Raw genomic sequence first — 55995 nt, 5'->3', positions numbered from 1 at the left:
GGGTCACGCTTGGAACCGGGTCGAACCCGCTTGCGGGATACTGCGCCAGCACGTCGTCATGGGCGGTCACGGACAAGTCTTCGGGGATGCGCAGCCCGCACGCCGCCGCGGCGTCCCACACCCCGCGCGCCAGCATCGTGTTGCCCGCGATGATCCCGGTCGGGCGGTCGGGACGCCGCAGACGATCCAGCGCAACCGCGCGCCCACGGTCCTGCGTCATCGGGCCATGCGCCACGTCCAGCGTGCTCGGGTCGATCCCGCGGACAGCAAAGGCGTGCCGCGCCCCCGCTGTCCGTGTGCTCGAATAAATCCGGTGGTCCTGCCCGTTCAGGAACAGGATGCGGCGGTGACCGGCATCGAGAAGCCAGCCCGCCAGCACCTCCCCCACCCTGAAGTTGTCGAGGTCGACAAAGGGATGCGGGCGACCGGGATACTGACCGTGCACGACAAAGGGCATGTTGCGGTCCTGAAGATACGCGACACGCGGATCGGGTTCCTGCAACTCCGTCAGAATGAAACCGTCGATCCCGCCGCCATGGAACAACAGGTCGAACGCCCCCGTCACCTGCGCGTCGGAATCGACGACATGGAGCAGGAATTTCAGCCCGTGGCGCGAAATCGCCTGGGAGATCCCGACCACCATGTCGAACATGATCTCCCGGCCCGATGCGTCGATATCGCTGGGAATGACCATGGCGACAAACCCGGTCTGGCCGGTCTTGAGCCCCTTGGCGATCGCGTTCGTGCGATAGCCGAGCCGCGCCGCGGCCTCACGCACCTTGGCGCGCGTCGCCTCCTTCACGTCGTCATGACCGCCCAGCGCCCGGCTCACCTGCGTGACCGATACGCCGGTCGCCTTGCTGATATCCTTCAGGGTAACCATGATGCGCAGGCAGTCCTTTCGGCAGTCGCTTGACCGCGAAAGATGGACACAAACCCGCCACATGCGCAAGCAGCGTGGGCCCGGCACAGCACCCCCGCATGCCACGAAACGGCAGCGCGCGCGCAACGTTCCGGCATGCCGGGCCACGCGCCTGCGGCGGCGACGGACATGGCCAGCGCCGAACCAAATGTCCGCGCCACCGGACCGCGCGCGGGGGCCGAACGGGCCAACAAGCGCGCGCCGCAATGCACAGGCAAGTGCCGATCAGCCGCAAGACGCCGTGGCGCAAGATCGTGGCATGCGGAAAGGCAGCACACCGCGGGAATTTCGATGGCTTGGCCAACGCCGCCGCAGCCATTTTCCCAAAAGGCAATCGCAACGGAAACTGTCAGCGTTCTGCCGTTCACGCTGGATCGCGGAACGATCCACACCGGGCCACCCGCCAGGGCGAACCCGCGATTTCAAATCCGGAAGAATTGTTCAGTTGGAGGAAATGGCGCGCTGGGGAGGATTCGAACCCCCGACCCCTTGATTCGTAGTCAAGTACTCTATCCAACTGAGCTACCAGCGCGTAGGGCGGCGTTCTAGTCCGGGGTGCGGACGACCGCAAGGGGTAATCTGCGCAAATCCGCCTGCCCCCCCGCGCGCGCCCATGCCCGAGTACCGCAAGGCAGGGCAACAGGGATCGCTCAGTCGACCGTGCCCTGCGGCGCCGCCCGGTCGCGGGGGAGCAGGATTTCGAAGACCGTGCCCTCCGGCCCCGTCCGTTCAAGCCGCAATTTGCCGCCGTGACCGCGCACCAGTTCGGCCGCGATCACAAGCCCAAGCCCGATGCCGCCTTTACGGAAGCTCCCCTGGAAGGGCTTGAAAAGATGCTCGCGCGCCTTGGGCGGCAGGCCGGGGCCGGTATCGCACACCCGCACGCGCCACTCGGCGTCGGTCGTCGTCGCCTCCACCCGCACGTACCCCGGCCGTCCGGTCGCGGCGAGGGCCTGTCGCGCGTTGCGCACGAGATTGCCCAGCACCCGCAGGACCTGGTCCGCATCGCAGCGCAGCATCAACCCCGGCGCCACGGCGTTTTCCAGTGTCACGGTATCGTCGCCGGCGGCCATCCGTTCGCTGTCGAGCGTATCCTCGACAAGGGAATGCAGGTCGTGATGGCCCAGCCGCGGCGGCGGCTCTTCGGCCTTGCCGAAGGCGAGTGTCCCTTCGCACAGGCTGACCGCGCGGCTGATCGCGCCCACCAGCTTGGGCGCGGACCGCGCGACGCGCGGATCGTCGCTGCGCCCCAGCGTGTCGGCGAACAATTGCGCCGTGGTGAGGATGTTGCGCAGGTCGTGGCTCACCTTGGCCACGGCACCGCCGAGCTGCGCCAGCCGTTCCTTCTGGCGCAGGGCGCTGCTCAGGTCGGTCTGGAGCGCCTGGAGGGCGGTCTCCGCATCGCGCAGTTCCCGCACCGTGGCGCTGGGGGCGATGATGCGGCGCGCATCCTCCGGCGCCTCCGCATAGGCTTTCATGTGGGACACCACGTTGCGGATGGGGATCACCATCATCTGGCGCACGGCGAAGAACAGCAGACCCGCCGTGACCGCCGAGATAACCGCCGACAGGACCAGGATCCGGAACCCGTAATCCAGCATCGCGGCGCGCAGGGGCGCGGTGTCCATGGTGATCTCGATCATCAGACCGGCATCGCGGGTCGGGTTGCCGATCACCCGGACGATCCGGTCCTCGCGCGACAGGATCTGCCGCATCGCATCGCCGATCAGCGCTGCCGCCATGGGCGCGCGCAGGTCATAAGTCGCCGCGATGGGCCGGGGGATCTGCGATGACAGCACGAGTTGCCGGGTCGCATCGCGGCGCAGCACGACGTTGTAGACCTCGGCGTTCTCCAGCAACTCGACCTCGAGCTGCGGGTCCACCATGCCTTCGGACAACAGCGCAAGCGACGCGATCTGCGCCCGTTCCAGCCGGTCCAGCAGGTAGTCCTGCCGGAAACGCGCGACCGAGGGTACGAAGATCAGCACTTCGGCCAGCATCACGAACAGGATCGTGAGCACGAGGAAACGCCCGGATAACGTGTTGAGCATGGGCGGTTGCGCGGCTCCTTGCGGCTTCGGGTCCGGTCGCGGCGGGGCAGCCTAGGGCAGGATGCGCTGCACCAGACCCACGATCCGCTTGACCGTTGCGCTTTCGAACAGGCGCGGGCTGAAATAGGCACCCGCCGCCCGTTTGCCAATCTCGCCCAAGGTCGGATAGGGGGCAACCATATTCGCGACCGCAGTCAGTTTGAGCCGGTTGGCGATCACCAGCGCCCAGAGCCCGATCAGTTCGCCTGCCTGCGGCCCGACGATGGAAACGCCCACTGGCCGCCCGCGCACCACCATCAGTTTCAACAATCCGTCGGTCTGACCCTGGGCTATGGCGCGGTCGTTGCCGGAAAACGGCACGCGGTAGACTTCCAGCTTGTCGCCGTGGTCCTTGCGCGCCTCGGCCTCCGTCAGCCCGACCTGTGCAAGTTCCGGGTCAGTATAGGTGGCGCGCGGGATATGGTCGGTGCGTGCCTTTGCGGGCAGGCCGAACAGGGCCGAACGGATCACGAGCCCAGCGTGATAGCCCGCCAGATGGGTGAACTGCGCGCCACCCGCCGCATCGCCGACGGCGTAGATCCGGCGGTTCGTGCTGCGCAGCCCGGCATCCACCGTCACGCCGCGCGGCGTGTGCTCCACCCCCGCCGCCGCAAGGTTCAGCCGGTCAAGGGCCACGCGCCGCCCCACGGCCACCAGCAGGTGCGAGCCGGTCACGTCACCCGCGCCGGTGGTGACGGTGATCGCCCCCGCCTGCCCCGCCACGGCGGTCACGGCGGTGTCTTCGCGGATCTCGATCCCTTCGGCGCGCAGATTTTCGAGCGCGATGGCGGCAAGCTCGGGATCCTCGCGCCCCAATGCCTTGGCCGCCTCGATCACGGTGACACGGCATCCCAGCCGCCGGTGCGCCTGCGCCATCTCCATCCCGATGGGTCCGCCCCCGATGACGATCAGGTGCTCGGGCCGGTCGCGCAGGTCGAACACGGTCTCGTTCGTCAGGTAGGGCACGCCGTCCAATCCCGGAATGGGCGGCACGAACGGCCCCGACCCGGTGGCGATGACGAAGCGGCGCGCGGTGATCTCGTGCCCGCCGGCCTCCAGCGTGCGCGGGCCGGTAAAGCGGCCCCAGTCCTGGATGACGCGCACGCCCAGCCCCTCGAACCGCTCCACGCTGTCATGGGGTTCGATGGTGGCGATGGCGCGCGTGACATGATCCTTGGCGGCGGCGAAATCGACATGGGGCACGTGGGGTGCCACGCCAAAGGCTGCCCCGCTTTCCTGCGCGTGGGCGGCCTTGGCGGCCGCCAGCAGCGCCTTCGAGGGCACGCAGCCATAGTTCAGGCAATCGCCTCCCATCTTGTGGCCTTCGACCAGCACGGTCCGCGCGCCCATCTGCGCCGCACCCGCCGCCACCGACAGCCCGCCCGAGCCGCCGCCGATGATGCAGATGTCACAGGTGATCTTGTCCATGATTCACAGACCTTTCTTGCCGCGCACGGCCTTGAGAACGATGGGAAGGGCGGCCAGAAGGCACAGCCCGAGGATCGGCAGCAGGATCGGCGGGGTGAAGATGATCCCGAGATCCGGGGTCTCGCCGCGTTCGAACACTTCGCCCAGCCCCGCGCCGACCGAGGTATAGACGAGCCCGCCGGGGATGATCCCGAGGAAGGTGGTGATTGCAAAGCGGCGCAGCGGCACGCCCACCAAGGCGGGCACGAGGTTGGCCACGAAGAACGGCACCGCGGGTACAAGGCGGATCAGGAACAGCATCTCCCACTGGTTGGCGTCGATCCCGTCCTTGATGCGCCGCACCGTGCCGGTGGAGGTATTCATCCGCGCCACCAGCCGTTCGCCGAACCCCCAGCGCGCCGCGAGGAAGATGCCGACCGCCCCCAGCGTCGCCGCCGTCACGTTGAACAGAACACCCGGAAAGGTGGAGAACAGGAAGCCGCCCGTGAGCGTGGCAATGGTGGCCCCTGGCAGGCTGAAAGCCACGATGGCCGCATAGGCGGCGACGAACGCCGCGACGGTCAACGCGTAATGCGTGTCGCGGAACGCGATCAGCGCCGCGCGGTTCTCGGCCAGCGCCTCGAAGCTCAGGTAATCGCGCAACGCGTAGCCGCCGACCAGGGCGACGACGACGATGGCGAGGATCGGAAGCCGCCGGGCGATCCCGCCCTGGCTTCGTCGCTTGGCGGCGGGTTGCGGGTCATGGGTCATCCGGGGCACCTCGGGCTGTTGGCTGACCAACACCTGCCCTGTCCGGCGCGATGGGCATACCCCTTCTCACGCCCCATTGATGCATCGGGGCCGGGCGTGACCGGGACGGGGGTTTTGTTTCAGTCCTGCCCCCCGCGCATCCCGGATTCCGGGCAAAATATTGCAGGTTTCGCCCCGGAGCGGAATTGACGGGCCGTGCTTTTGCCCCTAACAGCGGGGCTTCGATATTCCCCGGCCGCGCGAATCCGCCGCGCAGAGCCGCAAACAACGGAGACGGCGCGATGAAACGCACCTTTCAGCCGAGCAACCTGGTCCGCAAGCGGCGCCACGGTTTCCGCGCACGCATGGCCACCAAGGCCGGCCGCAAGATCCTGAACGCGCGTCGCGCGCAGGGTCGCAAGTCGCTGAGCGCGTAACACCGCGGGCGTAGGCCATGGCCGGACCCCAGGTTCCCGGCGACACGCAGACAGACCGCGCCGCACCGCAAGGTGACGGCGCTTTCCCTGTTGAAACGCATCTGCAGCTTCAGACACTCACGCGGCGTGCGGATTTCCTTGCTGCGGCCCGCGCGCGGCACCGGGCCACGTCCGGCTTCATCGTGCAGGCCCGCGCCCGCCGCGAAGATGAAACGGCCCCGGAGGCCCTGCGCGTCGGGTTCACCTGTTCCAAGAAGGTCGGCAATGCCGTGGCCCGCAACCGCGTGAAGCGGCGGCTGCGCGCGTTGGCCCGCTCCGTGCTGCCCGCGCATGGCCAGAGGGGCTGGGATTACGTGCTGATCGGGCGGTCGGGCGTGACCGCCACACGGGATTTCGCCGTGATGCAGGCCGATCTCGCCGATGCGCTCGACCGGCTCCACGGCACAGGCGCGCCGTGACCCCCCTTGCCCATGTGGTAGCCCTGCCCGTGCGCGCCTATCGGTTGCTGCTGTCGCCATGGGTCGGACACGGCTGCCGCTTTCATCCCACCTGTTCCGCCTATGCGCTGGAGGCGCTGGAGCGTCACGGGGCGCTCCACGGCGGCTGGCTCGCGGCGCGGCGTATCGCGCGCTGCCATCCCTGGGGCGGTTCGGGGATCGACAACGTTCCAGACTGACCGATCCGCGGACCACGCCCCGTGAGCGTGATCGGTTGCGCCCGGTCCGCTCGGACATGCGCACCCGGCGGCCGGCACGCACGGATCTTCCGACATGGCAGGTCGACGGCGCGCGAGACCGCTTCCGGGCCTGTCGCGGCACGGACTAGCCTTGCGCCACCGGCGCCGCCTTCATCGCCAGCGCTTCACCCGCCTGTTCCCGGGTGGTGATCCCGTGGCGGTCCGTGTCGCCCATGATCGTCTCATACGCATCGCGCAGGAACGTCCTGTCGGTGAAATACCAGCGATGCCCGGCAAAGGGATCGTCCCTGTAGGCATCTGCCACCGCCTTGAACCGCGCCGAGCAATCCACGTTAACCGCCTTGCGCGGGCTGTCCACGGGCAAACCCACGCGGCCCGCGCGCGGCGCCACGCCGATCCGCTTGATGTTCGACAGTGACAGCACGCTGTCGTAGTGGTTGAAGAAATTCGTCACCCGGTTGCAGTGCCGGTAAAGCGACGAGGATTTCGGCTGCCCATCCGCCAGCGACCCCGCCGCCACATCGGCGCCGAACAGCAGCACCTGGCTGATCGACCAGCTCACCGACGCGACCGACCGGCGGTCATCGGCATAGTCGAACGCCTCGCGCACTACGAAGCTGCCCATCGAATGGGCCATCACGTGGAGGTTGATCTCGCACTCCGGGCGCTGCATCCGGACGAAGCTCTCGATGCCTTCGCGCATCAACAGGTACGCGGTCTGCCGCGCATCCCAGCGGTCCTCCAGATAGTTGAGTGCACTGTCCGCAGAGGGCCAGTCGAAGCCGACCACCGCGCCGGTGAACCCCTCCGCCTCCAGCCCTTCGCGCAGGTTGCGAAGGCGCGCGAGCATGGTCGCCGGGTCGTGATTGTAGCCATGGACGTAGATCACGATATCGCCGATGGGCTGACCGGTAACGGGGTTCGTGCGTCCCGCCGCCACGTCCTGCACGGCGCGGATCCACGCCGTCTTGCGGACCTGGTGATCCGGCGCGGGGGCGCCTGCGCCCGCCGGCACCTCTAGGAAACGCACCGGCCCGGGTTCGCTCCCGAAGCTGCCCTTTTCGATCCGGCGCGCCGTGAAAACGTAATCGACCATCCCTGCCTCCGATCCTGGGGTGCCCGCAGGCTAAACGCTTGCCCGCGAAAGGCGAGAAAAATCCGCCACCCGCAGCCGGGCTTTGCGCGCGGCGCTTGCCAGGGCGGGGCGCGGACGCTAGGGCAGCGCCATGCTTGACGATGGCGACGACATCCACCCCCTGTTCCATGGCGCACCCGGAACCACCGAGTTCCGGAAGCTGCGCAAGCGCATCGTGCGCCAGGCGCGCGAGGCGATCGATGCCTACGGGATGGTGGACCGGTCCGACACGGCGCGGCGGCCACGCTGGCTCGTGTGCCTGTCGGGCGGCAAGGACAGCTACACGCTTCTGGCGGTGCTGCACGAATTGCAGTGGCGCGGGCTTTTGCCCGTGGACCTGCTGGCCTGCAATCTCGACCAGGGGCAACCGGGCTTTCCCGCGACCGTCCTGCCGGAATTTCTGGAACGCATGGGCGTGCCGCACCGGATCGAATACCAGGACACCTATTCCATCGTCATGGACAAGGTGCCCGCCGGGCGGACCTATTGCGCACTGTGTTCGCGGCTGCGGCGGGGCAATCTTTACCGTATCGCCCGCGAAGAAGGTTGCGAGGCGGTCGTGCTCGGCCACCACCGCGACGACATTCTCGAGACGTTCTTCATGAACCTGTTCCATGGCGGGCGGCTGGCGACGATGCCGCCGAAGCTGCTGAACGAAGACGGCGATCTCTTCGTGCTGCGGCCGCTGGCGCATGTGGCCGAAGCCGATTGCGACCGGTTCGCCCGCGCCATGGGCTATCCCATCATCCCCTGCGATCTCTGCGGCAGCCAGGACGGGCTGCAACGCCAGCAGGTCAAGGCGATTCTCGACGGCTGGGAGGCGCGCAGCCCCGGACGGCGCCAGGTGATCTTCCGTGCGTTGACCAATGCGCGCCCGTCGCATCTTCTCGACCCGAAGCTCTTCGATTTCGCGGGCCTGGCACTGGCCGCGCGCACCGAACCGGGCACACCCGAAGACATCGATTAAAATACAGCACAATTTCCGGCAGGCCGATTAACCCGGCCGTCATGGCCCGCGCGCGATCACGGGACCACGGCAAAGGGAAGAGGTGCGATGACCGGTCGGAATGCAACAGCTCTGACGGCGACGGGGCACTGGCTTGTCCGCAAGGCGGAAGGCCGTGGCGCGGCCTGGGGCGTCGCCACGCTTTGCGCCTGCGTGATGGTCGCGGGACTTGCGGGCGCTTGGTGGCTCGCCGTTGTGCTGGCCATTGCGGCGGCGGCGGTCCCTGCGCTTTGGTCCTGGCCCGTGTTCCGGCGCCATGCCGCGGCCCCCGCTGGCGCCGCGGCTGCCATCGCCCGCGCGCTGGCAGCCGAAGGCGACGCGGTCTGTCTCTGGCTGAGGCTGTCGGACCCGGCGACCGGGGCCCCCCCTGACCACCCTGTGATGGTGGCGCGCACGGCCCGCCTTGCGAAGATTCTGCGCGCCGGCGACCAGATCGAACGCCGCGGCAGCGCAGATATCGTGATCGTGCTTGCGCCGGGATCGGCGCCCGATCTTGAAGACGCGGTCCAGTTGGCGGCTCGTGTGCAGGGCGCGGTCACCGCGTCCCTTGCGGAAGCGGATTGCGGCGGCATGCAGCTCGCCGCCACGGTCGGTCTGTGCCGCGGCGCGGATATCGCGCCGGCAAATCCGGGCCGCGGGGCAGCCGCCTCCGACGCGGAACCGGGGCGGCGACCCGCGACACCCGCGGCCATCCTGGACGCCGCGGCGGCGGCGCTGGCCGATGCGCTCGCCGAAGGTGTCGGGACGATCCGAGTCTTCGCACCGGGCATCCGCGACCGACAATCCCGTCGGACAGCGCTCGCAAGGGATGCTGCCAGGGCGCTTGCGGCCGGCGATTTCACGGCCTGGTTCCAGCCGCAGATCTGCACCGATACGGGCCGCATCAGCGGCTTCGAGGCGCTGGCGCGGTGGACCCATCCGGATCACGGGCTGGTGCCGCCTGCCGATTTCCTGCCCGCGCTGGCAGCCGCGGGACTTCTGGAACGGCTTGGGAATGTCATGCTCGACCAGTCTCTCGACGCGCTGACAGCGTGGGATCGGGCCGGATTCGACATACCGTCAGTCGGTGTGAACATGTCGGAAGCCGATCTGCGCGACCCGCATCTGGCGCAGCGTATCGCGTGGATGCTCGACCGGCACGACCTGCATGCCGACCGGCTGGCGATCGAGGTGCTGGAAAGCGTCGTGGCCGCCGGCGGCAGCGGCGCCGGCGACAGCCCCGTGTTGCGCAATGTCAGGGCGCTGGCCAACATGGGCTGCCGGATCGATCTCGACGATTTCGGCACGGGCCACGCGTCGATCACGACCCTGCACCGGTTGCCCGTGCGGCGGATCAAGATCGACCGCAGTTTCGTGACCGGCGTGGATCAGGATCGCGCGCAGCAGAAGATGATGATGACCATCCTGTCCATGTGCGACCATCTCGGGCTCGAATCGCTGGCCGAGGGCGTGGAAAGCCAACCCGAACACGCGATGCTGGCGCAGCTCGGCTGCAACCACGTGCAGGGGTTCGGTATCGGCCGCCCCATGCCGTTCGACGCCTGCTGCGACTGGCTGCGCACGCGAGACGCCGAACTCGATGCGGCCATGCGCCCGATCCGCCGCCACCCCTGACACGGCCACCTTCCCGCATCGCTGTCGGGCAGTCGCCGTCGCCGACCCGCCGTGCCGCCCCTGCGGCGCACATCATCTCAACAGTCCTGCTGCAACGCAACCCGGCGTGGCCAGGCGCCTCGACCGGCATCATCCGGTGACCGCCGAAAGCTGTCGTCAGGACCCGTAATAGAACTCTTCGCGCACGATGCGCCCATCGGCGACCGTGTAAATGGCGACCTCGGCCATCCGGGTCCGCTCGCCGAACAGGGTTGCATCGATCCGGAAGATCACCGCGAAGCGGTCATCGCCATGGTTAAAGGGGCCCTCGACCTCCGCCGCGTGCACCGTCGCATTCTCGGCCCACCACGCATGCTTGGCCCGGATCGCGTCCAGCCCTTCGGCGACCCGTCCGTTGCCCGTGTCCTGCGCCTCCACGGAGACCGCCTCCGGCGCGTAGAGCCGTTCCAGGTTGGCCTCCTCCGTCCCCGCGCGGCAGCCATCCACCAATGCCTGCGCAATTTCGGAAAGTGTCATGGCGTTCTCTCCTCCATGGCCTTCAGCCGCAGCCTACACCCATTTGGCCAGCGGCGGGAGGCTCATCAGAACCGCGTTGGCATCGTGCCCGGTTTCAAGCCCGAACTTCGTCCCACGGTCATACACGAGGTTGTATTCCGCATAGAGACCGCGATGCACCAGTTGCGTGTCGCGGTCGGCATCGGTCCAGGCCATGTCCCGGCGGCGTTCGACACACGGAACGAATGCCGGCAGGAACGCCTGCCCCACAGCCTGCGTGAAGGCGAAATCCGCCTCCCAGTCGCCGGTGTTGAGATCGTCGTAGAATATGCCGCCCACGCCACGCGCCCGCCCCCGATGCGGCACGAAGAAGTATTCGTCGGCCCAGGCCTTGAAACGATCATAATAGTCCGGAGCGTGCGCATCGCAGGCCGCGCGCAACGTGTCGTGGAACGCCGCAGTATCCTGCGCATACTCGATGCAGGGGTTCAGGTCCGACCCGCCGCCGAACCACCACGCCCCCGGTGTCCAGAACATTCGCGTGTTCATGTGAACCGCCGGACAATGAGGGTTCTGCATATGCGCGACAAGGCTGATCCCCGAAGCCCAGAAGCGCGGGTCGCTGTCCATCCCCGGCACGCCGCGCGCGGCCATGGCGGCCTGTGCCTTCGCGCCCAGAACCCCGTGCACGGTGGACACGTTCACGCCCACCTTCTCGAACACGCGTCCGCCGCGCATGACGCTCATCAGCCCGCCACCCGCGTCGCTGCCATCTTCGGACGTGCGCCGCGTCTCTCGCAGCTCGAAACGGCCGGGGGCCAGATCCGCCGTCGGCCCGGTGACCTGCGCATCCTCCAGCGCCTCGAACCGCGCGACGATCTGGTCGCGCAGTTGCCGGAACCACGCGGCGGCGCGGGATTTCTGGTCGGTCAAGGGGTCTGTGGCAGTGTCGGTCATCGAAGTCTCCTCGTTTCGGCAAGGCTTAGCAAAGCCGGACGCCGGGCACCATCGCGGCGCATTGCCCCTTGCCCCAACGCGCAACGACGATACCGTTGCTGAAGGAGGCGGCGATGCACCCGACCGTTCTGCGCACCATCGTGATGATCGGCTTGCTTGCGTTCCTCGCAGGCTGCGCCGACCCGCGGCGGCAATGCGTGCGGGACGTGACCGCGGAGCTTCAAGCGCTCGACGCGCAGATCGCGGCCAGCCAGCGTGCTCTCGCCACCGGCACGCGGGAGGAATTTCGCCGCCCTGCTGTCGCGGTCGGCGTATCGGTTTGTGGCAGTCCTGCGTCCAATGTCGGCATCTGCGCCGACACGACCCGCCCGCCGCAACGTGTTCTGGTGGCGGTCGACCCGGCGGTCGAAGGACGGACCCTGTCCGCGCTTCAGGCGCGGCGGGCCGAGCTTCTGGTCAACCGCGATCGAGACATCGCACGCTGCGCCGCCGTGCGCTAGGATCGGTGTCGGTCAGTGCGCCGGCGCATTCACCGGATCGAGAAGCGTGCGCCCGCCATCGACCGTAAGGATCTGGCCGGTCATGAAGGCAGACCCGTTGGACGCGAGAAACCGCACGGTTTCAGCCAGTTCGGAGGGATTCGCGATCCGCGACATGGGCGTGTGATCGACGATGTCCGAGCGGTAGTCGCGGTTCTCCCGCAGTGTTTCCTTGAGGCTCGATGACATCACCGACCCGAAGGCAACCGCGTTCACCCGGATGCGCCAGGGCGCCAGCGCCACGGCCATCGACCGTGTCATCTGGTCCAGCGCCGCGGTGGACACCGAGAAGGCCAGAAGCTGCGGATGCGTCCGCCGCGCCGCGATCGACGACAGGTTGACGATGGAGCCGGCGGGCCGCTGCGGGGCATCCTCGTCCTCGTCGGCTTCCTTCGCCTGCGCGATCATGCGCTTGGCGGCCATCTGCGACATGCGCAGCGCCGTCATCAGGTTCTGGTCGAGTTGCTGGGTCACGATCTCGTCCTGGTCGAGCAACTCGTCCTCGGGCGTCGCCACCATCTGGCGCGACGCGTTCACGAGGATATCGAGCCTGTCGAATTTCTCGATCGTGGCGGACATCAGGTTGGCCAGCGTCAGCCGCTCCCGCAGGTCACCCGCGAAGAAGGCCGCGGTGTCGCTGTCCGCGTCGTCGGCCAATTCGTCCTTCAGGCGATCTTCGTCCATGTCGGCGAACATCACGTTGGCGCCGGATTCGAGCAGGTGGCGCGCGATGGCCAGCCCGATACCATTGGCGGCCCCCGTGACGATCGCCGTCTTGCCTTCGACCGAGAAACTCATGGGCGGGCTCCGTTGCGGGCTGTGCGGGGGCGCGTGGCGTGCAGAATCTTGAACCCCGGCGGTGTATCAACCATACGCCATTCCGCGAACAGCGACTCGAGCGTGGCTTCATAGGGCAGATGCCGGTTGGCGACCAGCCAGAGCGCGCCGCGCGGGCCAAGCACCCGCGCCGCTGCGCCGATGAAGCTGCGCCCCAGCGCGGGATCGGCTGCCCGGCCCGTGTGAAAGGGCGGGTTCATCACGACCGCATCGAGTGGCGCGGGCGCCTGCCATGCCGTGGCATCGGACCAATGCAACACGGCACGGGCATCGGTGACATTGGCGCGTGCCGCCTGCAGCGCCGCGTGGTCGGCTTCGACCATGTGCAGTGCCGTCACCCGGTCATGGGCGAGGATTTGCGCCGAAAGCCACCCCCAGCCAGCGCCGAGATCCGCCACCGCCCCCGCCAGGTCCGGGGGAAGCGCCGCGGCCAGTGCCACCGATCCGGGGTCGATCCCGTCGGCGGAAAAGACGCCCGGCGCCGTTCGGAACCCCGGCGCCGCCTGCATCTCGTCAGGGGCCATGTCGGCCAGCCGATCATTCCCCACGCGCCCCGCGAACAGCCGCCCATGTGCCTTGGTCAGCGACGCCGCGCACTGCAATCGCCCCCGAAGCGCCCGGAACAGGCTGTCCACCCCGTCCGTCTTCGCCCCATCCACGGCAAACACACCGTCGGGCGTCAGCCGGGCGGCCGCCGCCGCGGCCCAGGCATGCCCCAGTGCACGGGCGCGCGGCAGGGCGATCACCGCTAGATCGAAGGGCCCCGTGGCATCGGTCAGGTCTGGTCCGACACGCAATCCGGCGGCGGCCATGCGGTCATGGTCCGGTTGCTGGGGCTGGACATACCGCGCCGCAGAATAGGCCGCGCACAGAGGGTGCCCCGCCCCTGCGCCCAGCACGAGCACCCGTAGCCCCTCGCCTGCGGGCAGAAGACCCTGGTCAAGGGCTGCGTCGATTCGGGAACCGGACATCGGATCAACCGGCCGCGCCGGTCATTCCTTTTCCATCGTGCATTGCAGCGGATGCTGGTGGCGCCGTGCGAAATCCATGACCTGTCCGACCTTGGTCTCGGCCACTTCGAAGGAGAACACGCCCACCACCGCCACACCCTTCTTGTGCACGGTCAGCATCAGTTCGAACGCCTGCGCATGGGTCATCCCGAAGAATCGTTCGAGAACATGGACCACGAATTCCATCGGCGTGTAGTCATCGTTCAGGATGAGCACCTTGTAGAGCGGCGGACGCTGGGTGCGGCTGCGCGTCTTCGTGACCAGCCCCACATCGTCATTGGGGCCGGGCTTGTCGGCGGCGAGGATCGTCGGGCGGGCTTGCAATTTCATGCTCCACGGTTTCCACAATCGTGGCTTGGCGTCATCATATAATTGCGGGGGCCGGTCTGAAAAGGGGCCGTCCGCCCCGCATCGCAGGAGCCCGCACATGCCTACCGTCACCACCGTCGCCTTCGATGCCGACGACACACTGTGGCACAACGAAAGTTTCTTCCGGCTGACCGAGCAGCGTTTCACGGACCTGTTGCGGGATCACGCCCCGCCGGATCACCTTGCGGAACGGCTGCTCGCGGCGGAGCGGCGAAATCTCGGACATTACGGCTATGGCATCAAGGGCTTCATGCTGTCGATGATCGAGACCGCCATCGAGGTGACGGAGGATCGCGTACCCGCCCGCGTGATTCGCGAAATCATCGAAGCCGGGCAGGACATGCTCGCCCATCCGATCGACCTGCTGCCCCACGCCCGCGACGCGGTGGAGGCCGCGGCGCAGACCCACCGGGTCCTGCTGGTCACGAAAGGCGACCTTCTGGACCAGGAGCGCAAGCTGGCGCAGTCCGGGCTGGGCGATCTGTTTCACGGCGTGGAAATCGTCAGCGAGAAAACCTCGGCGGTCTACACCCGCATCTTCAAGCGGCATGGCGACGGGGCCGACCGTGCCATGATGGTGGGCAATTCCATGAAATCCGACGTGCGCCCGGCCATCGACGCGGGCGGATGGGGCGTGTTCGTGCCCCATGGCCTGTCCTGGGCGATGGAACATGCCGACCCGCCGCAAGGTCATCCCCGCTATCGCGAATTGGCGGACCTCGGCGGGCTCGTGGCACTGCTGCAACAGGTCTGAGTCAAGCGGTTGCGCCCGATCCGAGCCGCCGCGCCATATGTGCCCCGCGCGCTTATCCGCAAGTTGTCCATGCGGCAGCTTTGGCGAAAATCGGTGCCGGGTCAGATATTTCTGTGCTACTGTTAATCTACAGGCAACCATACCGACCGAAAAATCGGCGGCGGGCAGACAGAGGCAGGTGACGTCATGAAACGTCCGGGACGATTCGCCCTTGCAGGGGCGCTGGTTCTATTCACGTATCTTTTGGCCGGGGCTGCTGCGGCGGCACCCTACGCGGCGATGGTGATCGACGCGCGATCGGGCGAGGTGCTGCATTCGCGCAACGCGGACACACGGCTCCACCCGGCATCGCTGACGAAGATGATGACGCTCTATGTCGTCTTCGACGCGGTCGAACGGGGCGAGATCACGCTCGACACGCCTGTGCGGGTGTCCCGCAACGCGGCGTCGGAACCGCCGTCGAAGCTGTATCTGAAAGAAGGGCAGCGCATCCGGCTGCGCTACCTGATCCGCGCCTCGGCGGTGAAATCGGCCAATGACGCGGCAACGGCCATGGCAGAGGCGATCTCGGGTTCGGAAGCGGCCTTCGCCGACCGCATGACCCGGACGGCGCGCGCGCTGGGGATGAACGACACGACCTTCAAGAACGCCCACGGGCTGACGGAATCGGGGCACCTGTCCACGGCGCGGGACATGACCACGATGGGCCGGGCGCTGTTCTACCACTTCCCCGCCTACTATCACCTCTTTTCCCGCAACGCGGTCGATGCCGGGGGCAAGACCGTCTACAACACCAATCGCAAGCTGCTGGCGGCCTATCGGGGCGCGGACGGTATCAAGACCGGCTACACCCGCGCAGCCGGGTCGAACCTCGTGGCCTCGGCGGAACGCGGCAGCGAGCGTGTGATTGCGACCATGTTCGGCGGCAGTTCCTCGGCGGCCCGCAACGCCCGCGTGGCGGAACTGCTCGACATGGGCTTCCAGCGGGCGCCGACGCAGGTGGCACTGAACCGGCCGGCACGTCCCGACCTCACGATGATCGCCCGCAGCGGACCCTCCACCGCCCCGACGATGCAGCTTGCCGTCGCGCGCAGTGACCGGCCGCTGCCGCGCCCCGTGCGCGTGACGGCTGTCAATGTGGCCGACGTCGATGTGGCCAGCGTGATCGCATCCACAGAAGCCAGCGTGGAAGACAAGCTCGACGGCGTGGCGGCGGCGCAGGCCGCATCCACCGCGGGTGTCTCGACGGATGCGGCGATCGCGGCGGCGCTCGTGCCCGAAGACCTGCCCGCGGGCATCTCGGCGGACGACTCTGCGATGGCCAGCGCCGGCGGCGTGGCCCTTGCGGTGCTTGCGCCCGCGGCCAGCGCGGCAACGGTCGCCGATGCCGACACCCCTGCGCCTGACAGCGCCGCAGCCGTCGAGGAGGGTGACCCGGCGCTGGTCGCGGCCGTGGCACCGCCGCCGCGTCCCGCGGTCATCACCTTTTCCACGAAGGACGCGGATCCCGCCACCCCCCTGCCCGAACCGCGCCCCGAAAGCGTGGTGGTCGCGCAGGTCTCGGCGTCGAACGTCAAGACCTGGGGCATCCATGTCGGCACCTTCGCCAGCCGCTACGAGGCCGAGCGCATCCTGCTGCGCACGGCGCTGATGGAAATCGACACGCTCGATGCGGCGCGACGGCTCGTGGTTCCGCGCAACACGGGCTTCGCGGCGGAGTTCACCGGGCTCGACGCGCAAACCGCGGCGCTGGCCTGTCAGCGGCTCAGCGCGCGGCAGCAGCGTTGCGAAACGCTCGGCCCCTGATTCCACCGACCGCGGAGCCGCCGACCGACCCGAAGACCCGCCAAGGCATGGCGGGTCTTTTTCATTGATCGCCACGATGCAGGGCACCCCGATCCGAGCGGGAACGGGCATTGCAAAGGCCCCACCGCACCCCGTCAGCCGCCCTTACGATTCTTCTGGGCCTTCGGGTCGCCGGAGAACATGTCGTCCGGGCCGGGGCGCAGGCTGTCGTCCGGGCCGGGGCGCGGGCTGTCATCGTAGTCGTCCGTCAGAATGCGGCGGCTGTCGCCATCCGGATCGTCATACTGGTTGCTGCGCAGCGTCCAGAAGAACGCGCCGAGACCCAGCAGGCCCAGTCCCAGCGACACAGGAATGAGAATACGCAGCACATCCATCAGGCCGCAGCCTCCCCCCCAGTCCCCGCTGCCGCTTCGGCGCGTGCGGGGCGCGGCACACCCCGCCCCGCCACCCGCAGCGCGTTCAGGGACACGGTGATCGACGACAGCGACATGGCAAGCGCCGCGATCAGCGGCGTCGCCAGCCCGGCCACCGCCAGCGGGACAGCGACCACGTTGTAGATCGTGGCAATCCGGAAATTCTCGCGGATGCGGCGGGTGGCCTGCACCGCCACCGCCCGCGCCTCGACCAGCGCCGACAGATCCTGCCCCACCAGGACGACATCGGACGCCACCCGCGCCGCATCGAGCGCCGACGCCGGCGAGACCGACACATGCGCCGCAGCCAGTGCCGCCGTGTCGTTCAGCCCGTCGCCCACCATCAGCACCCGCCCGCCTTCGTTGCGCAGCGTCGTGACGATGGCCGCCTTGTCCGCCGGGGTCGCGCGCGCCGTCCAGTCGTCGATCCCGAGCGCGCGTGCCACAGCCGCCACGGCAGCAGGCCCATCGCCCGACACGAGCTTTACTGCCAGCCCCTGCGCGCGCAATCCCGCCACGGCCGCGGCCGCGCCGGGGCGCAGGCTGTCGGCGAAGCGAAAGGCCAGAGGGGCCGCTTCGCCAACCCGCAGCCATGTGGACGGCATGTGACCCGCATCGCCGTCCGCCGCCCCGATCCAGTCGGGACGGCCGAGCCGCACGGTCTGACCCACGCACATGCCGGAAACGCCGTAGCCCGGCACCTCGCGCAAGCCGGTCACGTCGGCGGGCGCCACCCCGCGCGCCGCGGCGGCGGCCACAAGCGCCTGCGCAAGCGGATGCGACGATGCCTGCCCAAGCCCTGCCGCAATAGCCAGCGCCCCCGCGTCCAGCGCCGAGGGATTGACCAGTGCAGGCATTCCCGACGTGAGCGTCCCGGTCTTGTCGAACACCACCGTGTCGGCGGCGGCCAGCCGCTCCAGCGCCGTGCCCGACTTGATGAGCAGTCCCCGCCGGAACAGACGCCCCGACGCTGCGGTCGTGACCGCGGGCACGGCCAGCCCCAGCGCACACGGGCAGGTGATGATGAGAACGGCTGCCGCGATGTTGGTGGCCACCCGCAGATCGCCCGTCGCCAGGTACCAGCCCGCGAAGGACAAGGCCGCAAGGATATGCACACCGGGCGCATAGAGCTTTGCCGCCCGATCCGCGAGAGAGTGGTAATGGTCCCGCCCGCTTTCCGCCACCGCCACGAGATCGGTCAGTGCATGGAGCGAACTGTCCGCGCCGATGGCCGTGGCGCGCAGCACGAGCGGCCCGGTCAGGTTCACCTCCCCCGCGCTGACGCGGCAGCCCGGAAGCGCCTGCACAGGCAGGGTTTCCCCGGTCAGAAGCGACCGGTCCAGCTCGGACGCGCCGTCGACGACCACACCGTCCACGGGCATCCGCCCGCCGGGGCGGACCACGACATGATCGCCCACTGACAGGGCCGACAACGGTACGGCTTCCTCCACGCCATCGGCACGGCGGCGCGTGGCGCGGGGCACCTCCAGCGCCGCCAGTTCCTCCGCTGCCGAGCGCGCGATGGCCCGCGTGCGGTGATCCAGGTATCGCCCCGCCAGCAGGAAAAAGGTCAGCATCAGCGCCGCGTCGAAATAGGCATGGTGCCCCGACAGTATGGTTTCCCACAGCGAAGTGAACACCGCCAGCGCGATGGCCAGCGTGATCGGCACGTCCATGTTCAGCCGACCGTGGCGCAAGGCGGCGAAGGCGTTGCGATAGAACGGCTGGCCCGCGAAGATGATCGCCGGAAAGGTGATCGCTGCGCTGATCCAGTGAAACAGGTCGCGGGTCGCATCCTCGGCCCCCGACCAGACCGAGATCGACAGCAGCATCACGTTCATCGACGCGAAGCCCGCCACGCCGAGCCGCATCAGCAAGTCCCGCCCGGCACGGTCCGTCGTCGTCATGGCCACCGTGTCCGGGTCCAGTTCATGAGCGGCGATGCCCATGTCCGCCAGCCGGTCGATCAGCGCGTCGGGCACCATGTCGGGGTTGGCGACCACCGTGACCCGCTTGAGCGTCAGGTTGACCCGCGCACGATGCACGCCCGGCATGGCGGAAAGGCCCCGTTCCACCCGCGACATGCCCGCCGCGTCGCGCAGGTCGGGCAGCGACAGCACGATTCGCGCTTCGGACGCGCGGGCCTCGTGGCGCGCGAGGACATGGGCGGCGGGTGTCACGGCGCAGGCGGGACAGGCCATCAGGCCGGGGGCCTCAGACAGGTCAGGGACCTCGGACATGGCGGATCAGCGCGGCACGACCAGCGGCAGGCGCTGGCGGAACACGGTGCCGTCGGAGGCGGTCGCGCGGAGCCGGACAACCCAGTTGCCGGGATCGAGCGTGGCGGGGGCGGCGAACCGCGCCCCACGGCGCTCGAAATCGGGCGTGAAATCCGCCCGCTGGTGCGTCGCGCGCCCGACCAGCGCGGTCAGGTCCGTCACCGCGGCGGGCGCACCGGTTTCCGCATCCCGCAGAATCACCGCGATCTCGCCCTCGCCATATTCCGCCGACACGTCCCATCCCAGCGCAAGCTGGGCTTCGCGCGCTTCGTCATAGCCCTGGCTCGCGTCATAGGAATTGGCGACCTCCAGCCCCGAAAACGTCCGCACGGCGAAGAACGCCATGACGAGATTTACGGTGATGATGACGCCGAAGAAGCCGACGAACATCCACAGAACCTTGCGCCCCGTGAGTTCCCCCATCATTCCGCCCTGCCGTTGAAGACCGTGTCCTTGCTCGCGCGTTCGTTGCTGACCGTGTCCTGCACCCAGATCGTCAGGTCCGTCACCGCGCGGCTGGCCGCGGGGCTGTCTGGCGGCGCCATGACATAGACTCGCTGAAGCTTCGTCGAATCCGCGGGCACGATGACGGTCCCATCCTCGCTGCCCTCGGCCTCGACCACAAGGGCCGCGGGCGAGGTGATCGAGATCGCATAGGGCCGGTCCTCGCCATACTTGTTGCGCAGTCGCACGTCATACGTGTTGCGGATCGTGCCGTCGGACATCGTGACATAGACGGGGTTCCGCACCGGCGCCACGGTGATCGACAAGTCGGGCCGGATGAACAGCGCCACCACCAGCCCTACGCCCACGGCAGCCCAAAGGGCCGTGTACATGATCGTGCGGGCGCGGAAGATGTGCTTCCAGACCGGGATGCGGGGCTGGCCGGAACGTTCGTGTTCCTCGTCCGTCAGGGCCATGTAGCCGATCAGGCCGCGCGGTTTGCCGATCTTGTCCATCACCTCGTCGCAGGCGTCGATACACAACGCGCAAGTGATGCATTCCAGTTGCTGGCCGTCGCGGATGTCGATGCCCATCGGGCAGACATTCACGCAGGCGTTGCAGTCTATGCAGTCCCCGAGTTGCTGCTGGGTTTGTACCTCGTCCTCGGGCATGGCAAAGGCGGTCTTGTCGGCGGCATGGGTCGTGGCCGCTGCCCGCGCCGCGCCCTTGCGATGCTTGCCCCGTGGCTCCCCCCGCCAATCACGGTAGGCGACGGTGATCGTGTCCTCGTCCATCATCGCGGCCTGGATGCGCGGCCAGGGGCAGGCATAGATGCAGACCTGTTCGCGCATCAGCCCGCCGAAGACGAAGGTCGTCGCGGTCAGCAGAGCCACGGTCGTATAGGCCGCCGCATGAGCATTGAGCGTGAACAGATCCACGAACAGGGTCGGCGCATCCGAGAAGTAGAACACCCATGCCCCGCCCGTCGCAACGGCGATCAGCATCCATGTAATCCACTTGGTGACCCGCAACCGGACCTTGCGAGCATCCCATTTCTGCCGCAGCAGGCGGATGCGTGCGTTCCGGTCGCCTTCGATCCAGCGCTCGACGAGGATGAAGAGGTCGGTCCAGACCGTCTGCGGGCAGGTATAGCCGCACCAGACCCGCCCCAGCGCCGAGGTAAACAGGAACAGCCCGATCCCCGCCATGATGAGCAACCCGGCCACGAAATAAAACTCGTGCGGCCAGATCTCGATCCAGAAGAAGAAGAAGCGGCGGTTCGCCAGATCTACCAGCACCGCCTGGTCAGGCAATTGCGGCCCGCGATCCCAGCGCAGCCAAGGGGTGACGTAGTAGATCCCCAGCGTCACCACCATGATCGCCCATTTGAGGTTCCGGAACCGGCCCGAGACGCGCTTGGGAAAGATCGGTTCGCGCGCGGCATAGAGGCTCGGCGGGGTGTCCTCGGAAGTGCTCATCGGCTCGGTTCCATCGCTGGTATCAGATAAGGCGTATCTGCCATTCCGCTTTGCAAAGGTAATTGACTTGCATCAATCGTCATCGGGGCGTGACAGCATGTCCAGCCACCGGCGCCGGAACGAAGCCGGGGCCGTCGCCCCATCACGGGCGACGGCCCCGACGCGAAACGGCCACGCCGGAGTCACTCTTCGGTGACGCCCCCGCCCAGCTGGTGCACATAGGTGGCCACCGCCGCGATATCCGCCTCGGTCAGGCGGTTCTGCCACGGGGGCATCACGCCGTAACGGCTGTAAGTCACCGTTTCCACGATCGTCTCGTAGTCGCCGCCATAGAGCCAGATCGCATCGTTGAGCGCCGGTGCCCCGAGATCCGAGTTTCCGCTGCCGTCTTCCATGTGACAGGCGGCACATTCGTACAGGAACGTCTCTTCGCCCGCGGCTGCCATATCGGCATCGAGTGGATCGCGGCCGTTCAGCGTGTAGGCATAATGCGCGACCTGTTCGATTTCCTCGTCGGACAGGATCTCGCCATAGACCGGCATTTCAGAATACCGCGCATCAATGTCGTCCTCGTTCCGGATACCGTGCGAGATCGTGTAGTGGATCTCCTCTACCGTCCCGCCCCATAGCCAGTCGTCATCGAGCAGATTCGGATAGCCCGCGGCCTGAACGCCCGCCGCCCCCGACCCATGGCACTGGCTGCAGAAGGTCCGATAGACGGCAGCACCCTTGTTCACGGCATACTGGTTCAGGTCCGGATCGTCCGGGATCTCGGTCAGTGCGACGGACACGAGCCGTTCGTTGATCTCGGCATTCGCCGCCTGCGCGCGTTCGAGATCCGCCACCAGATCGCCACGGGTCGAAAACCCGAGCAGCCCCGAGGTCGCACCGGAAATCATCGGCCAGGCGGGGAAGGCGATGGTATAACCGATGCCCCAGACGATGGTGGCGTAGAACGTATACAGCCACCAGCGCGGCATCGGGTTGTCGTATTCCTCGATCCCGTCCCAGCTGTGCCCCGTGGTCTGCACGTCCTGCTTGTCGTGCGGGTCCTTGTGCGTCTTGCTCATGACCGCGCCTCCTTGCGGCTGTCGCGGCCAGGGGCGTCCTGCCGCGGGTCCGTCGCGTCGCGCGGACCGTCATCGTTGCGGAACACGGCGTTGGCCGCGTCCCGATAGCTGTCGTTGCGGCCGGTCAGCACCCAGACGACCACGGTCACGAAGACCACGAACATCCAGACAAGGCCGAAGCTGCCCAGCACCTCGCGCAGAAAGACATAGGTGTCCATGTTCCCCCCAAATCTAGCGGCTGGCATCGGGCGTGAAGGTCGAGAAATCGACCAGCGTGCCCAGCATCTGGAGATAGGCCACCAGCGCGTCCATTTCCGACACGCCCGGTTCATCGTCGAAATTCCGGGTCTGCGCGCCGGGATAGCGTTCGAGCAGTCCGTCCCAGTCACCGTCCGGATTGGCCTGCACGGTGAAATCGGCCCGGGCGTTTTCGATCATCTCGTCGGTGTAGGGCACGCCGAGCATCCGGTGGGTGCGCATCTTGTCTGCGACGTGTTCGCCGTCGATGAGCGTGTTCCCGAGGAAGGCATATTTCGGCATGATCGATTCCGGCACGACCGATTGCGGATCGCGCAGGTGCGCCACGTGCCACGCATCGGAGTACCGGCCGCCGACACGCGCAAGGTCTGGCCCGGTGCGCTTCGATCCCCACTGGAACGGGCGGTCATACATCGATTCCGCGGCAAGGCTGTAGTGGCCATAGCGCTCGATCTCGTCCCGCATGGGGCGGATCATTTGACTGTGGCAGACATAGCAGCCCTCGCGGACATAGATGTCGCGCCCTTCCAGTTCGAGCGGCGAATAGGGCCGCACGCCTTCGACCTCCTCGATGGTGTTCTCGAGATAGAAGAGCGGGGCGATTTCCACGATCCCGCCGATCGACACCACGATGAAGCTGAACACCGCCAGAAGCGTGACGTTCTTTTCAAGGATCTTGTGCTTGTTGAGAATGGACATGTCCCGTTTCCCTTATTCGGCGGGGGCCGCGGCGCGGGCGCCGGCACGTGCCACCCCCCGCGTCGCAGTCATCCACAGGTTGTATGCCATGATCAGCGCGCCGGCGACGTAGAGTGCCCCGCCCAGTGCGCGCACCACGTACATCGGGTATTTCGCGGCGACCGTGTCGGCGAAGGAGTTCACGAGGAAGCCGTTGGCATCCACTTCACGCCACATCAGGCCCTCCATGATGCCGGTGACCCACATGGACGCGGCGTAGAGAATGATCCCGATCGTCGCGAGCCAGAAGTGCCACGACACGAGGCTCAGCGAATAGAGCCGCTCCCGGTTCCATAGCCGCGGCACGAGGAAGTAGAGCGCGCCGAAGGTGATCATGCCGTTCCAGCCAAGCGCGCCGGAATGCACGTGCCCGATGGTCCAGTCGGTGTAATGCGACAGCGAGTTGACCGCGCGGATCGACATCATCGGCCCCTCGAAGGTCGACATCCCGTAGAAGCCCACCGAGATCACCATCATCCGGATCACCGGGTCTGTGCGAAGCTTGTCCCAAGCGCCCGACAGGGTCATCAGCCCGTTGATCATGCCGCCCCAGGACGGCATCCACAGGATGACCGACATCACCATGCCCAGCGTCGTCGCCCAGTCGGGCAGCGCCGTGTAATGCAGGTGGTGCGGCCCGGCCCAGATATACAGAAAGATCAGCGCCCAGAAGTGGATGATCGACAGCTTGTAGCTGTAGACCGGGCGCTCGGCCTGCTTGGGCACGAAGTAATACATCATGCCCAGGAACCCGGCGGTCAAAAGGAAACCCACCGCGTTGTGGCCATACCACCATTGCGTCATGGCGCCCTGAACGCCGGCGAACGCCTCGACCGATTGCGACCCGAAGATCGACACCGGCACCGCAAGGTTGTTGACCACGTGCAGCATCGCGATCGTCACGATGAACGCAAGGTAGAACCAGTTGGCGACGTAGATGTGGGGCTCGCGGCGCTTGACGATCGTGCCGACGAACACCGCCAGATAGGCGACCCAGACGATGGTCAGCCACAGGTCGACATACCAGCTCGGTTCCGCGTATTCCTTGGATTGCGTCGCGCCCAGCAGATAGCCGCTCGCCGCCAGCACGATGAACAACTGGTATCCCCAGAACACGAACCACGCGAGGTTCCCGCCCCACAGCCGCGCCGCTGTCGTGCGCTGCACGACGTAGAACGACGTGGCGATCAGCGCGTTGCCCGCGAAGGCGAAGATCACGGCCGAGGTGTGCAGCGGGCGCAGGCGCCCGAAATTCGTGAAGGGCTGGCCCCATTCGAAGTTCAGTTGCGGCCAGGCCAGTTGCGACGCGATGAACGTGCCGGCAAGAAAGCCGACGATGCCCCAGAACACCGTGGCGATCACGCCGTAGCGGACCACGCCGTCCATGTAGCCCGAGGTGTCCACCACCGGCTTGGGTTCGCCCACCCGGCGCACGGTATACAGGAACATGCCCCCCGCCAGCACCATGATCAGCAGCGCGTGGACATTGTAGGCGAGGTCGCGTGCGTAATTCGCGGCGATCGCGGCGGCGAGGGTGATCAACCCCAGCACAACGAGCTTCAGTGTATCGGTCATCTTCGTTCCCTTCTGCGTCCCTTTTCCGGCGGACCTGACGGCGTGGTGGCACATCCGAAAGACAGGACGGTCGGCCTGACAGTGGTGCGGGTATCTTGTGCCCCCGGCACGCGAGCCTTGATCCATGTCAAACCCGACGATAGCCCGACGGAATAGGGTTGCGAGCAGGACGGAAAGTCGCGGTCGCAATCGCCGCAGTTGGAGGATCAACGCCATGGCCTATCGAAATCTCCTGACCGTCATTCCCGACGCCACCGCCATCGAAGTGCAGATCGACGCCTGCCTCGCGCTGGCGCGGCGGCTTGACGCGCATCTGCACGTGCTGACCGTGGGCATCGACGATGTGCAGGTCGGCTATTACTTCGCCGGGGCCGACGCCGTGTTGCAGCAGACCAGCATGGCCATGGCCAACGACAAGGCCGAGGCGCTGCTGGCGGAGGTCCGCAAGCGTCTGGAGCCCGAGGATATCCGCTGGACGGCCGAGGCCGGCGTGGCGCAGATGGGGATGCTTGGCGATCTCGTGGCCGAGGCCGCGATGTTCACCGATCTCGTGGTACAGGCCCTGCCCTATGGCGCCCATGGCAGCGACGGGGGCGAAGCCGCGGTGGAGGCCGCCCTGTTCGCCGGGCGCGCGCCCGTGCTGCTGGTTCCCGACACCGGCCTGCCCGCGGATTTTCCACGCCATGCGGTCATCGGCTGGAACAGCGGGCTGGAGGCGATGGCCGCCGTACGCGGCGCGCTGCCCGCGCTGCAGATGGCCGGGACTGTCAGCGTCGCCATGGTGGCGCCGCCGGAACGCGGTCCGAAGCAGACCGCCCCCGGCGAAAGACTGTCAGCGATGCTGTCACGCCACGGCGTTGCGGCCGAGATCGCACTGCTGGCCAAGACCCATCCGCGGATCGCCGACGTGCTGGCAGACCATGTGCGCGACCAGCAGGCCGATCTTCTGGTGACGGGCGCCTACAGCCACTCGCGCCTGCGCGAGGCGATCCTTGGCGGTGCGACGCGGGAACTGATGGCGAAATCGCCCGTGCCGCTGCTGATGGCCCACTGACCCCGGTCGGGGCTGTCAACAGTTCGAGACAGGTCCGGCGGCGCCTGCTGTCAGCCGCCGCCGTCATCGGAAGAGATCAGATCGGCAGGCCGCCGTCGCTGTCGTCGCCCGCTTCTTCCAACAGGCGCGCAAGATCGGGGATGACGATGTGGCGCTTGCTGACCAGCTCGATCACGCCGTCGCGCTTCAGCGCCGACACCTGTCGGCTGACCGTTTCCAGCGTCAGGCCAAGATAGTCTGCCATGGCTTCCCGCGTCAGTGGCAGGTCGAATTCGAGCGTCCCGCCGCCGCGCAGCTTCTGCTGCAGCGACGCGTCGCGGCGGATGATGATCGCCAGTAGCGTCGCGATCTTTTCCCGTGCCGTCTTGCGGCCCAAGAGCAGCATCCATTCCCGCGCAGCGTCCAGTTCGTCCAGCGTCATCTCCAGAAGGCGCTGGCCGATATGGGGCGTGCGGATCATCAGTTCCTCGAACGGGCGCTTGCGGAAGCAGCACAGCACGATGTCCGTGGTCGCGGTCACGTCATAGGCCGCGGCGCGCCGCCCGGGCCGACCCACGAAATCCGACGGCAGCAACAGCCCGACCATCTGGGTGCGGCCGTCCTCCATCGTCTGGCTCAACGTGGCGATTCCGGTTACGATGGACGCCACGAAATCCATCTCGTCGCCGGACCACACGATGGTTTGCCCCGCTTCCACCGTGCGGTAGAATTTCAGCGCGTCGAGTTCTTCCAACTCATCCGCCTCGCAACGCGAGCACACGGCCCGATGCCGGATCGGGCAGTCTCCGCATTTGATCGACGCTGCCGCGGTTGCGGTCTGAAATCCCATTTCTTCACCCAATTGATCCGGATCAAGGCCCGGTGATTTACCGTCACATAGGGATAGGCGCATGGATACGCCAACTCAACTCTCGAAACTGGGGCTTTTTGACAGCCGGGTGCCGCGGTACACGAGCTATCCGACATCGCCACAGTTCAACCGCGACACCGGGGCCGATGCCATGGTGCGCTGGATCGACGCGATTCCCGCAAATAGCGCGATATCGCTGTACCTGCATGTGCCCTTTTGCCGAAGGTTGTGCTGGTTCTGCGCCTGCCGCACGCAGGGTACAAGCAACATGGCGACGGTGGAGGCGTATCTCGAAACGCTGCGCACCGAGCTTGCCATGCTCAAGGCGCGACTGGCACCCGGCGTCACCTTGTCGCGGCTCCATTGGGGGGGCGGCACGCCCACGCTGATGACCGGCGACATGATGCGCGATCTCGCTGACCGAATCCGCGACATCGCGCCCATGGCGGAGGGTGGCGAATTCTCGGTCGAAATCGACCCGAACGAGATCGACGAGGACCGCCTCGATGCGCTGGTGGCCGCGGGCATGAACCGGGCCAGCATCGGCGTGCAGGATTTCGACCCGCAGATCCAGGAAACCATCGGGCGTATCCAGCCCTATGACCTGACCCGCCGGGTGGCGGACGCCCTGCGCGACCGGGGCATCGCCAGCCTGAACGCGGATATTCTGTATGGCCTGCCGCACCAGACCCGCGAACGGATCGCCGACAGCGTGCAGCAGCTTCTGTCGCTGGCCCCTGACCGGGTGGCGCTTTACGGTTATGCCCATGTGCCGTGGATGGCACGGCGGCAATCCATGATCCCCGAAGACGCGTTGCCCACCGCGCAGGCGCGGCTGGCGCTGTTCGACACCGCGCGCGAGTTGTTCGAATGGGACGGCTATCGCGCCATCGGCATCGACCATTTCGCGCGCCCGGATGACGGACTGGCCGTGGCGCAGGCAGAGGGGCGACTGAGGCGCAATTTCCAGGGCTACACCGACGACACGGCCGACGTGCTGATCGGGCTGGGGGCGTCCTCCATCTCGCGCTTTCCGCAAGGTTTCGCGCAGAACGCGGCGTCCACGGGGGAATACACCAAGCATATCCGCGCGGGGCGCTTCGCCACTACCCGCGGGCACGCCTTCCGGGGCGACGATCTGCTGCGCGCCCGGATCATCGAGGCGCTGATGTGCGATTTCCGTGTCGATGCAGCCGAGCTTGCGGACCGCTTCGGGCTGTCGTCTGCACGCTTTGCGGCATTGTGCCAACCCGTTCAGCAGCGGTTCGGCCGCTTCGTGGCGCTCGATGCGCAGGGGCTTTCGATCGTGCCCGAAGGCCGCCCGCTGACCCGCATGATCGCGCGGGACTTCGATGCGTATGACATGGCGTCGACCGGGCACTCATCGGCCGTGTGACGGCTCTCAGCCGCCCTTGCGCCGCAGCGGCACCACGACCCCGCCATCGGCCTGCACCTGCGGCAGGTTCAGCGCGGCGGCCAGCAATTCGCGGGTATAGGGCTCGCGCGGGGCGTCGAATACCTGTTCGGCGCTGCCCGCCTCCACGATATCGCCGCGCTGCATCACGATGACCTGGTGCGCCATCGCCCGCACCACCCGCAGGTCGTGGCTGATGAACAGATAGGCCAGCCCGTACTTCCGCTGCAGGCTGCGCAGCAGGTCCACGATCTGCACCTGCACCGTCATGTCGAGCGCCGAGGTCGGTTCGTCCAGCACCACGAGCCGGGGCCGCAGGATCATCGCGCGCGCGATGGCGATCCGCTGGCGCTGCCCGCCGGAAAACTCATGCGGATAGCGGTCGGCCATGGCCGGATCGAGCCCGACCTCGGTCAGCATCTCGGCCACCGCCATCTTGGCATCCTGCCCATCGGGCACACCGTGCACGCCCAGCCCCTCGGCGATGATCTGGCCCACGTTCATGCGCGGACTCAGCGATCCGAACGGGTCCTGGAACACGATCTGCATGTGCTTGCGCAGCGGGCGGAGCGCGGACGACTTCCAGCCCTGCACGTCCTGCCCCTGGAACACGATCGGCCCTTCGGACGACACGAGCCGCATCAGCGCAAGTGCAAGGGTCGTCTTGCCCGAACCGCTCTCGCCCACGATCCCCAAAGTCTCGCCGGCCCGCACGGCCAGTTGTGCGTGATTCACCGCCTTCACATGGCCCACCGTCCGGCGCAGGATGCCGCGGGTGATCGGAAACCAGACGCGCAGCCCGTCGGTGCGCACGATCTCGGGTGCATCTTCAGCAACCGGATCGGGCCGCCCCGTCGGTTCGGCCGCCAGCAGCTTGCGGGTATAGGCATGGCTGGGCGCATCGAAGACCGTTTCGGTCGGACCCTGTTCCACGATCTCGCCGTGCTGCATCACGCAGACACGGTCCGCGAAGCGCCGCACGATCCCCAGGTCATGGGTGATGAACAGAAGGCTCATGCCTTCCTCGTCCTTGAGCCGCTTGAGCAGGTCGAGGATCTGCGCCTGGATCGTCACGTCGAGCGCGGTGGTCGGTTCGTCCGCCACCAGCAGTTTCGGCCCGTTCGCCAGCGCCATGGCGATCATCACGCGCTGCCGCTGCCCGCCCGACAACTGGTGCGGATAGGCGCCCAGCCGCTCTTCCGCGTCCGCGATGCCGACCTTTTCCAGCAGGTCGATGATGCGCGCGCGTGCCTTGTCGCCCGCCAACCCCTGGTGCAGCTTCAGGCTTTCGCCGATCTGCTTTTCCAGCGTGTGCAGCGGGTTGAGGCTGGTCATCGGCTCCTGGAAGATGAAGCTGATGTCGTTGCCGCGAATGTCGCGCAGCCGCGCCTCGGGGGCGCCCACCATCTCGCGCGACCCGAACTGCACCGACCCCGAGACCTGCGCGCTGTCGGGCAGAAGCGAGACGGTGGACAGCGCTGTCACCGACTTGCCCGACCCCGACTCGCCCACCAGCGCGACGGTCTCGCCCGCGCCGACGGTGAAGCGCACGCCGCGCACGGCGTGCACGGTCTTGCCGTCCTGCGCGAAGCGCACGTCCAGATCGGTGACGCTGAGAACGGTATCGGTCATTGGAAGGTCTTTCGCGGGTCGAACGCGTCGCGCACGCCCTCAAAAATGAACACCAGCAGCGACAGCATGATGGCGAAGGTGAAGAACGCGGTGAAGCCGAGCCACGGAGCCTGCAGGTTCTGCTTGGCCTGCAAGGTCAGTTCCCCAAGCGAGGGCGCCGACGAAGGCAACCCGAAGCCGAGGAAATCGAGCGCGGCCAGCGACCCCAGCGTGCCCGTGATGACGAAGGGCAGCATCGTCAGCGTGGCCACCATGGCGTTCGGCAGCACGTGCCGGAACATGATCGTACCGTTGCCGACCCCCAGCGCGCGGGCGGCGCGGACGTATTCGAAATTGCGCGCCCGCAGGAATTCGGCCCGCACGACTCCCACCAGCGCGGTCCACCCGAAGAGCGTCATGAGGAACACCAGCAACCAGAAATTCATCTGGAAGATCGCGGCGACGATGATGATGATGTACAGGCTTGGCGTGGCGCCCCACAGTTCGATCACGCGCTGGAAGATCAGGTCGATCCAGCCGCCGAAATAGCCCTGCACCGCGCCCGCCGCGATGCCGATGACGGAGGTCAGCGCGGTCACCACCAGCGCGAACATCACCGACAGCCGAAAGCCATAGATGACCCGCGCCAGCACGTCGCGGGCCGTGTCGTCCGTGCCCAGCCAGTGGGTGCCGTCGGGCGCGGATGGCGCGGTGCCGTCGATGTCGTTGATCGTGTCGTAGCTGAACGGGATCAGCGGCCAGAGCAGCCAACCGCGTTCCACGTCCTGCCCGTCGAAGGCGCCCGTGTCGCGGACCTGCGTTATGACCTCTTCCGGGTCGTCCCAGCAGTCTTCGAGCCCGCCCGACACGATCAGGCATCGCACCTCGATGTCGCGGTAGATCGCTTCGGTGCGGAAATCGCCGCCGAACGCGGTTTCGGGGTAGAAGTTGAATATCGGCGTAAAAAATTCGCCGCGATACTGCACGAGGATCGGCTTGTCATTGGCGATGAACTCGGCGAACAGCGTGATCCCGAACAGCACCGAGAACACCATCAGCGAAATATAGGCCCGCGTGTTCGCCTTGAAGTTGCGCCAGCGCCGCTGGTTCAGGGGCGACAGGCGCGGGCGCGGGACGGGAATGGCGGGGATAGGGTCAGCGACGGCCATATCAGGTCTCCCGCGTCTCGAAATCGATGCGCGGATCGATCCACACATACATGAGGTCCGACACCAGGCCCATCAGCAGCCCGATCAGACCGAACACGTAGAGCGTGCCGAAGATCACCGGGTAATCGCGGCTCACCGCCGCCTCGAACCCGAGCCGCCCCAGACCGTCGAGCGAGAAGATCGTCTCGATGATGAGCGAGCCGCCGAAAAACACCTGCACGAACACGGCCGGGAAACCCGCGATCACGATCAGCATCGCGTTGCGGAAGACATGGCCATAGAGCACCCGGGATTCCGTCAGCCCCTTGGCCTTGGCGGTCATGACGTACTGTTTCTTGATCTCGTCCAGAAAGCTGTTCTTGGTCAGCAGCGTCAGCGTGGCGAAGGCGGATATGGTGGAGGCCAGCACCGGCAGCGTGATGTGCCACAGGTAATCCACGATCTTGCCCCAGGCGCTCAGCTCTTCCCAGTTATCTGACGCGAGCCCGCGCAGCGGAAACCATTGCAGGTACGACCCGCCCGCGAAAAGCACGAGCAGCAGAATGGCGAACAGGAAGCCGGGGATCGCGTAGCCGACGATGATCAGCCCGCTGGTCCATGTGTCGAATTTCGACCCGTCGCGCACCGCCTTGCGGATGCCGAGCGGGATCGACACGAGATAGGCGATCACCGTGGACCACAGCCCAAGGGTGATCGAAACCGGCAGCTTTTCGATCACGAGGTCCACGACCGAGATCGACCGGAAGTAGCTCTCCCCGAAATCGAAGCGCGCGTAATCCCACAGCATGATGAAGAACCGCTGCCAGGCGGGCTTGTCGAAGCCGAACTGCGCCTCAAGCTCGGCGATGAACTCGGGCGGCAGGCCGCGCGCGCCCATGTAACGGTCGTCGCTGCCTTCGCCTCCACCGCCGCCTGCATCGGCGCCGCCGCCCACGGCTTCAAACACGTCGCCCTGACCGTCCATCTGGGCGATGATCTGTTCGATCGGCCCACCGGGCACGAACTGCACCATGGCAAAGTTGATCAGCATGATGCCGATCAGCGTCGGGATGATGAGCCCGAGCCGCCGCAGGATGTAGGCGCCCATGCTACAGCGCCCCCGCGGCTTCCAGCGCGGCGGCCTTATCCGCGTCCCACCACCAGAAATCGAGATTGCCAAGACTGTAGGGCGGCAGGTCTTCCGGATAGCCGTACATGTCGAAATAGGCGACCGTATGCGTGTCCTTGTTCCACTGGGGCACCCAGAACTTCAGCGACCGCAGCACCCGGTCCAGCGCCCTGATCGACGCGTGCAGGTCTTCCTCCGTCTCGGCGGCCAGAACGACCTCGATCAACCGGTCCACCGCCGGGTCGCGCAGGCCCATCTTGTTGAACACGTCGTCGTCCGCGTTCTCCGATCCGAAATACTGCCGCAACTCGCTGCCCGGGATGTAGCCCGTGGGCACAAAGGCCGTCACCAGGTCGAAATCGAAATTCGGCGGGCGCTCCCGCGCCTCTGCCTGCGCGTTGTCCACACGGACATGGCGCGCGTCGATGCCGAGCCGTTTGAGATTTTCGACATAGGGGTTGATGACCCGGTCGAAGGTCTGGCTGTCGTTCAGGAATTCAACCGACAGCACCTGCCCGTCCTTGCGCCGCAACCCGTCGTCGCCGACGATCCAGCCCGCCTCTTCCAGCAGCGCCGCGGCGCGCCGCAGGTTGCCCCGGTCGAGCTGACGGTCGCCGCTTTGCGGCAGGCTGTAGGGCGGATCGGTCAGCAGGTCCTCGGAAATCAGGCCCTCCTCCACCAGGGGCCGCAGGATCGCAACTTCGGCCTCTGTCGGTGGGCCTTCGGGTTCCAGGTACGAGTTGTCCCAGAAACTGTCGACGCGGGCGTAAAGATCATAGAACAGCGTCGCGTTGGTCCATTCGAAGTTGAACATCATTCCGATGGCCTCGCGCACGCGCGGGTCCTGGAATTGCGGGCGGCGCATGTTGAACACCCATGCCTGGTTGGTCGCCTTGTTGCCGTTGGGCAGCTCGGCCTTCACCACATGGCCCGCATCGAGTGACGGAAAGTCGTAGCCCGTCGCCCAGATCTTGGAGCTTGCCTCGTTGCGGAAGGTATAGGTGCCCGCCTTGAACCCTTCGAAAGCGGCGTTGTAATCGGCGTAGTATTCGATGCGCAGCCGGTCGAAATTGTAACGCCCGCGGTTGATCGGCAGGTCCGCACCCCACCAGTCGGGATCGCGCTCGTATACGACGGTCTGCCCGACATCCATCTCGCCCAGCACGTAGGGCCCGGACCCCAGAAGCGGCTCCAGCGAGCTTTCCTCGAAGTCCCGGTCGTTCTCGGTAAAATGGGCCTGCGAGAACACGGGCAGCCCGCCGACGTCCAGTATCAGATCGCGTGTCGGGATGCCGTCCTCGAAGTCGAAGCGCACGCGCCGGTCGTCCAGCGCTTCGGCCACGGCGACCTTGCGCGACAATTGTGCGCGGAAACTTGGCAGCCCCTTGTCCCGAAGAAGCTCGTAGGAGAACACCACATCGGCCGCTGTCAGGGGCGAGCCGTCGGAAAAGGTCACACCCTCGCGCAGCGTGAACACCACCTCGGACCGGTCCGCCGGGTACTTGATCGTTTCGCACAGCAGGCAATAGGCGGTCCCGATCTCGTCGGCCGTGCCTGTCAGCAGTGTCTCGAAGAAGATCGACGCCAGCCCGGCCGCGCGCCCCTTCACGGTGTAGGGGTTCATGCTGTCGAACGACCCGAAGGCCCAGACCGACATCTCGCCGCCCTTGGGCGCGTCGGGATTCACATATGCCAGATTCCGGAAATCAGGGCCGTATTTCAGGTCCCCGAATGTCGCGATGCCATGCGCCGTGATCGTGTCATCCTGCGCATGGGCCGGACCGAGCAGGGCTGCAGCCGCAAGGATCGCCCCGACGAGGGCGCGGTCGAGAGGGCGGTTCGGTCGCCGGACGGTGTGGGTAGCGGTGTCGGCGGCATGGGCATGGCGCGGCATCGGATCCTCCGGCGTCATTTGTCGTTTACAACAGCTATGGGGCATCGGGTCGCGGGTTCAAGCCGTGATTGCGAAACCGTGACCACCCGGGCGGGCGACATGCGCAAAAAGAAGGGGCCGCCCGCATCGCGGACGGCCCCGACAGACACAGGGAATGCAGCGTCAGTTCAGAGACTCGATATAGGCGATCACGTTGGCGCGGTCCTGCATGTCCCGCAGACCAGTGTAGCTCATCGACGTGCCCTGCGCGAAGTCACGCGGGTTTTCCAGCCAGGCGTTCAGGTTGTCCAGCGTCCACTCGCCCTCGGGCAGTGCCCCGGAATAACGGAACCCGTCCACCGCCCCGATAGTCCGCCCGACGATATCCACAAGATGCGGACCCACCCGGTTCTGCTCCTTGTCCGCGACGTGGCAGGCCTGGCATTGGCGGAACACACGCTCGCCAGCGGCAGCGTCCGCCTCCTCGTAGGCGGCCACGAAGGGCGACGCCTCGGTCGTTTCCGCTGCCGCGTCCTCCGCTGGCGCTTCGGCCGACTGGGTTTCTTCAGCCGGGGCCGCTTCGTCTGCGCCGCTGGAGTCCTCCTCCGGGGCTGCGTCCTGCCCTGAGGCTTCGGCCGTATCGGACGTCTCGTCGGCCGCTTCGGCGCCGGACGCGTCCGCGCTGGTTTCGCCTTCAGCCGGGGCTTCGTCCGCATCGGACGCCGCGGCCGTTTCGGTGGACGCCTCGGTCTCCTCGGCCTCCGCTTCGGGCGCCGGAGTTTCTTCCGTAGCGTCATCGGCCGAAGCGCTTTCCGTTTCCAAAGCGGCTTCCTCCGGCGCGGCGGTCTCCCCGGCATTGGCGTCTTCTGCGGGCATGGTGAAGTCAGGCGATTTGGACACCAGATAGGCGATCAGGTCGGCCCGGTCCTCGTTGTCCGACAGCCCGCGATAGTTCATCGAGGTGCCTTCCGCGAAACCCGACGGGTTCTCGATCCAGGCGCTCATCCTGTCGATGTTCCAGACCTCGCCCGCCGGCAAAGCGCCGGAATAGTTGAAGTCGCCGATGGACGCGATCTCGCGCCCCATGACACCGTCGAGATGCGGGCCGACACCGTTCGCCGGCTCGTCGATCTTGTGGCAGGCGGCGCAGGCGCGGAACACGCGCTCACCCGCGCCCGCATCGGCGGCGGCGACCAGCTCGACCATGTTGACCTCTTCTTCGACGGCTTCCTCGCCGCCCTCGTCGCTGCCCGTGTCGATCACGTAGGCCTGCTCGTGGGCGCCGTGGCCGCCGTGGTACAGGGCCTCCCCGACCCAGCCGCCCAGCAGGTAGACGAGCAGCGCGCCACAGAACGCGCCCACAACCTTCGTCAGTGTCATCGTGTCAAGCATCGCACAGCCTCATGTCGCAAGTTGGCGCCATCTAGCGGGTTCCCCTCTCTGGCTTCAAGGTATAATGCCGCGACCAAACGCCCGTTGCCGGGTGCGGATCACGTCATGACCGGGGACATAGATGCCGATCATCGCTTTTCAGGGGGAAAACGGCGCGTATTCCCACGAAGCCTGCCGGACGGCCCGCCCCGACCACGATGCCCTGCCCTGCCACACCTTCGAGGACGTGATCGACGCGGTGCGCGACGGCAAGGCTGACCTGGCCATGCTGCCGGTGGAAAACACGACCTACGGGCGCGTGGCGGACATCCACCGCCTGCTACCCGAAAGCGGCCTGCACATCGTGGACGAGGCGTTCGTGCGGGTGCATATCAATCTGCTCGCCGTGCCGGGGACGAAACTGGCAGACGTGCGCGAGGCGATGTCCCATACGGTGCTGCTGGGCCAGTGCCGGGGGTTCCTGCGCGAACACGGCATCTTGCCGGTGACCGGTGCCGATACCGCCGGGTCGGCGCAGATCGTGGCCGCGGCGGGCAATCCGGCGCGCGCAGCACTGGCATCGGAACTTGCCGGCGCGATCTACGGTCTGGATGTGCTGGCCCGCCATATCGAGGACCAGAGCACCAACACCACCCGGTTTCTCATCATGGCGCGCGACCCAGACCCGACCCCGCGCGGCGACGCAGGCATGATGACAAGCTTCGTGTTCCGGGTGCGGAACATCCCGGCCGCGCTTTACAAGGCGATGGGCGGATTCGCGACGAACGGGGTCAACATGACCAAGCTGGAAAGCTACATGGTCGGCGGATCCTTCACGGCGACGCAGTTCTTCGCCGACATCGAAGGCCACCCGTCGGACCCGGCCGTGGCCCGCGCGCTCGAGGAACTGGACTACTTTACCACCACGGTGGAAATCCTCGGCACCTACCCGGCCGATCCGCGCCGTCACGACCCGCCGGGCTGACACCGCGCAGGGCGGTCACATGGCCCGCGCGGCCAGTTGGGCTGAAAGCCGGTCCAGGAGCGATCCGATCCGCGCGCGCAACGCGGGTTCCGACAGCGAAAGCATCGCCAGAAGCGCCCGCCCTCGCAGTCCCGCCGCGGCGACCGTCACCTCGGCCCGCAACTGCGCCGCGCGCAGTCCGTCTGCCTCTGCGGCCAGCGCCAGATCGGCGGACACCCCGTCCATCCGGGCCGCCGCGTGGCACGCATCGTCGGGGCAAGGTGCGGACAGCCAGACCCGCCCCTCCCGCGCGATACCAGCGACCGGGGCTGTGATCCGCCAGTGCCCGGCCATGCCCGGTTCGGGCGGCAAGGGTTCGAGCCGGGGTGCCATCGCGTCGATCAGCGGCGCCGGGTCCGCAAGCGCGCGGCGCACCACGTCCACGGGCAGCGCGACGGGGCGTTGCACCACGAGCCGCATCGCGGTTCAGGCCGTCCCACCGGGGCGCAGGTCGTCCGCCAGCCAGCGTTCCATGACGTATCGCGCCACGGCACCCGGCCGGGCTGCCGTGATGTCGGGATGGGTGCCCGTATGCGCGGCAAGCACGTCTTCCCGGCTGACCCAGCGCGCATCGTCCAACTCCACAGGGTCGATCGTGATCTTGTCATCCAGTGCCGTGCAGCGGCAGGCGATCATCAGGCTGGCGGGAAAGGGCCAGGGCTGGCTCATCAGGTAATCGACCCGCCCCACGCGGATGCCGGCTTCCTCGAACACCTCGCGGCGCGCCGCGGCCTCGAGCGTCTCGCCGGGCTCCACGAACCCCGCCAGCAGCGAATACATTCGTTCCGGCCACGCGGGTGAGCGACCCAGCAGCACCCGGTCGCCGCGCGTCACCAGCATGATCACCACGGGATCGGTCCGCGGGAAATGATGCGTCCCGCAGGCCGGGCAGTCGCGCTGCCATCCCGCCTGCGCGACCCGGCTTTCGGCGCCGCAGCGTGCACAGAAACGGTGCCGCGCGTGCCAGTCCAGCAGCGCCCGCGCGGTCGCCGCCAATTCTGCATCCCGCGCATCGAGCCGGGTCATCACCGCGCGCAATTCGGCGAAGCGCGTGCCCGCCGGGAAAGCGGGATGCACCTGTTCCGTGCGGTCATTGAACCCGTCCAAGGGGCCTTCCGGCAGATCGGGCGGGGTCCAGTCCGACAGGTCCAGCGCGAAACGCGGTGCGCCGTCCTCCTGCAACCCCAGGAAAACCGGCGCCGGGCCGGCAGCAAGGCCCGCCTGTCCGGTCGCGAGCCAGCCCGCCCCCGTGACAGGATCGCCGGTCACCAGCGGCTTGCCCCGCCAAAGCGGCAGGACGCGGGCGCGCGCATCGGCCCATGCCGCCGCCAGCGCCGCCGCATCGCCACGCAGATGCGCCGCACGGTCCAGGCCGGACCCGCCGAAGGTAAGGTCGGACGACACCCGCAAGGTCGCCGTGATTTGGGTTGCATCATCTGCCATGTGGCGAGTGCGATGGCATGGTGGCCCCGGTATTGCAAATCCTATCCGCCGTCGCGCGCAAGCAGACCGCCGGGGGTCCATGGCGCGTGTGCAACACACCTGCCCTCACGGCCGGAGCGCATCAACCATCAGTTGCAACACCGATCGCGACTCGTGACGATGAGCGGAAATCCGCCGTTATATAAGGGCACCCATTCTCCCGTGACCGAACCTGCGGAACCCTGGGAGCGCACGCTTCGGCTGCGAATCCTGTGCACGACAGATCTGCATGGCCATGTCTGGCCGTTCGACTACCAGACGGACCGGACCGCGCCGGGCCGCGGGCTGGCAGGCATCGCGACGCTCGTGACGGCCGCACGGCAGGACGCGCCCGCCAGCCTGCTGCTGGATTGCGGCGATATCCTTCAGGGCACCGCGATGACCGACTGGGCCGCGGCCCGCAACGTCCCAGACGCCGTGCACCCGGTCATCCGGGCCATGAACGCGATGGGCTACGATGCCGCCGCGCTCGGCAATCACGATTTCAACTATGGGCTGGACCCTCTGCGCCGCGCGATCGGCAAGGCACGCTTTCCGTTCCTGTGCGCCAATCTCGTGACCGAACTGGGCGAGGGTCCTACACTCGACACCCATTTCGCGCCGCCCTGGTGCATCCTGCGGCGGCGCATCGCCGACGATCGGGGACAGGATCATGACATCGCCATCGGGGTGATCGCGACGGCGCCGCCCCAGACCGCGATTTGGGATGCCGCGGTGCTGCGCGGGGATATCGCCGCCCGCGATGCGGTCGAGGTCGTTGCGGCACACCTGCCCGCCCTGCGCGCGGCGGGCGCCGATGTGGTGATCGCGCTCAGCCATGGCGGGCCGGGTGCGCCAAGCGCCGAGGACATGGCCGAGGACCCCAGCTTCGCCATCGCGGCACTGCCCGGCGTCGATGCCGTGCTGACCGGGCACAGCCACCGCCGCCTGCCCGGCCCCGATTATGACGGGTTGCAGGGGGTGGATGCGCGCGCCGGGCGCCTAGCGGGCAAACCCGCGGCCATGGCCGGCGCTTTCGGAAGCGACCTTGCGGTGATGGATCTCACGCTCGGGCCGCGGGACACCGGCGGGGGAACATACGGCTGGCGCGTTGCGGACAGCCGCGTGACCCTGCACAGCGCGGCCGCCGCGTCGCCGCAGGCCGATGTCCTGGACCTGACGCGCGCCGACCATGCGGCCACCCGGGCAGAGATGGCCAAGACGGTCGGCCATGCGCGCACGCGGCTGCACGCGGTGCTGCCCATGGCGGTGGCCGCGCCGGCCATGACCCTTCTGGCGCAGGCGCAGGCTGCCACAGCCGCACGGCTCGTTGCGGGAAGCACGCTGGACGGGCTGCCGATCCTGTCCGCCGTAGCCCCGTTCAAGGCCGGCGGACCTGCAGGTCCGGATGGGTTCATCGACATTCCCGCGGGGCCGCTGCGGCTGCGCCATCTCGTGGAATTGTCACCCTTTCCCAACCGGCTCTGCGTGCTCGCCATCACGGGGGCGGACCTGCGGGCCTGGCTGGAACGGACCGTGTCCGCCTATAACACCGTGCCGCAGGGGTGCAGCGACCTGCCGCTGCTCGATCCGCGCGCGCCGTCCTACACGCTCGATGAATTGCACGGGGTGCGCTACACCATCGACCTTTCACGTCCGCCGCTGTTCGACACGGCGACCGGGTCGCGGCTTGGCGGCGGGGCTGGCATGGGCCGGATCGTGGGGCTGACCTATGCCGGGCGCCCGGTTGCAGACAGTGACCGCTTCGCCGTGGCCACCAACAGTTTTCGCGCGAATGGCGGCGGCGGGTTCCGGATGATCCCGCGCCACACCCCGCGCCTGTTCAGCCGCGGCACCCTGCGCGATGTCCTGCTGGACCATCTCGGCGGGCGGGGGACCATCGGCGACACCGGGCCCGCGCCCTGGGACTTCGCCCCGCTCGGGACCAGCGTCATCGCGCGCACTGCCCCCCATGTCCGGTGCGAAAGCCACGGCGGCGGTGCCGTCCGGATGGAGGACGCGGGCCGTGACGCGGCCGGTTTCCGGTGCATCCGCCTGTTCGTCTGATACCGCTCGATTCAGCACTGCACAAAAACATGGCGCACTTGACGCGAAAATGGTCGAATGCTGGTATGTCCATCGTTTCGCGCGCAGCGTGGGCGCCGGGTATCTGGCGCGGGCCGCATCCGCCGATACGGTCGGCGCAGACAGCGACAGACACGAAGGTCACCGCAGACCGAACCCGATGAAAGGATCAGCACTCATGTTCCACCGTGCACTTGGCGCACTGGCTCTGGCCGCCGGATTGCTTGCAGGTCTGGCGACAGCGCCTGCCGGCGCCCAGACCAGCATCGACTTTGCCCTCGACTGGAAATTCGAAGGCCCGGCCGCGCCCTATTTCGCGGCCATCGACAACGGCCATTTCGCGGCGGAAGGGCTGGAAGTGACGGTCACGGCGGGCCAGGGCTCGCTCGACGCGATCCCGAAGGTCGCCACGGGCGCCTATCCGCTGGGATTTGCCGATATCAACAGCCTTGTGAAATTTCTCGACCAGAATCCGGGCGCACCGATCATCGCCATCATGATGACCTATGACAAGCCCCCCTTCGCGGTCGTGGGCCGCCGCAGCCTGGGCGTGGAGGCTCCCAAGGATCTCGAAGGCCGGATCCTCGGCGCACCACCGCCGGATGGCGCATGGGCGCAGTTCGCCCCCTTCGCGTCGGCCAACGATCTCGACATGTCGAAGATCACGGTGGAACCCGTGGGCTTTCCGACACGCGAACCGATGCTGGCTGAAGGGCAGGTCGATGCCGTCACGGGTTTCAACTTTTCCAGCTACCTGAACCTCGTGCGGCTCGGCGTGCCGGAGGACGATATCTCGACGATCCTGATGGCGGATCACGGGCTGGACCTTTACGGCAATGCGATTATCGTGAACACGGATTTCGCGGCCGAGAACCCCGACGCCGTGCGCGGCTTCGTCGCCGCCGTGGGCCAGGGCTGGAAGGACGCGATCGCCGATCCGGAGGCCGCGGTCGCGCAATTGCTGGAGCGCAACCCGGCGGGCGACGCGGCGCTGGAAACCCGGCGGCTGCAACTCGCGCTCGAGGCCAACGTGGTCACGCCCTATGTGCTTGAAAACGGCATGGGCGGCATCGACCCGGACCGCATGGCCCGCGCGCTCGAACAGATCAAGGAGACCTATGAGTTCCAGAACGAACCGGATGCCGCGCTCTATTTCACCGATGCCTATCTGCCCGAAGGCGGCGTCGCGCTGAACTGACCTCCGGGGCGGGCCATGCGCCCGCCCCCCGAAACCACCGGGCCACAATGACCTATACACCGGCGCATATCGAATTGCGCGAGATCACCCATGCCTACCGGACCGATGCGGGCCCCCTGCCGGTGCTCGACAATCTTTCGATCAGGATGGCCGAGGGCAGCTTTACCGCCGTGGTCGGCCCTTCGGGTTGCGGCAAGTCCACGCTGACGCGGTTGATCGCCGGGTTGATGCGGCCCGACGAAGGACAGGTCTGGCTGGGCGGCAAGATGGTCACATCGCCCCGCCCGACGGTCGGCATGGCCTTCCAGAACCCGGTGCTGCTGGAATGGCGCACGATCCTGCGCAACGTGATGCTGCCGCTGGAGATCGTCGGGCAACGCAAGTCTAAGTCCGATCAGGAGGCGCGCGCCCGCGACCTGCTGGCTCTGGTGGGGCTGGAAGGGTTCGAGGACAAGCGCCCCTCTGAACTGTCCGGCGGCATGCGCCAGCGTGCTTCGCTGTGTCGGGCGCTCGTCCACCGGCCCGAGGTGCTGATCCTCGACGAGCCCTTCGGTGCGCTCGACGCGTTCACCCGCGAAGACCTGTGGCAGACCATGGCACGACTGCGGGTCGAGGAAAAATTCACCGCCGTGCTCATCACACACGACCTGCGCGAAAGCGTGTTTCTCGCCGACAGCATCGTGGTGTTGTCGGGCCGCCCGGCGCGGTCGCAATACGTGATGGAGAACGCCCTGCCCCGTGACCGGACACTCGACGATCTTTATGGGTCGACCGCGACCGAGATGCTCGCCACGCTGCGCCAGCAGATACAGGTCGCCCAGGGTCGCGCACCCGCCGAGGCGACCGCGCAGGCCGCGCAATGAACCGGGTGCGCAAGATCGCCGTGCCGCTCGTTGCCATGGCGCTGTTCCTCGCGGGCTGGGAGTGGCTGGTCTGGGTCAACGGCTGGCCGACCTACAAGATGGCCGCGCCCAGCGACCTGTGGCCCGCGTTCTGGAAATTCCGCTGGCTCTTTGTCGAATACGGCTGGCAGACTCTCTGGCGCACGGTCGCCGGCCTCGCGCTCGCCATCGTCGTGGGGGTCGCTATCGGCATGGTCATGGGCTTTTCGCGCACGGTGCGTGACGGGCTTTACCCGCTGCTCGTGGGCTTCAACGCCATCCCAAAGGCGACCGTGGTGCCGATCCTCGCGCTGATGTTCGTGGGCCAGCATGACATGAACACGATTCTCGTGGCGTTCATGATCTCATTTTTCCCCATCGCCGTGTCCGTGTCGATCGGGCTGAGCACGCTGGAGCCGGAGTACCGCGACATCCTGCGCAGCCTTGGGGCATCCCAGATGACCGTGTTTTGGAAGATCGCCCTGCCCAAGACGCTGCCAGAGTTCTTCGGCGCGCTGAAGGTCGCGGTCACGCTGGCCTTCATCGGCACCAACCTGATGGAGATCATTTCCCCCCATGGCCGGGGCTTGGGCGCGCTCTTCGACAGCGGCAAGATCAGTTCGGACTACCCGCTGATGTTCGCGGTCCTGATCGCCCTCGCGGTGCTGGGGATCGTGCTTTATTACATCGTGGTGGCGCTGGAAAAGACTTTCGCGGGCTGGGCCGAACGCAGCCTGACATGAAGCCCGGGGGAGGCGCCGGGTCAAGCCCGGCGCACCATATCCCAGGCGGTACTGTCGGGGCAACAGACCTGCGCCGCGCCGGGCTTGACCCGGCGTCTCCTGCCACACCCGGGCGGCGCGATCAGACGAGAACCGTCTCGACCTCGATATTGCCCTTGGTCGCGTTGGAATAGGGGCAGATGAAATGCCCCCGCTCGGTGATCGTCTCGGCGGTCGCCTTGTCCACGCCCGGCAGCGACACCTCCAGCTTCACCTTCAGCCCGAAGCCGCCATCGTCGCGCGGACCGATGCCCACATGGGCCTTCACGGTGGCGTCGGACGGCACCTCGCCCAGCTTCTCGCTTTGCGCCGCGTGCCGCATCGCGCCAAGGTAGCAGGCCGCATACCCCACCGCGAACAGCTCTTCCGGGTTGTGCCCGGCGCCGGACCCGCCCAGTTCCTTCGGCGGCACCATCGTGGCGGTCAACATCCCCGAGGCCAGCTTCGCGACGCCATCGCGCCCGCCGCCACTCGCATGGGCCTCCGTCCAGTATTTCGTATCGACGCTCATCGTCCGCTCCCTTCGTTTGCAATCAGATCGTGTCGGATGGGTAACCTGCTGTCCGGCCTCGGTCAATCGCTTGCAATAAAATCGCGCGCGATCTAATAATCGGGGATGACCCTGCCGCCATCCGACATGCTGTGCTTCGCCCTCTATTCCGCAACCCATGCGATGCAGTCCGCCTATGCGCCGCTGCTGGCGGAACTTGGCCTGACCTACCCCCAGTATCTCGTGCTCAGCGCGCTCTGGTCGTCACCGGGGTCACAAAGCATGGGCACCATCGGGCACATCCTGCAACTTGAATCGAGCACGCTGACACCGCTGGTCAAACGTCTCGAAGCGATGGGCCTCGTGGCGCGTCATCGCAGCGAACGCGACGAGCGGCGCGTCCTGGTGACACTGACCGATGCAGGAACCGCCATGCGGGACCGCGCCGCCCATGTACCGGGCTGCATCGCCGACCGCGCCGGTCTTTCCCAGTCCGAGATCGCGGCCCTGCGCGATACCGTCTTCGCCTTGCGCGATACGCTGCGCCGGGCCTGACCCCCCCTTGCGGACGGTCGCCGCTTGCCTTACCTAAACCATCGAGAGGTTGGCGCGGGCAGGCGCCTCGCCAACCCGGTCAGGTCCGGAAGGAAGCAGCCGTAACGAGCCCCGCTTGGGTCGTTGTCCAGCCTCTCACCCCCCGCTCAGGCCTGCGCGCGGAATGCGCGCATTTTGGCCGAGGGGGCCATGGAACCGGATCTCACCTTTGGTGTCGACGCAATGACCGGCTGGGCCCTTGGGCACGGCAGCATGCCGCGACCGCACCAGCCGCAGGAATGGCATTGCCAACGTCAAGTTGTCGGGCTCGACAGTCCTCGGTCTCGTCGTACTGCCGTTCCTTCCGGACAAGGTTCCGGATCGACCCATGAGCAGCCCGCACCCACCGGTCAGCGGATGCGTTTTCCCGTTTGCGCGTCGAACAGAAAGGCCTGAGCCGGATCGAAGGACAGGCCCACCTCCATGTCGTCGACAAGATCGGACTCTCCGCTCTCGGCCACGACAAGCCGCTCGCCGGTTCGGGCCTCCAGATAGGCATAGGACACCCCGCCCAGTTTCTCCACGAGGTCCAGCCGGAAGCCACGTCCCGCGGGATCGACCCGCATGTGTTCCGGACGGAGGCCGAATTCGACTCCGGTGCCATCCGCGGGCAGGCGAAGATCGGTCGCTGGGGCCGAGTCCAGCGCGGATATGGCCAGCCCGCCGTCTTCGACCTGGCCCTTCAAGAAATTCATCGCGGGCGACCCGATGAACCCGGCGACGAAGCGGTTGTCGGGATCGTTATAAAGATCCATCGGCGCACCGACCTGTTCGACCCGCCCCGCGCGCAGCACGACGATCTTGTCCGCCAGCGTCATCGCCTCCACCTGGTCGTGGGTGACATAGATCATCGTCGCGCCGATCTGCTTGTGCAGCTTGGCGATCTCGACCCGCATGTCCACGCGCAGTTCCGCGTCGAGGTTCGACAGCGGCTCGTCGAAGAGGAACACTTCGGGCCCGCGCACGATGGTCCGCCCGATGGCGACGCGCTGGCGCTGCCCGCCGGACAGGGCCTTGGGCTTGCGGTCCAGCAGCGGTTCGAGCTGCAAGATACGCGCGGCTTCGTTCACCTTTTCAGCGACCTCCGCCTTCGGCATGCCATTCATCTTCAACCCGAAGCCCATGTTCTCGGCCACGGTCATGTGCGGATAAAGCGCGTAGGTCTGGAACACCATCGCCACGCCGCGCTGGGACGGGTCGAGCCGCGTGACTTCGCGCCCCCCGATGTTGATGCTGCCGCCGGTGGTTTTCTCTAGCCCGGCCACCATCCGCATGAGCGTGGACTTCCCGCAGCCGGACGGACCCACGAAAACGCAGAATTCCCCGTCTGAGATCGACAGGTCGATCCCGTGGATGACCTGCACATTGCCGTATGTCTTGGTGATGTTCTGAAGCTGGACGCCGGACACTGTTCCCCCCTTTCGCGATCTTTCGCGCTTCTTACGTGTCGGTCAGTCTGGCCATGACCGCGCATTCGGCGGGGTCATAGGCGCGCCCGTCGGGCCAGAGCAGGTCGTGGAACCACAGGTCGGGCGCATGGACATGGCCGTGCAGCGCCTCAAGCTCCCGCGGCCATGGCTGGTCCGTCTGGGTCCGTCCCCGCACGAGACCCCAGTTATAGGCCCCGATCCCCCGGTCGCGGTAGAACGGCAACTGGTCCGCGATGCGGCTGTAGATGGTCCGCGCCATCCATTCGGTCGTCAGCATCGGGCGCCCGAGCGGTGCAAGCTGCGCGGCGAAGCGCCGTGCGTGCGCAAGGTCGCAATACGCGTGAAACGTGACGATATCCGACAGCGCGAGCGCGCGACGATCCACCGGATCGTCGAAGGCAGGCGCGTCATGGCCCAGTTTCGGCGTGCGCCACGCGGCCACCGTCAGTGGCTGCACCGGCGCAAGTTCGCGGGCCCAGCCGAACGTGTCCTCCATCAGCGCGACGCTGTGCGGCGTCATCGCCGGGTCGTGTTCGGCGTAGCCCCCCTGCGCGGGAAAGATCATCCGGTTGCCCGGCTCGTTGTACAGATCCCATGCCAGCACGCGCGGATCGTCGCGGTGGGCTCCAAGGATGTCCTGAACATAGGCGCGGAAATCGGGCCAGAGCGTGCGATCCGTCACCGCCGCGCGCCCCGGCGAGGCGACGGCGCGGCTATTATGTATACCGGGCACGGGGTCGGGCTGCGGGCCATATACCGGTTCCGCCCCGCCGAACCCGCAATCGTCGAACAGCACCGGCATGACCGTCAGGCCGCGCTCGGCAGCGGTCCGCAGGAACCAGTCGAACCGGTCAAGCAGCCCGTCGCGATCGTGCTTCCATACGAGGAAATGCAGGTTCGTGCGGATGGAATTCATTCCGAGATCAGCAGCCCATCCCAGTTCGCGCGCGATGGTGTCGCGGTCGAAGCTCGCGCCCATCCACATTTCAAGGAAGTTCACCGCCGACGACGGGATGAAATTGCAGCCGAACACCCAGCCGGTGGCATTCCACCAGTCGTTGGCCTGTGCGGTGCTCCAGCGTGCAGGGGCGTCGCGTGTCATGGTCTGGCTTTCGGTCGTTCGGGCGGGTGCGGCCCGCGCGGTCAGGCACGGGCCGCAGTCACGAAGTCAGCGGTCGAGCAGGTCCTGCACGTCCAGTTCGGCATCGGACAGGGCGCCATCGACCGATTTCCCGGTCAGCCAGATCGCCTGCAACTCTCGGTTCAGCACGTCCTGGATGGCGCCGTAGCGTTCCGAAGGGGGCGTGTCGCGGGCGATTTCGGCGGTGCCGGCGTATTCGTCGCGATGCGGCAAGGCGGCGTATGCGTCGCTTTCGAGCACGGAGGTGCGCACGGCCATGTGCCCGGTGCGCGCCCAGTCGATATTGTGATCATTGATGAACGCGAGCACCTGCAGCGCGGCGGCATAGGTTTCGGGATCGTTCGCCTTCAGCGGCGAGGGGATCGCCCACATGTGGCTGTCCGCCCAGGTCGCGCCTTCGGCGAAGAGCGTCGGGAAATCGGCCGCATGGTAGGTGCTAAGGCCCGTCTCGGGATTGGCGGCTTCGGACGCGTAGAAATCCACGACCCAGGTGCCGTTCACAAGGATCGCCGCTTCGCCGTTCAGGAATGCCTGCTGGCTGTCGGCATAGTTCAGCTGCGGGTTTGCAAGCCCCGCATCGAAGAGTTGGGTGACCGCGGCGATGGCGTTGCGGGCCTCGGGCGTGTCGATGGTGGCGGTATCGCCATCGAACACGTTCGATCCCTGCTGCCAGATCAGTGCCAGCACCATCCGCACGCCCAGCGGGAACTGCGCGAAATCGGCGGCAAGGTAATCCTGCCCGGTCGCATCCTTCACGGCCTGCGCGTGTTCCAGAAGTTCCTCGGGCGAGGACGGCAGAACCGGTGCACCGTTCTCGACCAGCCCGGCAGCCTCCATCAGGTCCATGTTGACGTGCCAGAGATTCGCGTGGAAATCCATCGGCACGCCGACAATGCGGCCATTGTAGCTGACCGCTTCCAGCGCGGATGCTTCCCAGTCCGCCGGGTCGATACCTGCATTTTCCAGATCGTCGGTCAGATCCGCAAGCGCCCCGATCCCGGCGAATTCGGGTACACGGTGGCGGTGCATGACATGGACATCTGGCGGCGTGCCGCCTGCATAGGCGGCCTTGATCTGGTCATAGTAGTTGCCCCAGTCCGTGGGCAGGGTTTCCACGGTGACGCCGTCAAGCTCCGCATCTGCGGCGTTGATGATCGACTGGATGATGCAGGCCTCGCCCACGCTGGCCTTGGTGTCGGTGCCCGCGTCCTCGCAATCGCCGAAGAAGCGCCCGACCGTGACCTCCTGCGCGGTTGCGCCCGTGACGGCCAGCAGCAGCGCGGTCGCGCCCAGAATTGTCCGTTTCATGGATTTCCTCCCTGTCAGGTAAAGCGGGCCTCAGCCCTTGGTGCCGCCCGCGGTCATGGCGCGCACGACGTAGCGTTGGAAAATCAGGAACAGCACCACCACGGGCAACGAGGCGATGACCCCCGACGCCATGACCCGGCCCAGCCCCTCGGCCTGTGCGAAATTCGACTGGATCGACGCAAGGCCTAGCGTGATGGTGAAGAACTCGCGCTGCTGTGCCGACACGAGCGGCCACAGGTAATCGTTCCACGCATAGAGAAACGTCAGGATCGCCAGCGTCATCATCGCGGGCCGCGCCAGCGGCAGCATGACGTGCCAGAAAATCTGCAGCCAGCCGACCCCGTCGATCCGCGCGGCTTCCTCGATGTCGCGGGGGATCGCCTTGAAGAACTGCATCATCAGGAACACCCCGATGGGCACCGCGACGCGCGGCAGGATCAACGCGTGGTGGCTGTTGTGCCAGTTCCAGTCGGCAAACATCGTGTAGAGCGGAATGAATACCGCCTGCTCCGGCACCATCAGGCCCATGAGGCACAGCACCACCAGCGGTTCCTTGAAGGGAAACTCCAGCCGCGCCAACGCGTAGCCCGCGGTGGTCGATACCGCCAGCACCGCCAGCGTCATGCCCACGGATACGATCAACGAGTTGAGAAACCAGACCGGCACCTGCCCGAACTGGAACAGATCGGCGTAGTTTTCCCAAGTGAACGGGATCGGGATCAACCCCAGCGCCGTGGTGGATGTCGTGCGCGCCAGCACATCGTTGGGCTGGAACGACAGCGACACCATCCACAACGTCGGCACCAGCCACAGGAAGGCCGGGATCGAAAGGCCGAGGATGAGCCGGTAGTAGTGGCGGTTCATTGATCCTTCTCCCGGCCCAGCACGAATTGGAGGATGGAAAAGCTGCCCATGATGACGAACAGGAACACCGCCATCGCCGAGGCCCTTCCCAGGTCGCTGTCGCGGAACGCGGTCTGGTAGATGTAGCGGACAAGCACCTGCGTGCTGTCGTTGGGCCCGCCGTTCGTCATCAGGTGCGACTGCCCGAAAACCTGGAAATGCAGGATGATCTGGAGCACGACGACAACGGTGATGGTCCGCTTCAGGTTGGGCAACGTGATGTGCCAGAAGGCCTGCGTGCCGGTCGCGTTGTCGAGCGCCGCGGCCTCGTAGAGGTCCTTCGAGATATCCTGAAGTCCGGCGAGGAACAGGATCATCGCGATCCCGAGCGACCACCAGATGGTGGCGATCACGATGGCGGCCATGGCGAAGCCTTCGGCGGTCAGCCACGTAATGGGTGTGCCGCCGAACAACTCGGTCAGGTTGGCGATCAGGCCCTGCCGGGGCGAGAACATGATCTGCCAGATCAGCGTGACGACCGTGACCGACAGCACCTGGCTGAGAAAGAACAGCGTGCGCAGCGTCGCCTTGGCGCGGGTTTCGCCGTTGAGCGCCGCCGCGAGCAGCAGCGCGGTTACGGTGACGCCCGGCACTGCGAGCCCCACGAACAGGATCGTGTTGCCGACCGTGGGCCAGAAGCGACGATCGAACCAGCGCCCCTCCTCTCCCGGATGAAAGCCCGGAAGCACGAAAAGAAGCACTGCGGCAATACCCATGGTCAGCGCCGTGGTGCGCCCGGCGCGCCCTGTGCGATGCAGGAACAGGCTCAGGCAGACGCCGATAAGCCCGATGATCTGAAGGACAGGGCTGGCCAGCGCCCCCCAGACGATATTGCGGCCCCACATGACCCGTTCGTAGTTCTCAAGCCCCACGTAGGCCTTGGCGTCGGGGTTGAATGCGACTTCCATCAGGTTCCAGTCGTGCAGGCTGATCCAGACGCCCTTGAAGAAGGGATAGACGAGAAACAGCCCATAGACCGCGAGAAACGGCAACAGAAGAACGACCGCCGCCTGCCGCTGGCTCAGAGCGAAGCGCTGACCTGGGTGTCGTGGCATTCTGGCGTCTCCTCCCAAAGTTCGCCGGTGCTGCCGCAAAACTGGCTGCTAAAAATATTTAGCAAACTTTATTATCACCCGTCAAGCTGCAATAGTCGGAGCATGAGCGAGAAAGAGACCCCGCCGGCACCGCGTGTCACCATGAAGGATGTCGCCGCACGCGCGGGCGTGTCCCAATCCACCGTCTCCTTCGTCCTGAACGGGATGGAAGACATGCGCATCGGTGCCGATACGCGGCGGCGGGTACTGGAGGCAGTGGCCGAGCTCGGCTACCGCCCGCGTTCGGCGGGGCGCCCGCCCAAGGCGCTCGTGCAGCGGGTCATCGGGGTGATGCTGGACGAAATCGCCACGAGCCCCTTCGCCGCGATTTCGATCGAGGGCGTGCAGGAAGAAGCGCGCAAGCACGACGCCATCGTCGAATTCGTGATGACCGGTGGCGATCCGGACTACGAAGCGGCGGTGCTGCGGAAATGGGCCGCGGATGGCGTGCACGGGGTCATCTACGGTTCGATCCTGACCCGGCCGGCGCGGCTGCCCGGCGCCCTGAACCGGCACCGGGCGGTGCTCATGAACTGCTACGACGCGGAGGCGCGGTTCGCCTCCATCGTGCCGGCGGAACGGCGCGGCGGCGAGGCGGCGACCAATGCACTCCTGGCCCAAGGGCACCGGCGCATCGCCTTCATCACCGGCGAGCGGTGGATGGACGCGTCGCGCCAGCGCGAGGAAGGCTTCACCCGGGCCATGCGCGCCGCGGGGATGGAGCTGGACCCCGCGCTGCTGGCCGAAGGCAACTTCCTGCCCAGTGGCGGGCGCGCGGCGACACTTGAACTGATGCGTGGCCCGATACGGCCCGAAGCGATCTTCTGCGCCAACGACCTGATGGCGGTCGGCTGCTACGAGGCGCTGAAGGAAATCGGCGAGCGCCCGGGCGAAACCGTCGCCGTGATGGGCTATGACGACCAGGAAATCGCCCAGCACCTGTCCCCGGCGCTGTCCACGGTACTGCTGCCTCACAGGGAAATGGGCCAGTGGTGCGCGCAGGCGTTGTTGCGGGATGGCCCGGCCACCATCGAGCAGATGCGCCTTGAATGCCCGGTCGTTCTTCGCGCTTCCCACGGCCGGTCCGCACCCCGCGCGTGACGGTCAGCGGCAGCTTGTCGGGAACAGTTGCATGACGCGGAGCCACGTGGGGCCGGATGTCGGTCCGCCGCAGGTCCGTTTCGGCAGCGCGACACCAATCCCGGCCTGCAAGAGACACCGACGATGCGGCCGCACTCCCGGTCGACACCGTGGCGCGGTTCGCCGTTGATCCCGTCCGTGGCCACGACCATAGTCCCTGCGAATGACCCGCCCGACCCTCACCAACGCGCAACCACGCCGCCTGTTCCTTGACCGGCACCTGCTGCTGCGGCCGGGATTGGGGCCGGCCACGGGCGCGGACCTTGACGATGTTCTGCATCGCCTCGGCTTCGTGCAGGTGGACAGCGTCAACACGCTTGCGCGCGCCCACGACCTGATCCTGTGGTCCCGCCGCGGGCGGTTCCGGCCGCGGGCGCTGGACACCCTGGTCGCACGGCATCGAACGGCGTTCGAACACTGGACCCATGACGCGGCGATCATCCCGATGGCGTTCTACCCGATGTGGCGCCTGAAATTCGACCGCGACGCAGCGCGTATCCGTGACCGCTGGACGGCCGGGCGCCGCGCCGGCTGGGACGACGAAATCGACACGGTCCTTCGCCACGTGACCGACCATGGGCCTGTCAGCACCCGCGATCTGGGCGGCGACGACAGGAAGGGATCGTCAGGCTGGTGGGACTGGCATCCGTCGAAGACGGCGCTGGAGTTTCTCTGGCGCTCCGGCCGGCTGGCGATCTGTCACCGGCAGGGCTTTCGCAAGGTCTATGACCTGGCCGAGCGCGTGATCCCGGCGGAATACCTCAACCGCCGACACGACGACCGCGACATCGTGGACTGGGCCATGTGGCAGGGGCTCTCCCGTCTCGGCTTTGGCACGAGCGGCGAGATCGCCGCGTTCTTCGAGATCGCGACACGGGACGAGGCACGGCAATGGTGCGCCGCTGCCCAGTCCGAGGGCCGCATCGTCGAGGCGCGAATCGAGATGGCGGACGGAACGTTCCGGCGCAGCTTCACGACGCCCGCGATTCTGGATGCGGCGATGTGCCTACCCGCGCCCGGCGCGCGCGTCCGGCTCCTGTCGCCGTTCGATCCGGCCCTGCGCGACCGTGACCGCGCGGAGCGTCTTTTCGGCTTTCACTACCGGATCGAGATCTTCGTGCCCGAAGCGAAACGGCGCTACGGCTACTACGTCTTTCCCGTGCTTCAGGGCGACCGCCTGATCGGCCGGCTGGATGCGCGCCGGTCGGGCGGCAGGATCGCCGTGCGCGCCTTCTGGCCGGAGCCAGGGGTGAGCATGGGCAAGGCGCGCATCGCGGGGCTGCACGCGGAGCTAGATCGTCTCCGGGCGCTCACCGGGTCCGAGGAGATCGCCTTCGCGGACGGCTGGCTGCGCGGTTGATCGCAGCGCCACGGTCACGCACGATGGTTCCAGACCCTGCCGGCGCCCGGATATGGTGCCGGGGACGGAGATGCGCGGCATGCAGCGCGTCATCATCGGGACCGAGAATGGTGGGCGACCCGGATCACGTCGCGAATGCGCTGTCGTTCTGCGCAATGAAAACAGTTTTGGAAAAGAAAATTGATTGACCCGAATCCCTTATGTTCTTTACGTTAGGTAAGAATGTAAAGTGAGGATATTTCATGAAAGTAATTGCGAAAATTACAGCTCTCGTGGCACTTGTCGCTTGCACGCCGGTGTCAACTGGCGCTCTTAATCAGGAAGCGCTTTTACAGCGTGGCCTGACGCAGATGACCGGCCAGCAGATCGCGGCGCAGTATGTCGGCAACACCTGCCAGATCACGGCGTATGACTCTGACGGCAACGTTGTGGGTAATGGTACCAATACTTACCGGACAAATGGCACGGTGACAAAAACGAACACGCCGCTCGGCGGAGAGCCGGTAACGCGGGAAAGAACGTGGCGCATGTCGGGCGGAAATTTCTGCGAAACGCTGTTCCGCAGCGGAGACGAATGGTGCGGCGGCCACGAGGTGTTCTGGCAGTTGGAAGATACGATGTACACCTTTCACGACAACGGTGCGGTCCAGAACGAGATCAACTGCTCCTGATATGACCTAGGTTGCGCCCGGCTGTTGTGCCTACCGGCTCACCCCTCCATGCAAGGTCGGCACGTCCAGCGCGCTGAAGCCGTAATGGCGCAGCCAGCGCAGGTCTGAATCGAAGAACGCGCGCAGGTCGGGGATGCCGTATTTCAGCATGGCGATTCGGTCGATGCCCATGCCGAAGGCGAAGCCCTGCCACTGTGCCGGATCGACCTTGGCGGCTTCCAGCACCTTGGGATGGACCATGCCCGAACCCAGCACCTCCAGCCAATCGTCGCCTTCGCCGATCCGCAACTGCCCGTCCACCCAAGTGCACTGGATATCCACCTCGGCGGACGGTTCGGTAAACGGGAAATGCGACGCGCGGAAGCGGGTCTTGATCCCGTCCAGCTCGAAGAAGGCGGCGAAGAATTCCTCCAGCACCCATTTCAGGTTCGCCATGGAGATATCGCGGTCGATCGCCAGCCCCTCGATCTGGTGGAACATCGGCGTGTGCGTCTGGTCGTAATCGGCGCGATAGACCCGGCCGGGCGCGATGATCCGCAGGGGCGCGCCCTGGGCTTCCATCGTGCGGATCTGCACCGGGCTGGTATGGGTCCGCAGCACATGCGGGGGCCGGTTGTCGCCTGACGCGCGCGCCATGTAGAACGTGTCCATTTCGGCGCGCGCGGGGTGGTGGCCGGGAATGTTCAGCGCATCGAAATTGTACCAGTCGCTTTCCACCTGCGGGCCTTCGGCGACGGCGAAGCCCATGTCGGCGAAGATCGCCGTGACCTCCTCCATCACCTGGCTGACCGGATGGATAGTGCCCATCCCGCGCGCCACGCCGCGGGCGGGCAGCGTCACGTCAAGCCATTCGGCCCGCAGGCGTTCCTCGAGGGCCGCATCGGTAAGGGCAGCCTTGCGTGCTGCGAGCGCGCTGTTGATCTCGTCCTTCAGGGCGTTCAGCGCGGGGCCCGCCGCCTGGCGTTCCTCAGGCGTCATCTTGCCCAATTCGCGCATCTTCAGGCTGATCTCGCCCTTCTTGCCCACGGCCTGCACACGCAGCGCCTCCAGCGCGCTCTCGTCGCCCGCGCCGGCGATGGCCGCCAGATACCTGTTCCGCAGATCGTCCATGGCCCCGTCCATCTACCCGTGCATCCCTGCCGAAAAATCCCGATGTCGCGGTGTGCTACCCCGCCGCGCCGGGGCTGTCCACCGCATCGGACCGTGCGCCCCAGTCGGCGGACTGCATCTCGTGCAGGCGCGATGCCGTGCGTTCGAATTCGAACGCGCCCGCCCCTTCGAGATAAAGCTGGTCGGGTGTGTCCGCGGCGGTCACGATCAGCCGCGTCCCGGCCTCGTACAGCGTATCGACCAGCGTCACGAAGCGCTTGGCCTCGTTGAAGTTGGAGATCCCCAGCCGCGGCACGTCCTCCAGGATCAGGACGCGCACGGCCTCTGCCACGGCAAGATAGTCGGCCGCGCCAAGCGGCACGCCGCAGAGATCCCAGAAGGACACGCGCGCCACGCCCGCCCGGAACCGCGGCAAATGGACGTCGCGCCCCTTCACGCGCAGCGTCAGCCCGTCCTCCCCCGAAACGCCTCGGGCTGCCGCGCTGACCGCCGCCTCGGTCCCGCCCCCCCCTCGGGTGCGCGGCGCGCCGGTCATGTCGTGCCAGATCGCATCCACCGCTGCACGGGCCGACGCATCCGCCGGGTGGAAATAGGTCTGCTCACCCGACAGCCGATCCTGCCGGTAATCGGTCGGTCCTGCCAGTTCCCAGACCGTCATCCGCTCCTTGATGAGGTCGATGAAGGGCAGGAACAGGGCGCGGTTCAGCCCGTCCTTGTAAAGTTCGTCCGGATGACGGTTCGAGGTCGTGACCACCGTCACCCCGCCGTCGAACAGCCGCTGGAACAGCCGCCCCACGATCATCGCGTCCGTGATGTCGGTGATCTGCATCTCGTCGAACGCGAGCAGGCGCAGCTCCGCCACCAGCTTATCGGCCACGGGTGCAAGCGCGTCGTCCACGCCGCGCTTGCGGGCTTCGGTCATGCCCGCGTGGATTTCCTGCATGAAGGCGTGGAAATGCACCCGGCGCCGGGGCACGCCGGCATGGGTGACGAACAGGTCCATCAGGTACGACTTGCCCCGCCCCACCCCTCCCCAGAGATACAGGCCCTTGACCGGCACGGGCTTCGGGGCACGCCCGAAGATGCTGCGCTTCGGCGGTGGGGCCGCAAGTTCGTCTCGGATGCGGTCAAGCTCCGGCAGGACCGCTTCCTGCGCGGGATCGGGGCGGATCGTGCCTTCGGCGGCGCGGGTGGCGTAGATGTATTTCAGGGCAACCATGGGCTCCACATACCGTGCCGTGCCAACACGCGGAAGGCATGTCGTCCGGGTCCGCCCCCTGACCACGCCGCCTCGAGCCCTAATATGCAAAATCTTGGAAAATTGTGATCGTTTGTGCCCGATGACACATTAACCAATAATCGACCGCTGCAGGGTGCCGGACGTGAGACAACTTATGGAGGAGATCACGACCATGCGTTCATTCCATCCCAGGCGGCACCTCGCCGCGACATCGCTGGCCGCGCTGTGCGCGGTCGCCGCCCACGGACCGGCACAGGCGTTCGATTTTCTCGTCAACACCGACGCGGGCAATTTCGGCGGCGCGATTTCCGGCGGCTCGGTCAACGGCGTGACTTTCACCAGTTCGACGTCCGGCGGCATCACGACCTACACCTTCGAGGGCGACTTCATTCTGAACGACGGCGATACCGTCACGCTGCGCGGCAGCAATGCGGCACGGTTCAAGGCGCTCAATAACGTGGTGATCGGGGACAATGTCGTCTTCAACGCCTCGGCCAGCGGGTCCACCCCCGGCGCGGGCGGCGGCGCAGGCGGCGGCGCGGGCACGGGCGGC

Annotated in this window: 53 protein-coding genes, 1 tRNA gene, 1 other RNA gene and 1 pseudogene (1 of these 56 only partly in view); 21 read left to right on the top strand and 35 right to left on the bottom strand. The window is 66.8% G+C overall.

All coding sequences use genetic code 11. The annotated features are described in order from the left end of the window. The 5 genes from DDE13_RS06730 to DDE13_RS06710 all read right to left on the bottom strand — a co-directional run. Positions 1–883 carry the 5' portion of a LacI family DNA-binding transcriptional regulator gene (locus DDE13_RS06730; RefSeq protein ID WP_162630890.1) on the bottom strand. Its footprint begins 155 nt before the window's first position, so the window shows 883 of its 1038 coding nt (coding positions 1–883); it begins with the start codon at positions 881–883; its stop codon lies beyond the left edge, outside the window. Between the two features lie 494 nt (positions 884–1377). Continuing rightward, a tRNA-Arg gene (locus DDE13_RS06725) sits at positions 1378–1454 on the bottom strand. Between the two features lie 118 nt (positions 1455–1572). Continuing rightward, on the bottom strand, positions 1573–2973 hold the full coding sequence (locus DDE13_RS06720) for a sensor histidine kinase (RefSeq protein WP_111402724.1): 1401 nt from the start codon (positions 2971–2973) through the stop codon (positions 1573–1575). A 51-nt stretch (positions 2974–3024) separates the two neighbouring features. Continuing rightward, positions 3025–4440, bottom strand: a complete 1416-nt coding sequence (locus DDE13_RS06715; protein ID WP_111402722.1) for a dihydrolipoyl dehydrogenase family protein — start codon at positions 4438–4440, stop codon at positions 3025–3027. A 3-nt stretch (positions 4441–4443) separates the two neighbouring features. Then, positions 4444–5190 (bottom strand): TVP38/TMEM64 family protein, encoded by a 747-nt coding sequence (locus DDE13_RS06710; RefSeq protein ID WP_111402777.1) that lies wholly within the window; start codon positions 5188–5190, stop codon positions 4444–4446. 281 nt (positions 5191–5471) lie between these two features. Between DDE13_RS06710 and rpmH the strand changes: the two genes are divergently transcribed. From rpmH to yidD, 3 genes are read left to right on the top strand one after another with little or no spacing between them, the layout of a single operon-like run. Beyond that, positions 5472–5606: a 50S ribosomal protein L34 gene (gene rpmH, locus DDE13_RS06705; RefSeq protein ID WP_084350332.1), complete on the top strand. Its 135-nt coding sequence runs from the start codon at positions 5472–5474 to the stop codon at positions 5604–5606. A gap of 17 nt (positions 5607–5623) precedes the next feature. Then, complete coding sequence (gene rnpA, locus DDE13_RS06700; RefSeq protein ID WP_111402720.1) at positions 5624–6064, top strand: ribonuclease P protein component; 441 nt, start codon at positions 5624–5626, stop codon at positions 6062–6064. Further along, positions 6061–6282, top strand: a complete 222-nt coding sequence (gene yidD / locus DDE13_RS06695) for a membrane protein insertion efficiency factor YidD (protein ID WP_111402718.1) — start codon at positions 6061–6063, stop codon at positions 6280–6282. The genes rnpA and yidD overlap by 4 nt, the downstream gene beginning before the upstream one ends. A 145-nt stretch (positions 6283–6427) precedes the next feature. Here the strand turns inward: yidD and DDE13_RS06690 are convergent, their stop codons facing one another. Continuing rightward, positions 6428–7399: an alpha/beta hydrolase gene (locus DDE13_RS06690; RefSeq protein ID WP_111402716.1), complete on the bottom strand. Its 972-nt coding sequence runs from the start codon at positions 7397–7399 to the stop codon at positions 6428–6430. 130 nt (positions 7400–7529) lie between these two features. Between DDE13_RS06690 and ttcA the strand changes: the two genes are divergently transcribed. Next, a complete protein-coding gene (ttcA, locus tag DDE13_RS06685) occupies positions 7530–8405 on the top strand; it encodes a tRNA 2-thiocytidine(32) synthetase TtcA (RefSeq protein ID WP_111402714.1) in 876 nt (291 codons plus the stop codon). Between the two features lie 87 nt (positions 8406–8492). Continuing rightward, positions 8493–10058 carry an EAL domain-containing protein gene (locus DDE13_RS06680; RefSeq protein WP_111402712.1) on the top strand — a complete coding sequence of 522 codons (1566 nt, stop codon included), beginning with the start codon at positions 8493–8495 and terminating at the stop codon, positions 10056–10058. 156 nt (positions 10059–10214) lie between these two features. Here the strand turns inward: DDE13_RS06680 and DDE13_RS06675 are convergent, their stop codons facing one another. Both DDE13_RS06675 and hemF read right to left on the bottom strand, forming a co-directional pair. Further along, the gene (locus tag DDE13_RS06675; protein WP_111402710.1) at positions 10215–10574 is read right to left on the bottom strand and encodes a nuclear transport factor 2 family protein; all 360 of its coding nucleotides are present in this window, start codon (positions 10572–10574) and stop codon (positions 10215–10217) included. A gap of 33 nt (positions 10575–10607) precedes the next feature. Then, positions 10608–11510: an oxygen-dependent coproporphyrinogen oxidase gene (gene hemF / locus DDE13_RS06670; RefSeq protein ID WP_111402708.1), complete on the bottom strand. Its 903-nt coding sequence runs from the start codon at positions 11508–11510 to the stop codon at positions 10608–10610. 113 nt (positions 11511–11623) lie between these two features. Here hemF and DDE13_RS06665 point away from each other — a divergent pair, with 113 nt between their 5' ends. Further along, positions 11624–12010: a hypothetical protein gene (locus tag DDE13_RS06665; protein ID WP_162630889.1), complete on the top strand. Its 387-nt coding sequence runs from the start codon at positions 11624–11626 to the stop codon at positions 12008–12010. A 12-nt stretch (positions 12011–12022) separates the two neighbouring features. On the opposite strand, the gene DDE13_RS06660 is transcribed toward DDE13_RS06665, so the two are convergent. The 3 genes from DDE13_RS06660 to clpS are packed head-to-tail and all read right to left on the bottom strand — an operon-like array spanning position 12023 to position 14226. Next, entirely contained in the window at positions 12023–12847 is an 825-nt protein-coding gene (locus DDE13_RS06660; protein WP_111402704.1) for an SDR family NAD(P)-dependent oxidoreductase, read from the bottom strand. Next, on the bottom strand, positions 12844–13857 hold the full coding sequence (locus DDE13_RS06655) for a class I SAM-dependent methyltransferase (protein ID WP_235868617.1): 1014 nt from the start codon (positions 13855–13857) through the stop codon (positions 12844–12846). Before DDE13_RS06655 ends, DDE13_RS06660 begins: the two co-directional genes overlap by 4 nt. 21 nt (positions 13858–13878) lie before the next feature. After that, complete coding sequence (gene clpS / locus DDE13_RS06650; protein ID WP_235868616.1) at positions 13879–14226, bottom strand: ATP-dependent Clp protease adapter ClpS; 348 nt, start codon at positions 14224–14226, stop codon at positions 13879–13881. 97 nt (positions 14227–14323) lie between these two features. On the opposite strand from clpS, the gene DDE13_RS06645 reads away from it, so the two are divergent. Beyond that, complete coding sequence (locus DDE13_RS06645; RefSeq protein WP_111402702.1) at positions 14324–15019, top strand: HAD family hydrolase; 696 nt, start codon at positions 14324–14326, stop codon at positions 15017–15019. A 186-nt stretch (positions 15020–15205) separates the two neighbouring features. After that, positions 15206–16825, top strand: a complete 1620-nt coding sequence (locus DDE13_RS06640; RefSeq protein WP_111402700.1) for a D-alanyl-D-alanine carboxypeptidase family protein — start codon at positions 15206–15208, stop codon at positions 16823–16825. Positions 16826–17046: 221 nt separating this feature from the next. Here DDE13_RS06640 and ccoS read toward each other — a convergent pair. The 8 genes and pseudogenes from ccoS to ccoN all read right to left on the bottom strand — a co-directional run. After that, a pseudogene (gene ccoS, locus DDE13_RS23390) lies at positions 17047–17199 on the bottom strand (cbb3-type cytochrome oxidase assembly protein CcoS); the annotation flags it as partial. After that, positions 17199–19478 (bottom strand): heavy metal translocating P-type ATPase, encoded by a 2280-nt coding sequence (locus DDE13_RS06630; RefSeq protein WP_111402696.1) that lies wholly within the window; start codon positions 19476–19478, stop codon positions 17199–17201. The pseudogene ccoS and the gene DDE13_RS06630, both read right to left, overlap by 1 nt. 6 nt (positions 19479–19484) lie before the next feature. Then, entirely contained in the window at positions 19485–19943 is a 459-nt protein-coding gene (locus tag DDE13_RS06625; RefSeq protein ID WP_328587836.1) for a FixH family protein, read from the bottom strand. Beyond that, on the bottom strand, positions 19940–21439 hold the full coding sequence (ccoG, locus tag DDE13_RS06620; protein WP_111402694.1) for a cytochrome c oxidase accessory protein CcoG: 1500 nt from the start codon (positions 21437–21439) through the stop codon (positions 19940–19942). The genes DDE13_RS06625 and ccoG overlap by 4 nt, the downstream gene beginning before the upstream one ends. A gap of 182 nt (positions 21440–21621) precedes the next feature. Beyond that, complete coding sequence (gene ccoP / locus DDE13_RS06615) at positions 21622–22509, bottom strand: cytochrome-c oxidase, cbb3-type subunit III (RefSeq protein ID WP_111402692.1); 888 nt, start codon at positions 22507–22509, stop codon at positions 21622–21624. Then, a complete protein-coding gene (locus tag DDE13_RS06610; protein WP_162630888.1) occupies positions 22506–22727 on the bottom strand; it encodes a CcoQ/FixQ family Cbb3-type cytochrome c oxidase assembly chaperone in 222 nt (73 codons plus the stop codon). Before DDE13_RS06610 ends, ccoP begins: the two co-directional genes overlap by 4 nt. A 13-nt stretch (positions 22728–22740) precedes the next feature. Then, the gene (gene ccoO / locus DDE13_RS06605) at positions 22741–23466 is read right to left on the bottom strand and encodes a cytochrome-c oxidase, cbb3-type subunit II (RefSeq protein WP_111402688.1); all 726 of its coding nucleotides are present in this window, start codon (positions 23464–23466) and stop codon (positions 22741–22743) included. Between the two features lie 12 nt (positions 23467–23478). After that, positions 23479–25080: a cytochrome-c oxidase, cbb3-type subunit I gene (gene ccoN, locus DDE13_RS06600; protein WP_111402686.1), complete on the bottom strand. Its 1602-nt coding sequence runs from the start codon at positions 25078–25080 to the stop codon at positions 23479–23481. Between the two features lie 214 nt (positions 25081–25294). Between ccoN and DDE13_RS06595 the strand changes: the two genes are divergently transcribed. After that, entirely contained in the window at positions 25295–26134 is an 840-nt protein-coding gene (locus DDE13_RS06595; RefSeq protein WP_111402684.1) for a universal stress protein, read from the top strand. 76 nt (positions 26135–26210) lie between these two features. Here DDE13_RS06595 and fnrL read toward each other — a convergent pair whose 3' ends face one another. Next, the gene (gene fnrL, locus DDE13_RS06590; RefSeq protein ID WP_111402682.1) at positions 26211–26963 is read right to left on the bottom strand and encodes a transcriptional regulator FnrL; all 753 of its coding nucleotides are present in this window, start codon (positions 26961–26963) and stop codon (positions 26211–26213) included. Positions 26964–27024: 61 nt separating this feature from the next. Between fnrL and hemN the strand changes: the two genes are divergently transcribed. Next, on the top strand, positions 27025–28380 hold the full coding sequence (gene hemN / locus DDE13_RS06585; protein ID WP_111402680.1) for an oxygen-independent coproporphyrinogen III oxidase: 1356 nt from the start codon (positions 27025–27027) through the stop codon (positions 28378–28380). Positions 28381–28386: 6 nt separating this feature from the next. Here hemN and DDE13_RS06580 read toward each other — a convergent pair whose 3' ends face one another. From DDE13_RS06580 to DDE13_RS06560, 5 genes are all read right to left on the bottom strand, one after another. Further along, the gene (locus DDE13_RS06580; protein WP_111402678.1) at positions 28387–30030 is read right to left on the bottom strand and encodes an ABC transporter ATP-binding protein; all 1644 of its coding nucleotides are present in this window, start codon (positions 30028–30030) and stop codon (positions 28387–28389) included. Then, positions 30027–31178 (bottom strand): ABC transporter permease, encoded by a 1152-nt coding sequence (locus DDE13_RS06575; RefSeq protein WP_111402676.1) that lies wholly within the window; start codon positions 31176–31178, stop codon positions 30027–30029. The genes DDE13_RS06580 and DDE13_RS06575 overlap by 4 nt, the downstream gene beginning before the upstream one ends. Position 31179: 1 nt before the next feature. After that, the gene (locus DDE13_RS06570) at positions 31180–32265 is read right to left on the bottom strand and encodes a microcin C ABC transporter permease YejB (protein WP_111402674.1); all 1086 of its coding nucleotides are present in this window, start codon (positions 32263–32265) and stop codon (positions 31180–31182) included. A 1-nt stretch (position 32266) separates the two neighbouring features. Continuing rightward, complete coding sequence (locus DDE13_RS06565; protein ID WP_111402769.1) at positions 32267–34180, bottom strand: extracellular solute-binding protein; 1914 nt, start codon at positions 34178–34180, stop codon at positions 32267–32269. 162 nt (positions 34181–34342) lie between these two features. Further along, complete coding sequence (locus DDE13_RS06560; protein WP_111402672.1) at positions 34343–35551, bottom strand: c-type cytochrome; 1209 nt, start codon at positions 35549–35551, stop codon at positions 34343–34345. Positions 35552–35672: 121 nt separating this feature from the next. On the opposite strand from DDE13_RS06560, the gene DDE13_RS06555 reads away from it, so the two are divergent. Continuing rightward, positions 35673–36515, top strand: a complete 843-nt coding sequence (locus DDE13_RS06555; RefSeq protein ID WP_111402670.1) for a prephenate dehydratase — start codon at positions 35673–35675, stop codon at positions 36513–36515. A 15-nt stretch (positions 36516–36530) separates the two neighbouring features. Here DDE13_RS06555 and DDE13_RS22790 read toward each other — a convergent pair whose 3' ends face one another. Both DDE13_RS22790 and nudC read right to left on the bottom strand, forming a co-directional pair. Then, positions 36531–36962 carry a hypothetical protein gene (locus DDE13_RS22790; RefSeq protein ID WP_162630887.1) on the bottom strand — a complete coding sequence of 144 codons (432 nt, stop codon included), beginning with the start codon at positions 36960–36962 and terminating at the stop codon, positions 36531–36533. A gap of 18 nt (positions 36963–36980) precedes the next feature. Continuing rightward, positions 36981–37997 (bottom strand): NAD(+) diphosphatase, encoded by a 1017-nt coding sequence (nudC, locus tag DDE13_RS06545; RefSeq protein WP_111402767.1) that lies wholly within the window; start codon positions 37995–37997, stop codon positions 36981–36983. A gap of 201 nt (positions 37998–38198) precedes the next feature. Here nudC and DDE13_RS06540 point away from each other — a divergent pair, with 201 nt between their 5' ends. The 4 genes from DDE13_RS06540 (at position 38199) to DDE13_RS06525 (ending at position 42922) form a co-directional block, all read left to right on the top strand. Continuing rightward, on the top strand, positions 38199–40082 hold the full coding sequence (locus DDE13_RS06540; protein ID WP_162630886.1) for a 5'-nucleotidase C-terminal domain-containing protein: 1884 nt from the start codon (positions 38199–38201) through the stop codon (positions 40080–40082). Between the two features lie 196 nt (positions 40083–40278). Continuing rightward, positions 40279–41298 carry an ABC transporter substrate-binding protein gene (locus tag DDE13_RS06535; protein WP_111402765.1) on the top strand — a complete coding sequence of 340 codons (1020 nt, stop codon included), beginning with the start codon at positions 40279–40281 and terminating at the stop codon, positions 41296–41298. Positions 41299–41345: 47 nt separating this feature from the next. Next, on the top strand, positions 41346–42161 hold the full coding sequence (locus tag DDE13_RS06530; protein WP_111402664.1) for an ABC transporter ATP-binding protein: 816 nt from the start codon (positions 41346–41348) through the stop codon (positions 42159–42161). Further along, positions 42158–42922 carry an ABC transporter permease gene (locus DDE13_RS06525; protein WP_111402662.1) on the top strand — a complete coding sequence of 255 codons (765 nt, stop codon included), beginning with the start codon at positions 42158–42160 and terminating at the stop codon, positions 42920–42922. Before DDE13_RS06530 ends, DDE13_RS06525 begins: the two co-directional genes overlap by 4 nt. Before the next feature lie 121 nt (positions 42923–43043). Here the strand turns inward: DDE13_RS06525 and DDE13_RS06520 are convergent, their stop codons facing one another. Beyond that, positions 43044–43472, bottom strand: a complete 429-nt coding sequence (locus DDE13_RS06520) for an organic hydroperoxide resistance protein (RefSeq protein WP_111402660.1) — start codon at positions 43470–43472, stop codon at positions 43044–43046. 105 nt (positions 43473–43577) lie between these two features. Between DDE13_RS06520 and DDE13_RS06515 the strand changes: the two genes are divergently transcribed. Both DDE13_RS06515 and ffs read left to right on the top strand, forming a co-directional pair. Next, positions 43578–44006 (top strand): MarR family winged helix-turn-helix transcriptional regulator, encoded by a 429-nt coding sequence (locus DDE13_RS06515; RefSeq protein ID WP_235868615.1) that lies wholly within the window; start codon positions 43578–43580, stop codon positions 44004–44006. Between the two features lie 43 nt (positions 44007–44049). Then, positions 44050–44146: signal recognition particle sRNA small type (gene ffs, locus DDE13_RS06510), an RNA gene on the top strand. Between the two features lie 249 nt (positions 44147–44395). On the opposite strand, the gene DDE13_RS06505 is transcribed toward ffs, so the two are convergent. The 5 genes from DDE13_RS06505 to DDE13_RS06485 all read right to left on the bottom strand — a co-directional run bounded on the left by DDE13_RS06505 (position 44396) and on the right by DDE13_RS06485 (position 49882). After that, the gene (locus DDE13_RS06505) at positions 44396–45454 is read right to left on the bottom strand and encodes an ABC transporter ATP-binding protein (protein ID WP_111402658.1); all 1059 of its coding nucleotides are present in this window, start codon (positions 45452–45454) and stop codon (positions 44396–44398) included. A gap of 31 nt (positions 45455–45485) precedes the next feature. Then, positions 45486–46577: a 1,4-beta-xylanase gene (locus tag DDE13_RS06500; RefSeq protein WP_111402656.1), complete on the bottom strand. Its 1092-nt coding sequence runs from the start codon at positions 46575–46577 to the stop codon at positions 45486–45488. 66 nt (positions 46578–46643) lie between these two features. Beyond that, positions 46644–47924 (bottom strand): extracellular solute-binding protein, encoded by a 1281-nt coding sequence (locus DDE13_RS06495; protein ID WP_111402654.1) that lies wholly within the window; start codon positions 47922–47924, stop codon positions 46644–46646. Between the two features lie 30 nt (positions 47925–47954). Beyond that, positions 47955–48788: a carbohydrate ABC transporter permease gene (locus tag DDE13_RS06490; protein ID WP_111402652.1), complete on the bottom strand. Its 834-nt coding sequence runs from the start codon at positions 48786–48788 to the stop codon at positions 47955–47957. Then, positions 48785–49882 (bottom strand): carbohydrate ABC transporter permease, encoded by a 1098-nt coding sequence (locus DDE13_RS06485; RefSeq protein ID WP_111402650.1) that lies wholly within the window; start codon positions 49880–49882, stop codon positions 48785–48787. Before DDE13_RS06485 ends, DDE13_RS06490 begins: the two co-directional genes overlap by 4 nt. Before the next feature lie 102 nt (positions 49883–49984). Between DDE13_RS06485 and DDE13_RS06480 the strand changes: the two genes are divergently transcribed. From DDE13_RS06480 to DDE13_RS06470, 3 genes are all read left to right on the top strand, one after another. Beyond that, complete coding sequence (locus tag DDE13_RS06480) at positions 49985–51022, top strand: LacI family DNA-binding transcriptional regulator (RefSeq protein ID WP_111402648.1); 1038 nt, start codon at positions 49985–49987, stop codon at positions 51020–51022. Between the two features lie 202 nt (positions 51023–51224). Continuing rightward, positions 51225–52421 carry a winged helix-turn-helix domain-containing protein gene (locus tag DDE13_RS06475; protein ID WP_111402646.1) on the top strand — a complete coding sequence of 399 codons (1197 nt, stop codon included), beginning with the start codon at positions 51225–51227 and terminating at the stop codon, positions 52419–52421. 242 nt (positions 52422–52663) lie between these two features. Continuing rightward, positions 52664–53092: a hypothetical protein gene (locus DDE13_RS06470; protein ID WP_162630885.1), complete on the top strand. Its 429-nt coding sequence runs from the start codon at positions 52664–52666 to the stop codon at positions 53090–53092. Between the two features lie 30 nt (positions 53093–53122). On the opposite strand, the gene pheS is transcribed toward DDE13_RS06470, so the two are convergent. Further along, a complete protein-coding gene (gene pheS, locus DDE13_RS06465; protein WP_111402761.1) occupies positions 53123–54202 on the bottom strand; it encodes a phenylalanine--tRNA ligase subunit alpha in 1080 nt (359 codons plus the stop codon). A 55-nt stretch (positions 54203–54257) separates the two neighbouring features. After that, complete coding sequence (zapE, locus tag DDE13_RS06460) at positions 54258–55421, bottom strand: cell division protein ZapE (protein WP_111402642.1); 1164 nt, start codon at positions 55419–55421, stop codon at positions 54258–54260. Between the two features lie 193 nt (positions 55422–55614). Here zapE and DDE13_RS06455 point away from each other — a divergent pair. Then, positions 55615–55995, top strand: a 381-nt coding sequence (locus DDE13_RS06455; protein ID WP_449288503.1) for a hypothetical protein, incomplete at its 3' end; no start/stop codon positions are given.

This window comes from Meridianimarinicoccus zhengii (assembly GCF_003254465.1).
Taxonomy (GTDB): Bacteria; Pseudomonadota; Alphaproteobacteria; order Rhodobacterales; family Rhodobacteraceae; genus Meridianimarinicoccus; species Meridianimarinicoccus zhengii.
The sequence above is the reverse complement of the archived record's forward strand: the minus strand, read 5'-3'. Positions and strand labels throughout refer to the sequence as shown.

Excerpts from the sequence above, each read along its gene's own strand:
- DDE13_RS06720 (WP_111402724.1), bottom strand. The coding sequence starts at position 2,973 with ATGCTCAACACGTTATCCGGGCGTTTCCTCGTGCTCACGATCCTGTTC.
- DDE13_RS06715 (WP_111402722.1), bottom strand. The coding sequence starts at position 4,440 with ATGGACAAGATCACCTGTGACATCTGCATCATCGGCGGCGGCTCGGGC.
- DDE13_RS06710 (WP_111402777.1), bottom strand. The coding sequence starts at position 5,190 with ATGACCCATGACCCGCAACCCGCCGCCAAGCGACGAAGCCAGGGCGGG.
- rpmH (WP_084350332.1), top strand. The coding sequence starts at position 5,472 with ATGAAACGCACCTTTCAGCCGAGCAACCTGGTCCGCAAGCGGCGCCAC.
- rnpA (WP_111402720.1), top strand. The coding sequence starts at position 5,624 with ATGGCCGGACCCCAGGTTCCCGGCGACACGCAGACAGACCGCGCCGCA.
- DDE13_RS06690 (WP_111402716.1), bottom strand. The coding sequence starts at position 7,399 with ATGGTCGATTACGTTTTCACGGCGCGCCGGATCGAAAAGGGCAGCTTC.
- ttcA (WP_111402714.1), top strand. The coding sequence starts at position 7,530 with ATGCTTGACGATGGCGACGACATCCACCCCCTGTTCCATGGCGCACCC.
- DDE13_RS06680 (WP_111402712.1), top strand. The coding sequence starts at position 8,493 with ATGACCGGTCGGAATGCAACAGCTCTGACGGCGACGGGGCACTGGCTT.
- DDE13_RS06675 (WP_111402710.1), bottom strand. The coding sequence starts at position 10,574 with ATGACACTTTCCGAAATTGCGCAGGCATTGGTGGATGGCTGCCGCGCG.
- hemF (WP_111402708.1), bottom strand. The coding sequence starts at position 11,510 with ATGACCGACACTGCCACAGACCCCTTGACCGACCAGAAATCCCGCGCC.
- DDE13_RS06665 (WP_162630889.1), top strand. The coding sequence starts at position 11,624 with ATGCACCCGACCGTTCTGCGCACCATCGTGATGATCGGCTTGCTTGCG.
- DDE13_RS06660 (WP_111402704.1), bottom strand. The coding sequence starts at position 12,847 with ATGAGTTTCTCGGTCGAAGGCAAGACGGCGATCGTCACGGGGGCCGCC.
- DDE13_RS06655 (WP_235868617.1), bottom strand. The coding sequence starts at position 13,857 with ATGTCCGGTTCCCGAATCGACGCAGCCCTTGACCAGGGTCTTCTGCCC.
- clpS (WP_235868616.1), bottom strand. The coding sequence starts at position 14,226 with ATGAAATTGCAAGCCCGCCCGACGATCCTCGCCGCCGACAAGCCCGGC.
- DDE13_RS06645 (WP_111402702.1), top strand. The coding sequence starts at position 14,324 with ATGCCTACCGTCACCACCGTCGCCTTCGATGCCGACGACACACTGTGG.
- DDE13_RS06640 (WP_111402700.1), top strand. The coding sequence starts at position 15,206 with ATGAAACGTCCGGGACGATTCGCCCTTGCAGGGGCGCTGGTTCTATTC.
- DDE13_RS06630 (WP_111402696.1), bottom strand. The coding sequence starts at position 19,478 with ATGTCCGAGGTCCCTGACCTGTCTGAGGCCCCCGGCCTGATGGCCTGT.
- DDE13_RS06625 (WP_328587836.1), bottom strand. The coding sequence starts at position 19,943 with ATGATGGGGGAACTCACGGGGCGCAAGGTTCTGTGGATGTTCGTCGGC.
- ccoG (WP_111402694.1), bottom strand. The coding sequence starts at position 21,439 with ATGAGCACTTCCGAGGACACCCCGCCGAGCCTCTATGCCGCGCGCGAA.
- ccoP (WP_111402692.1), bottom strand. The coding sequence starts at position 22,509 with ATGAGCAAGACGCACAAGGACCCGCACGACAAGCAGGACGTGCAGACC.
- DDE13_RS06610 (WP_162630888.1), bottom strand. The coding sequence starts at position 22,727 with ATGGACACCTATGTCTTTCTGCGCGAGGTGCTGGGCAGCTTCGGCCTT.
- ccoO (WP_111402688.1), bottom strand. The coding sequence starts at position 23,466 with ATGTCCATTCTCAACAAGCACAAGATCCTTGAAAAGAACGTCACGCTT.
- ccoN (WP_111402686.1), bottom strand. The coding sequence starts at position 25,080 with ATGACCGATACACTGAAGCTCGTTGTGCTGGGGTTGATCACCCTCGCC.
- DDE13_RS06595 (WP_111402684.1), top strand. The coding sequence starts at position 25,295 with ATGGCCTATCGAAATCTCCTGACCGTCATTCCCGACGCCACCGCCATC.
- fnrL (WP_111402682.1), bottom strand. The coding sequence starts at position 26,963 with ATGGGATTTCAGACCGCAACCGCGGCAGCGTCGATCAAATGCGGAGAC.
- hemN (WP_111402680.1), top strand. The coding sequence starts at position 27,025 with ATGGATACGCCAACTCAACTCTCGAAACTGGGGCTTTTTGACAGCCGG.
- DDE13_RS06580 (WP_111402678.1), bottom strand. The coding sequence starts at position 30,030 with ATGACCGATACCGTTCTCAGCGTCACCGATCTGGACGTGCGCTTCGCG.
- DDE13_RS06575 (WP_111402676.1), bottom strand. The coding sequence starts at position 31,178 with ATGGCCGTCGCTGACCCTATCCCCGCCATTCCCGTCCCGCGCCCGCGC.
- DDE13_RS06570 (WP_111402674.1), bottom strand. The coding sequence starts at position 32,265 with ATGGGCGCCTACATCCTGCGGCGGCTCGGGCTCATCATCCCGACGCTG.
- DDE13_RS06565 (WP_111402769.1), bottom strand. The coding sequence starts at position 34,180 with ATGCCGCGCCATGCCCATGCCGCCGACACCGCTACCCACACCGTCCGG.
- DDE13_RS06560 (WP_111402672.1), bottom strand. The coding sequence starts at position 35,551 with ATGCTTGACACGATGACACTGACGAAGGTTGTGGGCGCGTTCTGTGGC.
- DDE13_RS06555 (WP_111402670.1), top strand. The coding sequence starts at position 35,673 with ATGCCGATCATCGCTTTTCAGGGGGAAAACGGCGCGTATTCCCACGAA.
- nudC (WP_111402767.1), bottom strand. The coding sequence starts at position 37,997 with ATGGCAGATGATGCAACCCAAATCACGGCGACCTTGCGGGTGTCGTCC.
- DDE13_RS06535 (WP_111402765.1), top strand. The coding sequence starts at position 40,279 with ATGTTCCACCGTGCACTTGGCGCACTGGCTCTGGCCGCCGGATTGCTT.
- DDE13_RS06530 (WP_111402664.1), top strand. The coding sequence starts at position 41,346 with ATGACCTATACACCGGCGCATATCGAATTGCGCGAGATCACCCATGCC.
- DDE13_RS06525 (WP_111402662.1), top strand. The coding sequence starts at position 42,158 with ATGAACCGGGTGCGCAAGATCGCCGTGCCGCTCGTTGCCATGGCGCTG.
- DDE13_RS06520 (WP_111402660.1), bottom strand. The coding sequence starts at position 43,472 with ATGAGCGTCGATACGAAATACTGGACGGAGGCCCATGCGAGTGGCGGC.
- DDE13_RS06515 (WP_235868615.1), top strand. The coding sequence starts at position 43,578 with ATGACCCTGCCGCCATCCGACATGCTGTGCTTCGCCCTCTATTCCGCA.
- DDE13_RS06500 (WP_111402656.1), bottom strand. The coding sequence starts at position 46,577 with ATGACACGCGACGCCCCTGCACGCTGGAGCACCGCACAGGCCAACGAC.
- DDE13_RS06495 (WP_111402654.1), bottom strand. The coding sequence starts at position 47,924 with ATGAAACGGACAATTCTGGGCGCGACCGCGCTGCTGCTGGCCGTCACG.
- DDE13_RS06490 (WP_111402652.1), bottom strand. The coding sequence starts at position 48,788 with ATGAACCGCCACTACTACCGGCTCATCCTCGGCCTTTCGATCCCGGCC.
- DDE13_RS06485 (WP_111402650.1), bottom strand. The coding sequence starts at position 49,882 with ATGCCACGACACCCAGGTCAGCGCTTCGCTCTGAGCCAGCGGCAGGCG.
- DDE13_RS06480 (WP_111402648.1), top strand. The coding sequence starts at position 49,985 with ATGAGCGAGAAAGAGACCCCGCCGGCACCGCGTGTCACCATGAAGGAT.
- DDE13_RS06475 (WP_111402646.1), top strand. The coding sequence starts at position 51,225 with ATGACCCGCCCGACCCTCACCAACGCGCAACCACGCCGCCTGTTCCTT.
- DDE13_RS06470 (WP_162630885.1), top strand. The coding sequence starts at position 52,664 with ATGAAAGTAATTGCGAAAATTACAGCTCTCGTGGCACTTGTCGCTTGC.
- pheS (WP_111402761.1), bottom strand. The coding sequence starts at position 54,202 with ATGGACGATCTGCGGAACAGGTATCTGGCGGCCATCGCCGGCGCGGGC.
- zapE (WP_111402642.1), bottom strand. The coding sequence starts at position 55,421 with ATGGTTGCCCTGAAATACATCTACGCCACCCGCGCCGCCGAAGGCACG.